This window comes from Meiothermus sp. (assembly GCF_026004075.1).
Taxonomy (GTDB): Bacteria; Deinococcota; Deinococci; order Deinococcales; family Thermaceae; genus Meiothermus.
Window position 1 is genome coordinate 1102461 of the sequence record NZ_BPIK01000001.1, and the last position, 55619, is coordinate 1158079.

54 protein-coding genes, 2 pseudogenes and 1 CRISPR repeat array (2 of these 57 cut by a window edge) are annotated in these 55619 nt (G+C 61.8%); of the genes and pseudogenes, 33 read left to right on the forward strand and 23 right to left on the reverse strand.

Annotated features, from left to right (window positions below; all coding sequences use genetic code 11):
* From Q0X18_RS05320 to Q0X18_RS05345, 6 genes are all read right to left on the reverse strand, one after another.
* Positions 1–945, reverse strand: partial view of a CRISPR-associated endonuclease Cas3'' gene (locus Q0X18_RS05320; RefSeq protein WP_297559457.1) — the 5' portion only. 2292 nt of this gene lie to the left of the window's left edge; the window shows 945 of its 3237 coding nt (coding positions 1–945); the start codon lies at positions 943–945; its stop codon lies beyond the left edge, outside the window.
* Positions 946–1110: 165 nt separating this feature from the next.
* Entirely contained in the window at positions 1111–2703 is a 1593-nt protein-coding gene (locus Q0X18_RS05325) for a tetratricopeptide repeat protein (RefSeq protein ID WP_297559459.1), read from the reverse strand.
* 45 nt (positions 2704–2748) lie between these two features.
* Positions 2749–2898: a hypothetical protein gene (locus tag Q0X18_RS05330; protein ID WP_297559461.1), complete on the reverse strand. Its 150-nt coding sequence runs from the start codon at positions 2896–2898 to the stop codon at positions 2749–2751.
* A 248-nt stretch (positions 2899–3146) separates the two neighbouring features.
* A CRISPR array of direct repeats spans positions 3147–4250; the repeat unit is 37 nt; unit sequence GTTGCACTCGGGCGAAAGCTCGAGTGAGGATTGAAAC.
* The gene (gene lysS, locus Q0X18_RS05335) at positions 4251–5759 is read right to left on the reverse strand and encodes a lysine--tRNA ligase (RefSeq protein WP_297559464.1); all 1509 of its coding nucleotides are present in this window, start codon (positions 5757–5759) and stop codon (positions 4251–4253) included. It abuts the feature before it with no gap.
* A 223-nt stretch (positions 5760–5982) separates the two neighbouring features.
* Positions 5983–6456 carry a GreA/GreB family elongation factor gene (locus Q0X18_RS05340; RefSeq protein ID WP_297559466.1) on the reverse strand — a complete coding sequence of 158 codons (474 nt, stop codon included), beginning with the start codon at positions 6454–6456 and terminating at the stop codon, positions 5983–5985.
* Between the two features lie 136 nt (positions 6457–6592).
* Entirely contained in the window at positions 6593–6958 is a 366-nt protein-coding gene (locus Q0X18_RS05345) for a hypothetical protein (RefSeq protein WP_297559468.1), read from the reverse strand.
* 126 nt (positions 6959–7084) lie between these two features.
* On the opposite strand from Q0X18_RS05345, the gene Q0X18_RS05350 reads away from it, so the two are divergent.
* The 9 genes from Q0X18_RS05350 to Q0X18_RS05390 all read left to right on the forward strand — a co-directional run bounded on the left by Q0X18_RS05350 (position 7085) and on the right by Q0X18_RS05390 (position 19054).
* Complete coding sequence (locus Q0X18_RS05350; protein ID WP_297559470.1) at positions 7085–7546, forward strand: MarR family winged helix-turn-helix transcriptional regulator; 462 nt, start codon at positions 7085–7087, stop codon at positions 7544–7546.
* Positions 7543–8859 (forward strand): TolC family protein, encoded by a 1317-nt coding sequence (locus Q0X18_RS05355; RefSeq protein WP_297559472.1) that lies wholly within the window; start codon positions 7543–7545, stop codon positions 8857–8859. Before Q0X18_RS05350 ends, Q0X18_RS05355 begins: the two co-directional genes overlap by 4 nt.
* Positions 8856–9842 (forward strand): TolC family protein, encoded by a 987-nt coding sequence (locus Q0X18_RS05360; RefSeq protein ID WP_297559474.1) that lies wholly within the window; start codon positions 8856–8858, stop codon positions 9840–9842. The genes Q0X18_RS05355 and Q0X18_RS05360 overlap by 4 nt, the downstream gene beginning before the upstream one ends.
* A complete protein-coding gene (locus Q0X18_RS05365) occupies positions 9842–11056 on the forward strand; it encodes an efflux RND transporter periplasmic adaptor subunit (protein WP_297559476.1) in 1215 nt (404 codons plus the stop codon). The genes Q0X18_RS05360 and Q0X18_RS05365 overlap by 1 nt, the downstream gene beginning before the upstream one ends.
* 61 nt (positions 11057–11117) lie before the next feature.
* Entirely contained in the window at positions 11118–14468 is a 3351-nt protein-coding gene (locus Q0X18_RS05370; RefSeq protein WP_297559483.1) for an efflux RND transporter permease subunit, read from the forward strand.
* 118 nt (positions 14469–14586) lie between these two features.
* Positions 14587–15330: an alpha/beta hydrolase gene (locus Q0X18_RS05375; protein WP_297559485.1), complete on the forward strand. Its 744-nt coding sequence runs from the start codon at positions 14587–14589 to the stop codon at positions 15328–15330.
* 46 nt (positions 15331–15376) lie between these two features.
* Entirely contained in the window at positions 15377–16819 is a 1443-nt protein-coding gene (gene gatA, locus Q0X18_RS05380; RefSeq protein ID WP_297559487.1) for an Asp-tRNA(Asn)/Glu-tRNA(Gln) amidotransferase subunit GatA, read from the forward strand.
* A 221-nt stretch (positions 16820–17040) separates the two neighbouring features.
* Positions 17041–17814, forward strand: a complete 774-nt coding sequence (locus Q0X18_RS05385; RefSeq protein ID WP_297559489.1) for a PolC-type DNA polymerase III — start codon at positions 17041–17043, stop codon at positions 17812–17814.
* Positions 17815–17821: 7 nt separating this feature from the next.
* Positions 17822–19054, forward strand: a complete 1233-nt coding sequence (locus Q0X18_RS05390) for a hypothetical protein (RefSeq protein WP_297559491.1) — start codon at positions 17822–17824, stop codon at positions 19052–19054.
* Positions 19055–19095: 41 nt separating this feature from the next.
* On the opposite strand, the gene Q0X18_RS05395 is transcribed toward Q0X18_RS05390, so the two are convergent.
* The 5 genes from Q0X18_RS05395 to topA form a co-directional block, all read right to left on the reverse strand.
* Entirely contained in the window at positions 19096–19536 is a 441-nt protein-coding gene (locus Q0X18_RS05395; protein WP_297559493.1) for a hypothetical protein, read from the reverse strand.
* Positions 19536–19790, reverse strand: coding sequence for a hypothetical protein (locus Q0X18_RS05400; protein ID WP_297559496.1), 255 nt, complete (start codon positions 19788–19790; stop codon positions 19536–19538). Before Q0X18_RS05400 ends, Q0X18_RS05395 begins: the two co-directional genes overlap by 1 nt.
* Before the next feature lie 165 nt (positions 19791–19955).
* On the reverse strand, positions 19956–21230 hold the full coding sequence (gene icd / locus Q0X18_RS05405; protein WP_297559498.1) for an NADP-dependent isocitrate dehydrogenase: 1275 nt from the start codon (positions 21228–21230) through the stop codon (positions 19956–19958).
* Positions 21231–21385: 155 nt separating this feature from the next.
* Complete coding sequence (locus Q0X18_RS05410) at positions 21386–21646, reverse strand: hypothetical protein (protein WP_297559501.1); 261 nt, start codon at positions 21644–21646, stop codon at positions 21386–21388.
* Between the two features lie 5 nt (positions 21647–21651).
* Positions 21652–24150 (reverse strand): type I DNA topoisomerase, encoded by a 2499-nt coding sequence (gene topA / locus Q0X18_RS05415; protein ID WP_297559503.1) that lies wholly within the window; start codon positions 24148–24150, stop codon positions 21652–21654.
* A gap of 234 nt (positions 24151–24384) precedes the next feature.
* Here topA and Q0X18_RS05420 point away from each other — a divergent pair, with 234 nt between their 5' ends.
* Positions 24385–24693, forward strand: coding sequence for a hypothetical protein (locus Q0X18_RS05420; RefSeq protein ID WP_297559508.1), 309 nt, complete (start codon positions 24385–24387; stop codon positions 24691–24693).
* Positions 24694–24717: 24 nt separating this feature from the next.
* Here the strand turns inward: Q0X18_RS05420 and Q0X18_RS05425 are convergent, their stop codons facing one another.
* On the reverse strand, positions 24718–26085 hold the full coding sequence (locus tag Q0X18_RS05425; protein WP_297559510.1) for an acetyl-CoA hydrolase/transferase family protein: 1368 nt from the start codon (positions 26083–26085) through the stop codon (positions 24718–24720).
* 259 nt (positions 26086–26344) lie between these two features.
* On the opposite strand from Q0X18_RS05425, the gene Q0X18_RS05430 reads away from it, so the two are divergent.
* Positions 26345–26536, forward strand: a complete 192-nt coding sequence (locus tag Q0X18_RS05430) for a hypothetical protein (protein WP_297559512.1) — start codon at positions 26345–26347, stop codon at positions 26534–26536.
* On the opposite strand, the gene Q0X18_RS05435 is transcribed toward Q0X18_RS05430, so the two are convergent.
* Positions 26533–27189: a DUF502 domain-containing protein gene (locus Q0X18_RS05435; RefSeq protein WP_297559514.1), complete on the reverse strand. Its 657-nt coding sequence runs from the start codon at positions 27187–27189 to the stop codon at positions 26533–26535. The two genes, Q0X18_RS05430 and Q0X18_RS05435, sit on opposite strands and share 4 nt — an antisense overlap.
* Positions 27190–27377: 188 nt before the next feature.
* On the opposite strand from Q0X18_RS05435, the gene Q0X18_RS05440 reads away from it, so the two are divergent.
* The 17 genes and pseudogenes from Q0X18_RS05440 (at position 27378) to Q0X18_RS05515 (ending at position 40627) form a co-directional block, all read left to right on the forward strand.
* Positions 27378–27857, forward strand: a complete 480-nt coding sequence (locus tag Q0X18_RS05440; RefSeq protein ID WP_297559516.1) for a DUF456 domain-containing protein — start codon at positions 27378–27380, stop codon at positions 27855–27857.
* Positions 27858–27911: 54 nt separating this feature from the next.
* Complete coding sequence (locus Q0X18_RS05445; protein ID WP_297559518.1) at positions 27912–28781, forward strand: DUF1028 domain-containing protein; 870 nt, start codon at positions 27912–27914, stop codon at positions 28779–28781.
* Positions 28778–29182: an NUDIX hydrolase gene (locus tag Q0X18_RS05450; protein ID WP_297559520.1), complete on the forward strand. Its 405-nt coding sequence runs from the start codon at positions 28778–28780 to the stop codon at positions 29180–29182. The genes Q0X18_RS05445 and Q0X18_RS05450 overlap by 4 nt, the downstream gene beginning before the upstream one ends.
* 2 nt (positions 29183–29184) lie before the next feature.
* Complete coding sequence (locus tag Q0X18_RS05455) at positions 29185–29883, forward strand: gamma carbonic anhydrase family protein (protein WP_297559522.1); 699 nt, start codon at positions 29185–29187, stop codon at positions 29881–29883.
* A gap of 63 nt (positions 29884–29946) precedes the next feature.
* Entirely contained in the window at positions 29947–30288 is a 342-nt protein-coding gene (locus Q0X18_RS05460; protein WP_297559524.1) for a DUF2946 domain-containing protein, read from the forward strand.
* Positions 30289–30371: 83 nt separating this feature from the next.
* Entirely contained in the window at positions 30372–30809 is a 438-nt protein-coding gene (locus tag Q0X18_RS05465; protein ID WP_297559526.1) for a copper resistance CopC family protein, read from the forward strand.
* Positions 30810–30903: 94 nt separating this feature from the next.
* Entirely contained in the window at positions 30904–32055 is a 1152-nt protein-coding gene (locus Q0X18_RS05470; protein ID WP_297559528.1) for a copper resistance D family protein, read from the forward strand.
* A 57-nt stretch (positions 32056–32112) separates the two neighbouring features.
* A complete protein-coding gene (locus tag Q0X18_RS05475; RefSeq protein ID WP_297559530.1) occupies positions 32113–32856 on the forward strand; it encodes an MbnP family protein in 744 nt (247 codons plus the stop codon).
* A gap of 16 nt (positions 32857–32872) precedes the next feature.
* Entirely contained in the window at positions 32873–33943 is a 1071-nt protein-coding gene (locus Q0X18_RS05480; protein ID WP_297559532.1) for a cytochrome-c peroxidase, read from the forward strand.
* The gene (locus Q0X18_RS05485; protein ID WP_297559534.1) at positions 33940–34374 is read left to right on the forward strand and encodes a hypothetical protein; all 435 of its coding nucleotides are present in this window, start codon (positions 33940–33942) and stop codon (positions 34372–34374) included. Before Q0X18_RS05480 ends, Q0X18_RS05485 begins: the two co-directional genes overlap by 4 nt.
* Positions 34375–34487: 113 nt before the next feature.
* Positions 34488–35969 (forward strand): pitrilysin family protein, encoded by a 1482-nt coding sequence (locus Q0X18_RS05490; protein WP_297559536.1) that lies wholly within the window; start codon positions 34488–34490, stop codon positions 35967–35969.
* Complete coding sequence (locus Q0X18_RS05495; RefSeq protein ID WP_297559538.1) at positions 35966–37366, forward strand: pitrilysin family protein; 1401 nt, start codon at positions 35966–35968, stop codon at positions 37364–37366. Before Q0X18_RS05490 ends, Q0X18_RS05495 begins: the two co-directional genes overlap by 4 nt.
* Before the next feature lie 44 nt (positions 37367–37410).
* Positions 37411–38181, forward strand: coding sequence for a metal ABC transporter ATP-binding protein (locus tag Q0X18_RS05500; RefSeq protein ID WP_297559540.1), 771 nt, complete (start codon positions 37411–37413; stop codon positions 38179–38181).
* A gap of 1 nt (position 38182) precedes the next feature.
* On the forward strand, positions 38183–38974 hold the full coding sequence (locus Q0X18_RS05505; protein ID WP_297559542.1) for a metal ABC transporter permease: 792 nt from the start codon (positions 38183–38185) through the stop codon (positions 38972–38974).
* A 51-nt stretch (positions 38975–39025) separates the two neighbouring features.
* Positions 39026–39469 (forward strand): annotated as a pseudogene (locus tag Q0X18_RS05510) (Rrf2 family transcriptional regulator); the annotation flags it as partial.
* Positions 39453–39506, forward strand: a pseudogene (locus Q0X18_RS16165) (hypothetical protein); the annotation flags it as partial. The pseudogenes Q0X18_RS05510 and Q0X18_RS16165, both read left to right, overlap by 17 nt.
* Complete coding sequence (locus Q0X18_RS05515; protein WP_297559546.1) at positions 39503–40627, forward strand: cysteine desulfurase family protein; 1125 nt, start codon at positions 39503–39505, stop codon at positions 40625–40627. The pseudogene Q0X18_RS16165 and the gene Q0X18_RS05515, both read left to right, overlap by 4 nt.
* 52 nt (positions 40628–40679) lie before the next feature.
* On the opposite strand, the gene Q0X18_RS05520 is transcribed toward Q0X18_RS05515, so the two are convergent.
* Positions 40680–42365 (reverse strand): long-chain fatty acid--CoA ligase, encoded by a 1686-nt coding sequence (locus tag Q0X18_RS05520; RefSeq protein WP_297559548.1) that lies wholly within the window; start codon positions 42363–42365, stop codon positions 40680–40682.
* Positions 42366–42606: 241 nt separating this feature from the next.
* Between Q0X18_RS05520 and Q0X18_RS05525 the strand changes: the two genes are divergently transcribed.
* Entirely contained in the window at positions 42607–43776 is a 1170-nt protein-coding gene (locus Q0X18_RS05525) for a M20 family metallopeptidase (protein ID WP_297559550.1), read from the forward strand.
* Between the two features lie 70 nt (positions 43777–43846).
* Here the strand turns inward: Q0X18_RS05525 and Q0X18_RS05530 are convergent, their stop codons facing one another.
* Positions 43847–44281 (reverse strand): hypothetical protein, encoded by a 435-nt coding sequence (locus Q0X18_RS05530; protein WP_297559552.1) that lies wholly within the window; start codon positions 44279–44281, stop codon positions 43847–43849.
* Positions 44282–44399: 118 nt separating this feature from the next.
* On the opposite strand from Q0X18_RS05530, the gene Q0X18_RS05535 reads away from it, so the two are divergent.
* The gene (locus Q0X18_RS05535) at positions 44400–45293 is read left to right on the forward strand and encodes an AEC family transporter (RefSeq protein WP_297559554.1); all 894 of its coding nucleotides are present in this window, start codon (positions 44400–44402) and stop codon (positions 45291–45293) included.
* A gap of 142 nt (positions 45294–45435) precedes the next feature.
* On the opposite strand, the gene Q0X18_RS05540 is transcribed toward Q0X18_RS05535, so the two are convergent.
* From Q0X18_RS05540 to coaE, 6 genes are read right to left on the reverse strand one after another with little or no spacing between them, the layout of a single operon-like run.
* On the reverse strand, positions 45436–45819 hold the full coding sequence (locus Q0X18_RS05540) for a hypothetical protein (protein WP_297559556.1): 384 nt from the start codon (positions 45817–45819) through the stop codon (positions 45436–45438).
* On the reverse strand, positions 45816–46514 hold the full coding sequence (locus tag Q0X18_RS05545; RefSeq protein WP_297559559.1) for a 16S rRNA (uracil(1498)-N(3))-methyltransferase: 699 nt from the start codon (positions 46512–46514) through the stop codon (positions 45816–45818). The genes Q0X18_RS05540 and Q0X18_RS05545 overlap by 4 nt, the downstream gene beginning before the upstream one ends.
* 5 nt (positions 46515–46519) lie before the next feature.
* Positions 46520–47347: a 50S ribosomal protein L11 methyltransferase gene (locus tag Q0X18_RS05550; RefSeq protein WP_297559561.1), complete on the reverse strand. Its 828-nt coding sequence runs from the start codon at positions 47345–47347 to the stop codon at positions 46520–46522.
* Positions 47348–47390: 43 nt separating this feature from the next.
* On the reverse strand, positions 47391–48308 hold the full coding sequence (locus tag Q0X18_RS05555) for an aldose 1-epimerase (RefSeq protein ID WP_297559563.1): 918 nt from the start codon (positions 48306–48308) through the stop codon (positions 47391–47393).
* Positions 48309–48332: 24 nt separating this feature from the next.
* Positions 48333–49127 (reverse strand): helical backbone metal receptor, encoded by a 795-nt coding sequence (locus Q0X18_RS05560; protein ID WP_297559565.1) that lies wholly within the window; start codon positions 49125–49127, stop codon positions 48333–48335.
* Positions 49124–49702 (reverse strand): dephospho-CoA kinase, encoded by a 579-nt coding sequence (gene coaE / locus Q0X18_RS05565; protein WP_297559567.1) that lies wholly within the window; start codon positions 49700–49702, stop codon positions 49124–49126. The genes Q0X18_RS05560 and coaE overlap by 4 nt, the downstream gene beginning before the upstream one ends.
* Before the next feature lie 80 nt (positions 49703–49782).
* Between coaE and Q0X18_RS05570 the strand changes: the two genes are divergently transcribed.
* Entirely contained in the window at positions 49783–50262 is a 480-nt protein-coding gene (locus Q0X18_RS05570; RefSeq protein WP_297559569.1) for a CAP domain-containing protein, read from the forward strand.
* 29 nt (positions 50263–50291) lie between these two features.
* On the opposite strand, the gene rnr is transcribed toward Q0X18_RS05570, so the two are convergent.
* Complete coding sequence (rnr, locus tag Q0X18_RS05575; protein WP_297559571.1) at positions 50292–52739, reverse strand: ribonuclease R; 2448 nt, start codon at positions 52737–52739, stop codon at positions 50292–50294.
* Between the two features lie 261 nt (positions 52740–53000).
* On the reverse strand, positions 53001–54239 hold the full coding sequence (locus Q0X18_RS05580) for a class I SAM-dependent RNA methyltransferase (RefSeq protein WP_297559573.1): 1239 nt from the start codon (positions 54237–54239) through the stop codon (positions 53001–53003).
* 100 nt (positions 54240–54339) lie between these two features.
* Between Q0X18_RS05580 and Q0X18_RS05585 the strand changes: the two genes are divergently transcribed.
* A complete protein-coding gene (locus Q0X18_RS05585) occupies positions 54340–55287 on the forward strand; it encodes a TAXI family TRAP transporter solute-binding subunit (protein ID WP_297559575.1) in 948 nt (315 codons plus the stop codon).
* Between the two features lie 313 nt (positions 55288–55600).
* Positions 55601–55619: the 5' end (the start) of a TRAP transporter permease gene (locus Q0X18_RS05590; RefSeq protein ID WP_297559577.1), read on the forward strand. Its footprint extends 2039 nt past the window's final position; 19 of the gene's 2058 nt are visible here — the first part of the coding sequence; it begins with the start codon at positions 55601–55603; its stop codon lies off the right edge, out of view.

Genomic DNA, 55619 nt, shown 5'->3' on the forward strand with positions numbered 1-55619 from the left:
CCGCAGGCTTTCTGGCTCCAGCACCTCCACCCTGGGCCCCCAGCTCTGAATCCAGGGTAGCAGCTCGAGGGGGAATCCTTCGGTATCGGTGCCAACGGTAATTTGAACGAGAGTGCTACCACCCTCGAGCTGCTCAAGGATCTGCAGGTTGGGGTAACCCCCCTCCCGGATGCGCTCGCTGGCCTCCGGGTTGAAGCGCAGCCGCACCTGCATGGGCGGTTCGCTGCGCACGATGCCCCAGGCGTTGGAGAGGTACTGGCTGGGGTCGAAGTCGTCGGGAATGGTGTAGGTTTCGTCCAGCAGGCGCGGACGCTGGATGCGCTCGAGCTTGTAGGTCTTGAGGTTCTCGAGGTAGTGCAGGCCCCGGCCATACAGCCGGTCTTTACCGATCACGTAAACCGCCATATTGGCCCGGGACACCTCGATGAAGTAGGTCTCGAGTTCAACCCGGATAACCCGCGCCTGGGGAAGACGGTACTCGAAGGCCACCACCTGCTGGTTGAGCCAGCCCTGGGTGAGGGTCTCGAGGTTGGCCCCGCTCAGGCTGGGGGGGCGCTGGTTCAGGGCCTCGGTGCTGCGCAGGGCGATGCTGCGCAGGGGCTCCGGCAGGTGTTTGGATAGTTTTCGCAAGGCTTCCTGGTAGGCTTTGTTGCTACCCGGCGCATGGTGCGCCAGCATACGCAAAGCCGCATGGGCGACCACGGTTTCGGTAAGGCTCAGCCGCTCCCGCACCTCGACCCAGTAGAGGCCCCGCAGCCGGTCGTGCCGGAACTCGAGCCCCAGCCGCTCGGCCAGGGCCTCGGCCTCGAGCAGGTAATCGAAGATGGCCCGTTCCCCAAGGCCCAGCTCTTTGCGCAGCTCGTGGGGCCGCCAGGCTTTCTGCTCGAGCAGCTCCAGCAGCCGGAGCAGCCTGTGGGCTTTGTTTTGATGGTACGTTGCTTCCATATCAGCGCCAGCAGCAAGGCTTGACTAGTAGCGTAAACCTTGCCGTCCAGCTCTCGTCCAGATGGATTTTTGTGCGCTCATTACTTGATAAAATATGAGTGTATTCATATCAAATAGCAAATAAAACCATCGAGCCCCTGTTGGCTGCCATCGCACCTGCTGATGTTAGATAACGTTCCACTGCTGCCGGTATTCTTCGATCCAGTTGCTGTAATAACCCGGCATGAACTCGAGCATCTGCCCCTGGTGGTCGAGGGGAGGCTCGGTTGGGAAGACCCACTCGCTTTCGGGGTCGAGGGTGTACATCCTCCCAGTGCTGCGCACGCTGTCCTTCCAGCCCAGGGCCATCCGCAGGGAATTGACCACTTCCCACAAGGCTTTACGGGGGTTCTTGCCGGGGGTGGCAATCTGATCCAACAAAACCTCGAGGCTGGCCGAACCCCCCTTTATCAACAAAAACACCAGCAACTCTCCGGCCTTGCTAACGGCTGGAAGTAGCACAGGCCGGCTATTGACCCGAACCTGCAAACGCCCATAGGGGTTCACCTCTACCCGGTAGCTCGCGCGCAAACTGGGTTCCGTACCCTGGATAGCCGATGCCAGCAGGGGAAAACAGCTCAGCTCTTCTCTGAACCAGAGGTTGTTGGTTTCCACAGAGGCCAGCCGGGCTTTGGCCTGGGCCAGGTCGCCCTTACGCCGCAGCCACTCGGCCTCGAGGATGCCCAGTACAATTTTATCCCGATCCCGCAGGGGAATGGTGCGAAGGTAGGGCAGGTTCTGCTCGAGGTACTCGAGGTGGCCCAGCATTAGGTAGGCCGCAGCGATGTCCAGCTCGAGCCAGCGCACCTCGGGGTTGATCCGGTGAGCCTGCAACAGCTTAGCCAGCCCCTCCTCAACCTGGCCCATAAGACGCAAGGTGTGACCCCAGCCCCACAGGGCCAGTTGGGTGTCGTCGGTATCGCCCTTGGCCTTGTAGGCCTCCTGGTAGGCTTGCAAGGCCCGCTGCAATTCGGCGAACATGCGCCGCACAATCCCCAGCCCCAGCAAAGCCCGGCTGCGGAAGCCGCGGGCCGCTTTTTTCTGGCTTATACGGAGCGCCTCTAAAAAATGTCGCTCGGCCTTGCCTGGCTCATTTTTGAGCAAAAGGTAGCCGATGTTGCTGTGCGTCCAGGCCAGATAATAAGGGTCGTTTTCAAGATAGATAAGGGCTTCGGCCCAGATTGCATGGGCTTGGGTATGCTGACCGCTGGCGTAAAAGTGCCAGCCATAATCCAGCAGCATGCGTCCCAGGGCGTTGCCCTGCAGATGTGCGCGGGCCTGCTCAAAGCATTTTTGCCATCCGGCCTGCTTAAGCCGGCCCATGGCCATACCCAGGCAGCGGTAGTAAAGGCCCTTATCGGGCACAGAAGCCTCGCAGAGGCTTTGAAGCACCTCCAAGGCCTGTTGGTTCTGGTTGAACTGAAGAAGGGCCCAGGCCTGATAAAGGTGCAGGCCATCGGTAGAGGTATTGGACTCGAACCAGGCCAGAACATCCTTTGGCTTTCGGGCTCGAGCCAGGGTTTGCAGGTAGATGCGCTGAAAGGTCAGCTCTTGCTGTAAGGGTTCCGGCACCCCCTCCAGCAGGTGCAAAAACCTTTCGGTTTGATAATAGGTTTGGTGCTGCTCGCTGGCATTTTGCAGCAGTTGTAGGGCCAGGTCGGCCCGGCCCTGCTCGACCAGAGCCTCTAAGTTTACCCTCAACAGCTCCAGATCCCTCACGCATTTTTCATCATACTAAGCTGTAGCTGGGCTGCCCAGCCCACCCTAGCCGCCAGCACAACACTTGGGCTGATCGCCATTGGCCTGCCAGTACACCGAAGCAGGCACCAAAACGGTTAACCCTCCCAACAACAGAACCAACGCAACCAACCAGCCGATTTGCTTTTTCCCGAGAGCAGAACGTGTCTTGTTCATGCCCCCAGCCTCGGGGCGGGGTATGCGCGGTTTGTGCAGCCTGAGGTAATCTGATGCCTAGAGAACTGCGCGAACCCCAAGCAAGTGCCAAAACCCAGGGGGGTTCGCGCAAGCCGAGAAATCGGCTAGGGGACATTGAAAACCCGCTTTCCCTCCACCTTCCCCCACCCCGCGTCGGAACCCTTTTTGGGGGGGTTCGCGCAAACGGCCTATTGAACCCCGTCCAGTACGCACGCTAGAATGAGGCCGTTGCACTCGGGCGAAAGCTCGAGTGAGGATTGAAACAATGGCCGGTGGCGCCATATTCCTCTAGCATGGTTGCACTCGGGCGAAAGCTCGAGTGAGGATTGAAACGCGCCTAGGCCTACACATTGCTAGGTCAGGGTTGCACTCGGGCGAAAGCTCGAGTGAGGATTGAAACCTAGCAAGTGCCTATCGGTTCACTTGCATATGCTCGTTGCACTCGGGCGAAAGCTCGAGTGAGGATTGAAACCTGACCTGGTGCGCTTCAGTCGCTTCGCCGTTCGTTGCACTCGGGCGAAAGCTCGAGTGAGGATTGAAACACTCGGTCACCCTGCGCTCGGCTCCACCCGTTGTTGCACTCGGGCGAAAGCTCGAGTGAGGATTGAAACGTAGGCCGGACCAGCCCGTTCAGGCTTGCCCCTCGGTTGCACTCGGGCGAAAGCTCGAGTGAGGATTGAAACTTCCGGCCCAGCCCTTCCGGGATCAGCCCCTGGATAGTTGCACTCGGGCGAAAGCTCGAGTGAGGATTGAAACCCTACCTGCCGTGCACCTTGGTCACACGTGGGCGTTGCACTCGGGCGAAAGCTCGAGTGAGGATTGAAACCAGATCCGCTTGCGCATCCCGACTCAGCACATCTGGTTGCACTCGGGCGAAAGCTCGAGTGAGGATTGAAACACCTCACTGATCAGCTCCAGTATGCTGTGGGCGGTTGCACTCGGGCGAAAGCTCGAGTGAGGATTGAAACGCCTCGGCCTCAGCCCCCACGGTCGAGGCATAGCCAGTTGCACTCGGGCGAAAGCTCGAGTGAGGATTGAAACCCAGATACCTACTTGCCTAGTTGGCGCCTCTCGAAGGTTGCACTCGGGCGAAAGCTCGAGTGAGGATTGAAACATTCACAATCTGGCAGGGTAGGTGTAGCCAGACACCGTTGCACTCGGGCGAAAGCTCGAGTGAGGATTGAAACTCCAGACAGCCCGGTCCACTTCACCAGCCGGAGCCGGTTGCACTCGGGCGAAAGCTCGAGTGAGGATTGAAACCAGATGCTTCATCTCCTTTTACCCGCAAAGCAGGGTTGCACTCGGGCGAAAGCTCGAGTGAGGATCGAAACTTAGTCCTGGTCTGTGGACTCGCTGGGGTCGGGGGTTTCTTTGCGCGGCTTGAGCAGGGGGAACAGGATCACATCGCGGATGCTCTCCTGATTGGTAAGCACCATCGCTAGTCGGTCTATGCCCAGGCCCATCCCGGCGGCGGGGGGCATGCCGTACTCGAGGGCCAGCAAAAAGTCTTCGTCAATTTCCGGCTCTTCGTCGTCGCCAGCTTCACGGCGCTTGGCCTGTTCCTGGAAACGGGCGCGCTGGTCGAGGGCGTCGTTGAGTTCGGAGTAAATAGGGGAGATCTCGAAGCCCGCCACAAACAGGTCGGCGCGCTCGGTGAGGTTGGCCTTGCTGGGGTCGCGGTGGCGCTTGACCAGGGGGCTGATGGCGAGGGGCACATCCACCACAAAGGTGGGCTGAATCAGGGTGTGCTCCACGTAGTGCCCAAACAGTTTGTCCAGCAGCTTATAGCTGGGTACGCTGCGCAGCTCGGGGTGCTTTTGATCGGCCCAGGTACGGAGGCGCTCGAGGTCGGTGGGGTCGAAGTCGAGGCCGGCTCGTTCCTTCAGCGTACCTATAAAATCGATGCGGCGGAAGGGCTTGGCAAAATCGATCTGGTGCTCACCGTAGCGCACCTGGGTGGTTCCAAAAAGGTGCTGCACCAGGCCCGAGAGCAGGTCTTCGACCAGGGCCATCATGTCGTTGTAGTCGGCATAGGCCCAGTAGGCTTCCAGCATGGTGAACTCGGGGTTGTGCTTGACCGAGATGCCCTCGTTGCGGTAGTTGCGGCCGATCTCGAAGACTTTCTCGAATCCCCCTACCAGCAGGCGCTTGAGGTGCAGCTCGAGGGCAATGCGCAGGTTGAACTCGTGATCGAGCGCGTTGTGGAAGGTTTTGAAGGGCTTGGCCTCGGTGCCGCCGGCGATGGCCTGCAGGGTAGGGCCTTCAACCTCCAAAAAGCCCCGCTGGTCGAAGAAATCGCGGATGTAGCGCACCATACGGCTGCGAATGCGAAACACCTCCCGCACCTCGGGGTTCTGGATCAGGTCGAGGTAGCGCTGGCGGTAGCGGGTTTCCACGTCGCGGATGCCGTGCCACTTGTCGGGCAGGGGGTGCAACGACTTGACCAGGGGGGTAAATTTCTTTACCTTGATGGTAATTTCGCCGGTTTTGGTGGTAAAAACCGTTCCCTCGACCCCTAAAATATCGCCGATGTCGAGCTTTTTAATCAGGTCGTAGTGCTCGGTAATGTCGCGGGCCAGGTAGAGCTGAATGCGCCCGCTCTGGTCTTGCAGGTGAGCAAAGCTGGCCTTGCCCATGTGGCGGAAGGTCATCAGGCGGCCGGCTACGCGCACCTCTTCCTCGGGCCACTCCTGCTGGGGGGCGGCCCCGGCGTGGGCGGCCAGAATCTGGGCGGCGTCGTGGGTCTTGGGGAAGCGGTAGGGAAAGCGCTCGAAGCCGGCTTCTGCGAGGGCCTCGAGGTTGGCTAGACGTTGTTGAGTTTGTTCGCTGTATTCAGGCATAGGCACATCCAGATTTTTCCAGTTTCGCAAAGCGCGTCATCAAACCTATCCATGGTACTGCTTTGTTAAGCTCGGTGGGTTTACCACGATTGAGTTATTTTGCCACCACTCGATGGCACACTAACCGAGGCTGATATTAGAGTCTAAGCCGCGCTATGCCAATTCGCAAAGCACGCCATAAAAAACGCCAACAGCTCGCACTGTTGGCGCAGCAGCCCTGCCTTTAGTGTCGTATGGACTCTATCTTGAACTCTTTTTTGCCCTTGGGGGTTTCGAGCAGTACCTTGGCCCCCACTTTCTGCCCCAGCAGGGCCTTACCCATGGGGCTTTCATCGGAGATTTTCATGGGGCGCTCGAGTACGCTGGCCTCGGCGGGGGCCACCACCTGTACCTCCATGTGGTCACCCTCCTTGGACTTCAGGCTGACCACGGCCCCCAGCGTTACCACACTCGCCTTGGTGCCCTCTTCCTCTATGATCTCTGCACGGGAGAGGGTGTCGGTTAGCGAGTCGATACGGGCCTCGATACGAGCCTTTTCTCGTTTGGCATCTTCCAGACCAGAATCGTCGTAGTCGTCGGAAGATTCCATGAGTTCCTGCAAAATGCGTGTGGCATCCTGAAGCCGAGCTCGCTCTTGCTCGAGCTCGGCTACCAATCGCTCATATCCCGATTTTGTCAACTTGACTTCACGTGCCATTCGGCCTCCTGACAGGTATCTTCTTGTGGCGCTATAGGTTTTGCCTGGACGCGCCATTGTGCTGAACGTGTGATGGCCTTTTATGGAAGAGGCCCGGCGTATCCCCAGCCGAGCCCAATTGTTCGCCTTCCACCCGCTAAGGTAGTATACCCCGCAGCAGGATTTCTCTCAAACGCTCCGGCGGGGCAAACCCGGAGCAGCTTTCGGTGTCCCGGCAAAGGGCCACATAGCGAAAGCGGCGGCCATCCTGCCCAACCCCAAAGCGAAAAAACTGTGCGGAAGTGCGAGAAATATGTCGCTGGCAGGCCTCACAGATGATGGGCGTGGCGCTGCTGGAGGGCTCGAGGGGCTCGAGTACCAGACGAAGCGGGCTTTCTTCGATGTACACCCGCCCTTCGTGATCCCGGTAATAAAGCATTTCCCCCGGAGGCAACAGCTCCGGGGAGGTTCCAGGAAACAGCTCCAAAATGAGCTCCCGCTCTTCAAAGACTTTTTCCCCCATGTTGATCACAGCTTACCATGTTCGAACTCATATTTTGAATCTGGCAGAGTCCCTGCTTGCCTTTTTGTGAAAACTGTAGCGAAGACTGCTTTCCTAACCCATTAGTAGGTCTAACATTTCATGCGTATGAATTTTTTACTAGACGAAACGCTGGACGAGCTGTGGCGGCTGTCCACCCATCTGGTGTGGCAGTTGCGGCTCGACCAGCAAAGGGCCTTTGAGGGACTGGGGGTCTCGCCGATGCAAGCTTTCGCTCTGATGTGCATCGCAGAAGGCATTGACCAGCCCTCGAGCCTGGCCTTTGTGATGGATGCCTCGCCGCCGGGGGTGTCGCAGCTTTTAGCGGGCCTCGAGGAGCGCGGTTTGGTGCGGCGCGAGCTTGACGCCAGTGATAAGCGCAAGGTGCGCATTCTGCTGACCGAATCGGGGAAAGATTTTCTGGGGCAGATGCGTAAGCACTGGCGGGAGGTCTCGCGCGAACGGTTTGGGCGTCTGAGCCCCGAAGAGTTATCCATGCTTGCCCAGAGCTACCGCAAGCTGGTTGATTTCAGTCCCAAAGCATCTTGGGAACAGGTGGTGGAACCATGAGTACGCGCCTACATAAAACATGGCTGCCGGTCTGGGGGGTATGGGCCGTTTTGAACCTTGGACTGGCGCAGGGATTCTTTGCGCCGCTGGAAAACCACCCATCGATCTTGCAGGCGCGGTTGGGCCTCGAGGCGGCCCAGGCCCAGCTTCGGGCCACCTTGAGCCCGGTGAGCTTACAGGCCCAGGGGGGTTTCTCGTTCTTTGAAGTAACCCCACCCCCCGGCGCACCCACCTGTCCCAACCCCCTCAACCCGCAGTGCGCAAACCTGCCTACCGATGGGCGGCAGATTACCCTGGGCCTGACTTTCACCCCGTTCCCCTTTGGCGATGTATCCGACGCAGCCAACCAGGCCGCCCTGGGGGTCGAGCAGGCGGCCTTGGGGCTGCGCCAGGCCCGTACCCAGCTCGAGGCCCAGGCGGTGGAGGCGGCGTTGCGGGTGCGGCTGGCCGAGCAGGGCCTCGAGGTCGCCCGGCTGGGGGTTCGGCTGGCCCAGGCCAGCCTCGAGGCCACCCGGCTGCGCGAAAGCCGCGGGGCCGCCAGCCAGAGTGAGGTGCGCCAGGCCGAGGCCAGCCTGCGGCAGGCGGCCCTTCAGCTGTCCGACGCCGAGCGCAACCTGGCCCTGGCCCGGCGAAGCCTTTCGGATCTGATTGGACAGGAGAGCACCACCCCACCCCGACTGGCCGTGCCCACCGGCGGCGTTCCGCCCCAGGTACGGCAGGCCGAGCTACAGCTTGCCAACGCCCAGATTGCCTACGACCGGGCCCTGCGGGGGGTTTTGCCGGTGGTGCAGGGTAGTTACACCCGCAACACCTCCGACAACGACGCGCTGACCCTCTCGATTAACTCCCGCACCTTGCAGCCCAGCCTGAGCTACACCAACCAGTCCCAGGGCCGCACCGCGCCCCAGAATCGCATCGTGGGAACGCTCACCATCGGGCTTTCGGCCAACATTGCTTTTGGTGTGCTGGATGCCCTCGAGGCCGCCCAGAAGCAGGTAGACGCGGCCCGGCAGGCCCTGGAGGCCGCCCGCCGCAGCAGCAAACTGCAGGAAGACTTGCTGCGTTCGGCCCTGCAAACCGCCGAGCAAAACCTGGCCAATGCCCTGCAGGCCCGTGCCGATGCCGAGCGCAGCCTGGCCGAGGCCCGCGAGCGCGAGCGGTTGGGGCTGTCGAGCCCGCTGGCCTCGTTGCAGGCCGAACTGGCCCTGGCCCAGGCCCGGCTGGGCGTCGAGCAGGCCGAACAGAACCGCATCCAGCGCATTTTAGACCTGTACCGCTTTTTTGCCCTACCCCTGAGTGAGGTGAACCAATGAAGAAGGTTGTTGCCCTGCTGACCCTGCTATTTTCCTTTGCCCTGGCTCAAGCCCAGACCCTGACCCTCGAGGCCGCGCTATCCAAAGCCACCGTGCAGGCCCCGGTGGTGGCGGCCAAGGCCGAGCTCGACGATGCCACTGCCAACCTGCAAAGGGTGCTGTCCGACCCCTTGCTAACCCGCCCCAGCCGCGTACAGGCCGAGCAGCGTGCGGCGCTGGCCCAGGCCAGCTACGAGCGCGCCCTGGCCCAGGCCCAGAGCAGCATTGTGGGGGCCTATGCCCAGGTGCTCGAGGCCCAGGTGCAGGTGCGTCTGGCCCAGAAGGCCCTCGAGGTCGCGGCCCGCGGCCTGGAAGTTGCCCAGATTCGCCAGCGCAACGGCTCGGGTACAGCCCTGGATGTGCGCAACGCCCAAAACCGCGTAGACGACGCCCGCAGCAACGCCAGCCGGGCCGAGAACGGCCTGGCCCTGGCCCAGGCCTCGCTGAGGAGCCTGGTGGGGGCGTTTGGAACCCTGGCCCCCCTGCCCAACCCGCCTGCTTTGCCCGAGGCCAGCGTGGTACAGGGGCTTTTGGGCAAGAACCCCGATGTGCTGCAGGCCCGTCAGCGGGCCGAGCTGGCCCAGCTTCAGGTTGAACTGCTCGACCCCAGCTATGCGGCCCGGGCCGAGATTGACGCGGCCAGGTCGCGGGCCGAGCAGGCCGTGGCCGGCGCGCGAGAAATTGAGCGCGGCCTGGCTTTACAGTACGACTCGCTTTTACAAAACCTGCAGGCCGCGGCCCGCACCCTCTCGGTGCAGCAGGCAGCCCTGGCGAATGCCCGCGAAGCCCTGGCCAACGACAAAAAGCGCCTGGATGCGGGGCTGATTAGCCAGGTGGCTTACCTTCAGACCGAGCTTTCTTTCATCCAGGCCGAGCTGGCAGCCCAGCAAGCCCTGGGCAACTACTTCCGGGCCTACTACAGCCTGCTGGCGGGAGGTCGCTGATGAACGCTTATCGAACCTGGGTCTGGCTGGGCGTGACCGTGCTGCTGTTGGCTGGATGTGGTCCGCGCCGTGCGGCGCCCAGCGAAAGCCCGGCTCAGGCCGAAACCGCCCCACGCACCACCAAGGTGCGGGTGGTGCAGCCGGAGCAGGGAATACTCACGGCGGTGCGCACCGCCGGGGCCACTGTTTCGCCGGCCCGCGAAAGCCAGGTGGGGGCCACGGCCTCGGGCAAGGTGCTCGAGGTGCGGGTGGCCGAGGGGAGCCGGGTGGCCCAGGGGCAGGTGGTGCTGCGCCTCGACCCGGCCAACGCCCAGATTGCCCTGCGCAACGCCGAGCTGGCCGTGCAGCAGGCCCAGGTGAACCTCGAGCGGGCCCAGCGCTCGACCTCGGGCTCCCTGGCCCCTCTGCAGGCCAGCCTGGAATCGGCTCAGGCCAACCTTCAGGTGGCCGAGCGGCGCTACCGAGAGGGTAAACAGCTGTTCCAGGCTGGGGCCATTGCCCAGGTGGAGCTGACCGGCCTCGAGGCCGCCTACAACCAGGCCAAGGCCGCCTTCGACAACGCCCGCGAGAACCTGGCCCGTGCCCAGCGGGCCTCCAGCGAAGACCTGGCCCTGCTGCGCTTGCAGGTGCAGCAAGCTCAGAACCAGCTCAACCAGGCCCGGCGGGCGGTGGCCGATACCGAGGTAAAAGCCCCCTTTGCGGGTGTGGTGGCCGAGATATTTGTGAACCCAGGCGAGTTTGTGAGCGCCGGGCAGCGCGCGTTCAGGCTGGCCGATACCTCGAGGCTCGAGGCCAGCTTCCGCCTGCCCCCCGAGGAGGCCGCCTCCCTGCCGCTTGGTAGCAAGCTCGAGCTGCTCTATGGCGGTCGCAGCTACCCCGCTACCGTTCGCAAAAGTAGCAAGGTGCCCGGCACCGACCGGCTCGTCGAGCTGACCGCGCAGGTGGAGGGCGACCTGCCCCCCGGTGCCAGCGCACAGGTGCGGTATACCCTCAGCCTGGCCCAGGGCAGCCTGCTACCCGCCGGGGCCCTGCGCACCGAGGGCCGCAGCACCTATGTATTCGTGGTGCAGGGGGGCAAGGCCGTGCGCACCCCGGTACGGGTGCTGGGCGATACAGGGACGCGCGTAGCGGTGGAAGGGGTGAGCGGTGGGCCGGTGGTGTTCCCGGTGCCCTCGAGCCTCAGCGACGGCGATGCAGTGGAGGTGGTGCAGTGATGGCCTCCCCAACGCTGCTAGGTCAGAATAGCCCTAGCCAGAGCGCGCTTGCGAGGTGGGTATGAGTCAGCCAGAACTAAAACCCCAACCCCCCGATGACAAACCCGTCAACCCGGTTATCGCGTTTTTCGTCAAGCGCTTCGTCTTTTCCACAGCGGTCTTTCTGGCGATGGTGCTCTTTGGCCTCATCTCGGGTAGCCGGGTGGGAGTAGACCTCCTGCCCCGCTTCGAGATTCCGGTGGTGGCCGTAACCACCGCCTACCCAGGGGCCGGGCCCGAGGAGGTCGAGCAGCAAATTAGCCGTCCCATCGAGGACGCGGTCTCTACCCTTTCGGGCCTCGACCTGATCGCCTCGCTCTCGGGCGAGGGCTTCTCCCAGGTGATCGTTTCCTTCGAGTTTGGCCAGGACATCAACCGGGTAGCCACCGATGTTTCACAGCGGGTGGCGGCCGTGCGGGGGCAGTTGCCGCGCGAGGCCCAGGCCCCGGTGGTGCAGCGCTTCGACCCCGGCGCGGCGCCCATTCTCTTCATTGCGCTCTCGGCGGATGGGCGCGATTTGCGTGAGGTGGCCAAGTACGCCAACGACGTGCTCAAACCCCGCCTGCAGCTCGTCACCGGCGTAGCCGATGTGCAGGTACAGGGGGCCCCCGAGCGGCAGGTGCAGGTCTTGCTCGACCCCTACAGGGTGGCTTCCTACAACCTATCTCCAGCCCAGGTGGTGGGGGCCATTCAGGCCTCGGCCCTGGCCGTGCCTGCCGGAACCCAGAGCGACCAGGGGCAGCGCCTGCTCTTCACCCTGCGCAACACCCCCACCACCCCCGAGGAGGTGGGCAACATTCTGGTAGACCCGGCCCGCGGCCTGCGGGTGCGGGATCTGGGTGTGGTGCGCGATGCCCAGGCCGAACCCACCCGCCTGACCCGCCTGAACGGCCAGCCGGTGATACCGCTGGCGGTGCGCAAAACCCCCGACTCCAACGCGGTGGCAGTTGCCCAGGGCATCAAGCGAACCCTGCAGGAGGCCCGGCTGCCGCAAGGTTACCAGGCCCGCATCGTGGGCGATACCACCACCTTCATCGAAAACACCGTCAACGACACCTTCCGCGAGGTGTTGCTGGTGGCCGCCATCGTCTCTTTTATCACCCTGATCTTCCTGGGCAAGCTCAATTCGGTTTTTAGCGTGGTGCTGGCGATTCCCATCACCATGTCGGGGGCCTTGATTGTGTTTGGCCTGCTGGGCTTCACCTTCAACGTGATTAGCCTGCTGGCCATCATTGTGGCGGTAGGCATCGTGGTAGACGACTCCATCGTGCTTTCGGAGAACATCGAACGCTACCGCCAGATGGGCTACGACAACCTGCAGGCCGTGCTCAAGGGCTCCACCGAGGTGCTCTCGGCGGTCTCGGCGGCCACCCTCTCGCTTCTGGCAGTCTTCCTGCCCATCAGCTTTCTGCCGGGAATCATCGGTGAGTTCTTCCGGCAGTTCGGCATCGTGCTGGCCGCGGCCATCGCGGTGAGCTGGCTCGAGGCCCTCTTCTTCCTCACGGTGCGGCTGGCCTACTTCCCCGACCCCGAACCCCCCACCTGGCGGCAGCTCGGCCAGCGGCTCTTGGGCCTGGGCCAGGATCTGCGCTGGGGTTTAAGGCTGCATGTGTACCAGCAGCCCGACCTGAGCCCCGCCCGCCGGCTGCTCAACATCCTGATTACGCCCCTGACCCTGCTGCTGGCCCCGTTGCGCTGGCTGTTCTCGATGGTGTTTGGCCTGGCTGGTGCTATCACGGGTAGCCTGCACGGGGTTTCCGAGGGCGTTTTCCTGACCCTGCGCGAGCTTTACGCACGCAGCCTGGCCGCGGCCCTGAAGCAAAGCGGCCTGGTGCTGCTGGTGGGGCTGGGCTTCTTCCTGAGCATCGGCTACGTGGCCCCCAAGATCCCCTTCAACTTCACCGCTAAAAACGACAACGGGCAGATGAACGTAGACCTGGTGCTCCCCAAGGGCACCGCCCTGTCCGAGACCGACGCCCTGGTGCGCCGTCTGGAGGCCTGGCTGCTGGCCCGCCCCGAGGTGAAAGCCGCGCTCAACACCGTGGGTAGCTCACAAAACGTTTTGGGTGCAGGCAACCCCGAACGGGCCCGTATCGTGGTTGAGCTGGTGGGCAAAGAGGAGCGCCAGGACGTCTACGACCTGCTGCCCATCTACCGCGAGGCCCTTCAAAAGCTACTGGCCGACCGGCCCGAGGCCGACCTGCGCGTAACCGTGCCGGAAGGGGGGCCTGGTGGGGCCGCCGACCTGCAGTTCACCCTGACTGCACCGACCCCCGCGCTGCTGGCCGAAAAGAACCGGCAGGCCCTCGAGGTCATGCGCAGCCTGCCTTACCTGATCGACGTGCGGAGCAGCCTCGAGGAGACCGCGACCGAGCGGGTGTTGATTCCCGACCCCAACAAACTCGTCGGCACCGGCCTCACCCCCAACGACCTGGCCCAGACCCTGCGTATCTACAACGCCGGTACCGAGGCAGGCAATGTGCGCTCGGGTGGTGACGATATTCCCATCGTGGTTCGAGCTGACCCCCGCTTCGTGCCCGACCAGTCCAGTCTGCTTTCGCTGCCGGTTGCCGCGCCCGCTTTGCGGAGTACCCTGCCCATCGGCAGCCTGGGACAGTTTGAAAACCGCCAGACCCCGGCGCAGCTTTCCCGCACCAACCAGGCTTTTTCTACCGGCATTAACGCCAACCGGGCTCCCAATGCCGAAATTGGCACCTTCCAGCTATCCAGCCTGGTGCGCCAGGAACTGGAGAAAGCCGGGGTTTTTACTGACGGCGTGCAACTGGAAACTCAGGGCTCCACAGCGTTTGTGGGCGACCTGGCCCGCAGCGCCCCCATCGCCTTTGGTCTGGCTCTGCTGCTCAACTTTTTGGTGATCTCGAGCCAGTTCAACACCTTCCGCTACCCCCTGTACCTGCTGCTCCCGGTGCCGCTGGCCCTGGTGGGGGCGTTCTGGTTCCTGTACTTCTTCCAGAGCGGCCTGGATGTGATTTCCGTGCTTGGGGTGGTTATTCTTATTGGTCTGGTGACCAAGAACGCCATCCTGCTTTTGGACTTTGCTGTGCGGCAGGCCCGCGAAAAGCCACTCTACGACGCGCTGGTAGAAGCCGGGCGCCTACGCCTGCGCCCCATCCTGATGACCACCCTCACGGTGCTGATGATCTCCATTCCCCTGATTGCGGCAGCAGGGGAAGGCTCGGAGTTCCGCCGCCCGCTGGGAATTATCATCCTGGGTGGGGTCTCGGTCTCGATGCTGCTGACGCTATACGTCGTACCGGCTGCATTTTACCTGTTTGAGCGACGGCGCTACGACAAAGTCCGCAAGGAAAAGGAACAGGAGCCTGTGAGCGCAGCCCCGGCCCTCGCCGACTAGGGGGTTGTTGTCCAGGTGCGTGAGAGGGCCTGTATTCTGCAATCTAGACGCCAGGCGGGTATGCTCTACCGAGCAGCCCGCTTGGTGGGTGCACTTAGAATAAAAAAGTTGGCTGTTTATGGGTAAACAACGTGTTTTTTGGCTGGTTTTTCTGGGTGGGTTGCTGCTATTCGCCAGTGCCACGGTCTGGTACACCCAGCGGGCCCTGACCCCTTATCCGCCGGCCCAGGCCGCGCTCGAGGCCCTGGTCTCGGACGCCGGGATACGGGTGCTGGAGACCCCTTACGGTTGGGTTTTTATCCCCCAGGGGGCCATCAAAGGGGGCCTGGCCTTTTATCCGGGCGGGCTGGTGGAACCCCAGGCCTATGCGCCAGTTTTGCGCATGATTGCAGCTGGGGGTTATCGGGTGGCCCTGCTGCGTGTGCGCTTCAACCTGGCCGTTACCGAGCAGGGCAAAGCCCGACAAGCCATCGCCGAGGCTTCCACGCTCCCGTGGGCGGTGGGAGGGCATAGCCTGGGTGGCGTGGTGGCTTCCAACTTTGCCCAGAGCAACCCGGAGGTCAGGGCGCTGGTTATGTGGGCCGCGTATCCCCAGAACGACCTTTCAGGGAAAGATCTGCCCACCCTGGCCTTATTTGGCGAACTCGATGGAGTAATTCGAGCAGAACAGCTCGAGGCCAGTCTAAGCAAGTTTCCCAAAAATACCCAAACAGAGACCGTTCCCGGCCTCAACCATGCTGGATTTGGGGCCTATGGCCCCCAGCGGGGAGATCGACCGGCCACCATTCCTGCTGAAGAGGGCTGGCGACGGGTAGCCCAGAGAACCCTGGACTTCCTGGAGAAAAATCTGGTCAACCCCTAAGGCCGGGTATCCCACATCAACCGAATGCGCCTTATCATGGGGCGGTATGCTGGCGCACGAAATTGTGGAGGATATTCAGTCTGGTCGGGTTTCGCCCCGTGAGGTGGTGGCAACAGGTTTGCAGCGCATCGCGCGGCTCGAGCCCCATCTCCATGCTTTGATCCGCTTGAATCCCCAAGCCGAGCAAGAAGCTGCCCGAGCTGAGGAGCGACTCGCCCGCGGTGAGCACCTACCCCTGGCTGGGGTTCCAGTTGTCCTGAAGGACAACATCTGTACCCAGGGTCTGGAGACGACCTGTGGCTCAAAAATGCTGGCCTCTTTTGTGCCACCCTACAGTGCGACCGTGGTGGAAAAACTGCGTCAGGCTGGGGCTGTTGTGGTAGGGAAGGCTAACATGGACGAGTTTGCCATGGGCTCATCCACCGAGTATTCGGCGTTTGGCCCTACTCGAAACCCCTGGGATTTGGAGCGGGTACCCGGCGGTACCTCCGGCGGTTCGGCGGCTGCTGTGGCGGCAGACATGGCACCCCTGGCACTGGGAACCGACACCGGGGGAAGCGTGCGTCAGCCAGCTGCGCTGTGTGGGGTGTATGGTTTCAAACCCACCTACGGCCGGATCTCACGCTACGGCGTGGTGGCAACAGCCAGCAGCCTGGATCAGGTGGGTACCATGGCCCGCTCGATACGGGATCTGGCGCTGCTAAGCGAGGCAGTAAGCGGTTACGACCCTATGGACAGCACCAGCTTGGAGGCAAAGCCGCAGTTTATGACCGCTTTGCAAGACTCTGCCAAAGGCCTCACCATTGGTATCGTCAAAGAGGCCCTGGCCGTGGGTAATTCGGCAGGTGTCCTGGAAGCCATTGAGCGCTTTCGGAATGTAATGGAAGCCCAGGGGGTGCGTTTTGTGGAGGTTAGCCTGCCCACCCTCGAGTATGCCCTGGCTGCTTATTACATCGTTAACACCGCGGAAATAAGCTCCAATCTTGCGCGCTACGATGGCACTTTATATGGCCTGCGGGTGCCTGCTGAAGACAGCATTGCTACCATGATGCAAAGTCGTGAACACGGCTTTGGCCCCGAGGTGCAGCGGCGCATACTGATGGGCACTTTTGTACTATCCTCCGGATACTACGATGCGTACTACGGCAAGGCGCTCCGGGCACGGGCTAAAATCAAGGCCGACTTCGACGCGGCGTTTTCCAGGGCCGATCTCTTGCTGACTCCAACCAGCCCATTTCCAGCCTTCCGCTTCGGGGAAAAAACCGCCGACCCACTTTCGATGTACCTGGCCGACATCGACACCGTAGCCGTAAACCTAGCTGGTCTTCCCGCGATGAGCATTCCAGCAGGATTCGAGGGTCACCTGCCGGTTGGAGTACAGCTTATTGGCAAAGCGCTGCACGACGAGCAGATTTTTACGGCAGCAAACGTATTCGAACAGGCTACCGAGCGAGTCTTTGTACGCGTGGCTAAGTTGAACGGGGTGTAACCAACCACCCCTCCAGAGCTGGGAGAGGAGACTGCTTTTAATGTTATTGCGTAACGCTTAACAGCCCTGTCATATCTGCGTAAGCTGCGGTATACTCCCTCCGAGACCGTGGTTTCAGTTGTGAACTTGTAGACAACATTTGTTCGCCGTTTTGGTCTCGGCTATAACCTCGAGGTTTCGTGCTTATGATGCACGCACCACCAAAGTCTACTTCCCAGCACATGAGCCCTACCCACTACCGTCTTTCTACCCGACTGGCCCGTCACCTACGCAGCACAGGCTGCCGCTTGCCCGAGCACGCCCTAGCTGAGCAAGTGCTGGCGACGCAGGGTCTGCCCAAAGGTTCCTGGGCCAGCGATCTGCTGAAAAGCCTGCTGGATGGACGCTTTGAACGGATCGAAACCGAAGTTGGTCTGTGGGAGTGGAAGTACGACTTTCCGGCGCGAGACGAGGCAGTGGTGGTACTGGATTTAGAGACCACTGGACTATCCCCGGATAACAACGAAATTATCGAGCTAGCCATGATTCGTTTAGAGAACGGTAGCCGCACGACCTTCGAGCGTCTGGTGAATCCGGGCACGCCAATCCCAGCCTTTATTAGCCGCCTGACCGGGATTCGCAACCAAGACGTGCGAGAAGCCGCCGATATCTACACGGTACTAAGCGAAGCCCTGCCGCTCCTGGATAACGCTACTCTGATCATTCAAAATGCAGGCTTTGACCTGGGTTTCCTTCAGCCTCGGCTCAAACGACTGGGATACCGGCTAGATAATCCAGTTGTGGACACGATACACTGGGCCCGTAAGGCCCTGCCGGGACTCTCCAAGCGTGGACTGGATGCCCTGGCCTGGGCCTTCGATCTAGGGCCCATTGCCGGGCGACATCGTGCAATGGGAGACGTGGAAACCACGCTTCAGGTTGCACGCGAAATGTACTTCATGCTTACCGCAGGCCGTCCTACTCCGACCAGCCAGTTGGCCTTCAGGGCCCGTTAGGAAACTTATGATCGCGCGCTACGTCCTCACCAGTACCTGCCTCAACACCGGAACCATGAGCCTAACTCAGCCGCTGCGGGTTTTTTTGCAAGGCAAAGACCGCGTCACCCTGAAGGACGAGGAGGGTGAGACCTATGATGTTGGCGTTAACTGGGCCAAAAACCGTATCGAGGGCCTCGAGCCCTACTACACCAAGCGGCGACTGGGTGTAAACGACAAAATCCTTTTGCATCTGGAGGGTAACCAGATTGTACTAGAGGCGCTTACGCCTGCAGCCAAACCAGCTCGGCCCCGTCACGCAGAGGCCAAGTCGCCGTCGGCTGCTCGGTCGTCCGCTGCCGGTGCGCCAACGGGCGAGCGATCCGCCGGTGAACAGCGGCCCTGGCCGTCTGTCCCTACTGGGGATCGTCCGGCCGGTGAACAGCGATCCTGGGTCTCTGGGGAGGAGTCCCTGCCAGAGAAGCCCGAAAAGCGGGTGAAGGTCACACCCTACCCGAAAGAAGTCATTTTCCCGCATAAGCCCGTTGCTAGCGAGACGCCTGCCTTTTCGGCTGACCTCGAGGCCCTGGGGTTTTCGCGCGAATCGAGCAGCGCACCCTGGGTATTTCGAGCTGCGCTTGGCCGCCGAACCTTCCATCTGGCGCTGGCCAAGTTTGGTGAGATGGAAGCCAAAGAACTGCTGGCCTATCGCCAGCAAGGCCGGGTACAGTATGCCGCTATCGTGGCGGGAGAGTCCTCCAAGCCCGAGGCTCTGGCAGAGATTGCTGCCGTGCGACCCTCGGGTCTAGCACAGACTGGCCTGGGCTTCGTCTCGCCCGAAGCCTTGCAGCGGCTGGTCAAGCTGCACAGCGTTTTCCCGGTAGGGCCCTTGGATATCGAGCGCCTCTTGCGAGAGGGCCGGATCGATCTGGAAGCCATTCAGAACCTCGAGCAGGAAATTTCGGGTGCGTTGCGCGAGCGCAGCCACTTCTCGGCGGTGCTTACCCTGCTGGCCGACCAGCCGCCCCAAAAAGTTTTTTTGCTGGCTGACCTGATGCCCATGGCGCGGGAGATGAACCTCGAGGCTGACCAACTGCAAAAAGTGCTCGAGAGCCTTAGCAAACCGCCTTTCCTGCTTTTGAAGCGTCTTTCGCCGGGTGAATTCTTGATGCGTCAGTCGGTTGAGCAGACGCTGGCCGACTGGATTGAATATGCCCAGGTAATGACCCGCCGCCTGCAGGGAGTTCTGCGCGAGCCATAGGAACAACGATACAGTGCCCCTAAATACGCCCAGGAACCTCGCTAGGTGAATAGTGACTTAAGGCGGGCCTCGAGGCTATCTGCTGCTTTTTGGCTCATGGTGAGCCTGAGCTTGAGAATCAGTTTACGGCTCCACTCTTCCAGCGCCTTTATATCCTCTTTGTGCTCGACCTCCAATACAAACTGGGAGGCCTGCTCTCCAAGTTCTTCCTGAAGGATGGTTAGCAGTCGGGCTTTGGTTATGGTGAGCGGATTGGGCGAATCTATGAGTGGGCGGGCTGGTTCCTGGTTTGTGCTTACCTTTTCAATCAGGCCTTGCTCGAGCAGGTGGGTCAGTAATTGCTGCTGAATCTCTGGGGCGAGCTGGGTTCGCTGGGCCAGAACTAGATCGCTGACCGCTTCCTGACAAAGGGTACAGACCAGCCGCTCCTCCCGATTAAGGAAGATATCCAGGACTTTGCTGGTCTGGCGGTAGAAGTGCATCAGCCCTCGAGCGCCTTCAATATGGCCTGCACCAACCGCAGCACCAGCAACACAAAGACCGCTCCAAAAAGCAGTATCAAAGCCATGATGACCAGCAGGGTATCGGTCGGGCGGCTCCAGGTCAGGATACCCACCAGCAGGTACCCCAGCGTAAAGAAGACGACCAGGGCGTTGAGCTGGGTCAGCCGCTCCCCGATAATACCCCCCGGTGCCTGGCCCTTGACCTGAAAGCCGGTGTAGGTGTTGTATACCATTAAGAGTAAGCCCAGCACTAAAAGAACCTGTACCGTCGAACCCCCCACAATGCCGCTGACGAAAGGTGTTTATACGAACATTATAAAGCATCGGGGCCTGCTTTTTGGTGTGGACGTAACGAAAAACCCACCGGATGACCCGGTGGGCGGCCTGGGTGGTGCAGTTTACATATTTTCGATCAGGGCCTGGCCGAACTCACTGCACTTGAGCAGCGTTGCGTTGCGGCCTTCGGCCACCATCAGACGATGGAAGTCGTAGGTAACCCGGCCCTGTGCGATGGTTTTGGTCATGGCATGGATAATCAAATCGGCGGCCTCTGTCCAGCCCAAATAGCGCAGCATCATCTCGCCGGAAAGAATCACCGAACTGGGGTTGACTTGGTCTTTGCCCGCATACTTGGGGGCAGTGCCGTGGGTAGCCTCGAAGACAGCATGTCCGGTGTAGTAGTTTACGTTAGACCCTGGCGCAATCCCGATACCGCCAACCTGAGCAGCCAGGGCGTCGGAGATGTAATCACCGTTCAGGTTGAGGGTAGCAATCACGCTATACTCGGAAGGCCGCAATAGAATCTGCTGTAGGAAATTGTCGGCGATCATGTCCTTCACCACGATTTGCTTGCCGGTTTTGGGGTTGGTGAAGGTTTGCCAAGGGCCACCGTCCAGATCTACAGCACCGTACTTGTTCTTGACTAGAGCATACCCCCAGTCACGGAAAGCCCCCTCGGTAAACTTCATAATGTTGCCCTTGTGCACCAGCGTTACCGAGGGTAGGTCGTTGTCAATAGCGTAGTTGAGGGCGGCTTCCACCAGGCGATGCGTACCCTCTTCCGATACCGGTTTGATACCGATGCCGGAAGTTTCGGGGAAGCGAATTTTGCTGTAAGGCTTGGGAAATTCGGCTTTGAACCACTCGAGGAATCTCTTAACTTCGGGGCTGTCCTTGGGAAACTCGATGCCAGCGTAAATGTCTTCGGTGTTTTCCCGGAAAATTACCATGTTGACTAACTCCGGGTGGCGCACCGGGCTGGGCACCCCCTCGAACCACTGCACCGGGCGCACACATGCGTAGAGGTCGAGTTCCTGACGCAGGGCTACGTTGATGGAGCGAATACCACCCCCAACCGGTGTGGTGAGCGGCCCTTTAATGGCGACCAGATACTCGCGGATGAACTCGAGGGTCTCTTCCGGGAGCCAGATGGCCTCACCATAAACCTCATTGGCTTTCTCGCCTGCATAAATTTCCGCCCAGGCGATTTTGCGCCTGCCGCCGTAGGCTTTGGCTACCGCGGCGTCTAGTACGGGTTGCGCGGCTCGCCAGATATCGGGGCCGGTGCCGTCGCCCTCGATGAAGCCCACAATGGGATGGTCGGGTACGCGGAGCTTGCCATCGTGGATGGAAATCTTTTCGCCAGCAGGAACCGAGATTTTTTTGTATGCCATAGCTCTAAAAGCATATCAGAATGGGAGTTCTTACAGTGACCCGGATGGTACGGAATTTTGAGCGCTTCTCGGAAGGAAGGCTGCCATGCCGGATTGAAAAAGATGGCCTCATACGAAAAATGCCATTTTGAATCGCGAAGCGCCCGGGCCCGAGCTCACAGCTTCCAAACCGCAACCACACTGGGGTCAATGGGCGTTATCTGATGGGAGCCCTGGAGGTGTGCCCCCTCGCCTTTGCGCAGGTGGAGGTAGCTGCGATCGGGAAGATCAATGACCACCTCGCCCTCGAGCACCACATACAGGTGTGGTTCATCCACCTGGCGCGGTTCGGCGAGCAAAAGGGTAGTAAAATCCTCCAGACCCGGAAAGCGCGCCTGTCCTTGATGCTTGGCAAGCCGCACGAGGTGGAGTTTCATGCTCGCTAAGCTCCTACGGTTTCGGCTTCTTTGCGGGCTTTGCCGTACTCCATGCGCAGCTTGAACATGGCCTGGCGGAAGAGCTTCAAAACGGCTTCTTCAGGCTGATTGAGCGCTTTGGCTACGGCAGCCACCTGCTTTTGCTGGCCCTGGGTGCGGCGGGCTACTTCGGCCTGCTCAGAGGTGAGACCCACCTTGCTGATTAAGGGCTCGAGGTCAGCCCAGGTTGCCCCAGACTTGGTGTTACTTTTGGCCTTGCCTTTGGCTTTACGGGTGGTTTTGGCGCTGCTTTTGGAGCCACGCTGGCCCAGGGTCTTTAGATCGGGCCCGCCGTAGCGCTCGCAGCCCGGGTTGGAGCAAGCCCGCTTGCCCGAGCGGCCTTTGGCTACCTCGTTCCAGCCACACAAAGGACACTTGTCGGGCAGCAAGGGGTCGAACGACAAAAAGTCACAGGCTGGACTGTTACAGCGGAAGTAGGGCTTGCCCCGCTTGCTGGTTTTTTGCACGACCTCGCCCGCATGGCATTTGGGGCATTCGATCCCGGTGGAAGGGGCTTCGTCGCGGGTGTATTTGCACTCGGGGTAGCGGCTACAGCTAATAAAGCTGCCATAGCGGCCATGCCGGCGTACCAACTGCCCTACCTGGCAGGCGGGACAGGCTTCTCCTAGAGGCTCAGGTTCTTTTTTGAGCTCGAGCCGCTCGGTGTGCTTGCATTCGGGATAGCCAGTGCAGCCCAAAAACTGACCAAACCTCGAGACCTTGAGCTCCATGGGCCGCCCGCACTTGGGGCAGAGCTTCTGGGGAACCTTGGCAAAGTCTTTGAGGAAGGGCTCGTAAAACTCCCGCACCACCTTGGGCCAGGCAGCTTTGCCCTCTTCGATTTCGTCGAGGCGAGACTCGAGCTGGGCAGTAAAGTCGTAGGCCACCACGTCGGGGAAGCTCTTGACCAGATAGCCTGTTACCTCGCGGCCCAGTGGGGTGGGTTTCAGCGATTTACCGGCACGCTCGAGGTAACCCCGGCGCTCGAGGGTATCAATGGTGGGGGCGTAAGTGGAGGGCCGTCCAATGCCCATCTCCTCGAGGGTTTTAACCAGACTGGCGTCGGTATAGCGCGGAGGCGGTTCGGTGAAATGTTGCTCGGGGGTTACTTCCAGCAACCTGGCCAGTGCATTTTCCTGCAGAGGGGGGAGCTGATTCTCGGCATCGTCACCTTCTTCACGCCCGTACACCCGCAAGTAGCCATCGAACTTGAGCACCGACCCCACGGCCCGGAAGACTAGGTCTTGGCCGCCGATATTCACCGTAGTTTGGTCAAAGATGGCAGGGGTCATCTGGGAGGCTACAAAACGCTGCCAGATAAGCTTGTAAAGTTTGTACTCTTCCTCGCTAAGGTGCTTGCGCAGCGCGTCCGGGGTGCGCTGGGTGGAAGTGGGACGGATGGCTTCGTGTGCTTCCTGCGCATTGGCGGCTTTTTTGCTGGCAAAAAAGTTGGGTTTCTCGGGTAGATAAGCCGGGCCAAAATGGTTCGGAATGAACTCGCGTACTTCGGCCAGGGCCTCTTGTGAGACTCGAGTGGAGTCGGTGCGCATGTAAGTGATGAGGCCCACGGTGCCCTCGGGCAGATCTACCCCTTCATAGAGCTTCTGGGCTACACGCATGGTACGGCTGGCCGTCCAGCCCAGCTGGCTGCTGGCAGCCTGCTGTAGGGTGGAAGTAATGAAGGGTGGGGGGGCATTGCGGCGCCGCTCGCGTCGCTCGATGCTGCTGATACGGTAATTTTGTAGGGCCTTCGCCTGCTGTACGATATCCTGGGCTTGCTGCTCAGTGGTAATCAGGAATTTCTCGCCAGACTGAACCCGCTCCTGGCCCACGCTGTAAAGCATGGCCTTGAACTGCTGGTTCTCCGACTCAAAGAGACCCTCTATACTCCAGTATTCCTGTGGAACAAAGGCCTCGATCTCCTGTTCCCGTTCGACCAAAAGCCGTAGCGCAACCGACTGTACCCGGCCCGCCGATAGGGCCCGGCGCCTGAATTCCATACTGAGCACTGGTGAGAGCTGATAACCCACCAGTCGGTCGAGCACCCTGCGGGCTTGTTGGGCATCTACCAGGCTCAAATCGATGGGGCGTGGGTTCTGCACAGCAGCCCGAACCACCTTGGGGGTAATTTCGTGAAACTCCACCCGCAAGGGGGTTTGGGGGTCGAGGCCCAGCAGTCGAGCTACATGCCAGCCGATGGCTTCGCCCTCGCGGTCGGGGTCAGTTGCGATGAGCACCCGTTTGCCTCGAGCGGCCCGCTTGAGCTCGTTTACTACCGGCTGCTTATCTTTTTTAACCTCGTACTGGGGCGTAAAATCTGCCCGAATATCCACACCTAGCTCGCGCTCGGGTAAATCGGCCACATGGCCCTTGCTGGCCCGCACCTCATACCCAGCCCCCAGCATTTTTTGAATGCTTTTTGCTTTGGCGGGTGATTCCACTACAATTAAGGTTGAATCCGGCATACGGCTAAGTATATGGAGGAGGTACGGTCTGTTTGTCAAGTGCGCTCCCGACACAAAGCCTCGAGCCTAGTATGAAAATGATCAGTACCAGTCGGGTTTTTGGGCCTATTTTAGCTCTTAGGGGTGATGGTCTCCAAAGAGCCAAATTGTGAGAAAAGACTCACGAAAGTGCGGCTACGCCTGATAACGCTCGCGTTTACGCGTGTTGCACGGAATTTCCAGCTATCCTGAGGTATGTCCATCGAAGTGCGGATTCAAAAACTACTGGTGCAGATAGAAACGGAAAGCTTTCGTCTGTGTCGGGTTGAGTCCCACCCGGCTTTTAAGTCATGGTTGAGCAAAGAACCTCGGCTAGGCGAAGGTCTGGTCAGCGTGCGCAAGTTCTGGAAAATCTTTTGTGATGACGCAAGCCATAACGACCCCCTTATACCCCAATACATCGAACAGCTCGAAAAGGCCACCTCTGACCTCGCTCAAAGTCTCGACCTGATGTACACGGCACTGGGCTTCGAAGAGCCCAACTGTGCGCAGAACCCTAACTAAGCGCCTTCTGGTAATCGCGCCGAACTAGTGCGGGGCTGAAAATCCGGGGTAGCTTTTGGGTAGCAACCCCCGTTCGTAAGCAGCCCGGCTTAGCTCCTCGCGGAAGTTGGGATGCGCGATGCTAATAAGGGCCTGAGCGCGCTCACGCAGGCTTTTGCCGAAGAGTTCGGCTACGCCATACTCGGTTACCACATAGTGTACATCGGCCCGGGTAGTTACAACGCCAGCGCCGGTTTTGAGCAACGAGACGATGCGACTAAAAGCACCGTTCTTGCCGCTGCTGGGCAAAGCAATAATCGGCTTACCCCCATTGCTGGCCGCGGCTCCGCGAATGAAGTCGAGCTGACCGCCAAAACCGGAGTAAATACGGGGGCCGATGGAGTCGGCGCAGACCTGCCCGGTGAGGTCGACCTCGAGCGCCGAGTTGATGGCAATCATATTGTCGTTTCGGGCCACGTTAAAAGGATTGTTGACCCAGTCGGCGGGCCGCATCTCGAAGAGGGGGTTGTTATGCACGAAGCGATACAACCGCTCGGAGCCCAGCACAAAAGTACCCACCACCTTACCGGGCAACAGGGTTTTCCGTTGTCCAGTTACAATACCCTTTTCCAGGGCTTCCATCACCCCATCTGATACCATCTCGGTGTGAATGCCCAGGTCCTGGCGACCAGATAGGTTGGCCAGAACGGCATCGGGGATGGCCCCAATGCCCATTTGCAAAGTACAGCCATCGTCGATGAGGTCGGCTACGTACTTACCAATTTTAGCTTCGACTTCCCCATAGGTGTCTCGGGGTAGCACTGGAAGCGGAAAGTCCACTTCTACGAAGGCCGCAAACTTCGAGACGTGCACAAAGGTATCGCCCAACGTGCGTGGCATCTGTGGATTGACCAGCGCAATAACCCGCCGAGCGGTTTCTACTGCAGCCTTGGCCGCAATTACCTCTACACCCAGGCTTACAAAGCCAAACTCATCCGGAGGTGAAACCTGCACCAGCGCATAATCCAGGGGCAGTACGCCCCGCTTGAACAACCAGGGCACCTGGTGTAGCGAGATGGGTACGTAATCTGCCCGGCCCGAGTTGACGGCCTCCCGGTCGGCAGGGCCTACAAACAGTGAACGCCGACGAAAGTGTCCTTCCATCTCGGGGGCCAGAAAAGGGTCTGAGCCAAGCTGCAGCACATGCACCAACTCGACGTTTTCCAGCTCGTCCTTACGCTGGGCCAGCGCCTCCAGCAGGGGTGTGGGGGTAGCGGCGTTGCCCGAGACAAAGACCCTCGAGTGGCTTTTAATCATGCCGGCAGCCTCCTCCAAGCTGGCTAGCTTGCTTTGATAGACCTTCTCGACCGCACTCCTGCCAAGGGCCTTCCCAGTTCGTGAAATCGCTTCCATAACCCTCATAGTAGCGCGGTTTGCTCAGGACAGATGCCCGTGGGCGTATAGACCGTAACGCCCATATAACGCTCGAGCCGCTACCCTCTTACCAGGTTCGTTTAGTGGTGAAGAGCTTGAGCGAAGGAAGAAGGAAGATGTTATTTTCGCCTAGCGTAGCCAGGGGGTGCTTTGGGTTTAAAAAAGAAAGCCTTTCGAAGATCTTAGTTTGACGATTAGCTTTATTTGAACCAGGTATTAAGCCATGAAAGGGGGCGTCGTGAACCCAAAAGCGGTGACACTGATTGTTCGCATTTGGCAAGGCCCTGACGGCGCCGCCAAAGTTTCGGTCAAACCCACCGAGGGTGGGCCAACCCAATACTTCCCCAGCCTGGAAGCGCTCATGCGCTACCTCGAGCAGGCCCAAGAAAAAATTGAAGCAGCCCCCGAATCGTCCGACGGATTGCGCTAGTGTGGATCGGAAGACAAAGGGCCTGTTTCAATTAATTGCTTTACTCGGTTGTTGGGCAGAATAAAGCCTGCTGAAACGACGTACTTGAGAGCGTCTTCGATGCTCAGGTCCAAAGGAATCACATCTGCGGTAGGAACTATGATAGCCATTCCAGAAGCCGGAACAGGGCTGGTGGGTACTAGTACCACGGTGTAGCCTTCTGGCAGGGGTGAAAGCCGCTTGCCCACTTCTGGACTGGCTATAAAACACAATGTATACAGGCCCTTGCGGGGGTACTCGATAAGTGCAGCGCGCTGAAACTGCACTTCGGGCTGGCCCAGCAAAGTGTGGGCGATTTGCTGGACCGCATTGTATACCTCGCGCACCAGAGGGATGGTTTTGATACTGCGGTCGATCGCTCCTAGAATGAGCCGTCCCACATAGTTGCCGGCCAGCGCACCTACTAGGGTTACAAGGCCAAGTGTGGCGAGGATGCCCAGAATGGGCAGAAAAGGCAAAAGCCAACGGGAAGGTTCGGCGTCGATGGTTCTCAGGATGCCCCCAATGAAATTGTTCGACCAGCTGTATACCCACCACAAGAAGTACATCGTTACCGTGATGGGTAGCGTGGATAACAAGCCGGTAAGAAAGTAGCGGCGAAGTCGAGCGGCCATATACCTCAAGAGTGTAATGGCCAGAGCTGGTTTGAAAAGGGTTGGCTAACCTATGCACTATCTAAGAAACTATCCTGATAGCTGATACCGAAAACAACCAGCACACCGCAGAGAATAGGCTTTGGCAGACACTCAGTTCCTTCACCGGATGAAACCAAGAAGTGCTATGAGTTAGGATGTGAGGGGCTGTGAATACTTTTGCAGATTGGCTGTTTGTGGTGGTGTGGGTAGTGGCATTGCTGGCGACCTTTATTCCGGTGGTGCCAGCTGGGTTTGTTATTGTTGGGATGGCCCTGCTGCATGAACTGCTGGTAGGGTTTAGGGAAATCACCCTGGCGATCTGGATTATTCTAGGCGTACTGACTGTGCTTTCCTCGTTGGTGGACAACATAGCGGGAGCCATAGGGGCCCGGCGTTACGGTGGTAGCCGCCAGGGCATCTGGGGTGCTTTTGTTGGGGGCCTTCTGGGCATATTTGTTCTGCCCCCGCTGGGTTTGTTTTTGATGCCGCTTGTGGGGGCCTATGTGGGGGAATTGATAGCGGGCCGCTCGATGCAAGGGGCCTTGCGGGGGGCATGGGGGGCTGTTGTGGGATTACTGGGCGGCATGGCAGGTAAGTTTTTAATCCACCTGCTCATGGGCATTGCGGTAATTCAGGCCATCTTTTAACCACCTGCTATCTCAGGGTGCTGCGTTGCTTGTTGACAACGTAGGATAGGGTTTATGAAAGCGACCCTGCCCGTTCATACCTTTTCGCTGGTGGCCTGCGACCCCGATACTGGCGACCTGGGCATTGCCGTAGCCAGCAAGTTTTTGGCAGTAGGGTTTGTGGTGCCCTGGGCCAAGGCCGGGGTGGGCGCTTTGGCTACCCAGTCGTATGCAAACCCCAGCTTTGGCCCTACGGGTCTGGCTTTGATGGAGGCCGGTGCAGGCCCCGAAGATATTCTGGCAGTGTTTGCCCGTAACGACCCCGACCTTGCCAAGCGTCAGTTTGGCTTTGTGCTGGCTTCTGGTGAGAGCCTCAGCTACACCGGGCAGGAGTGCCATGCCTGGGCTGGAAGCTGTTGGGGGCCGAATTATGCAGCTCAGGGTAACCTGCTGACGGGGCCGGAGGTGCTCGAGGCTTTGGAACAAACCTTTCTGACGCGGGTGGATCTAGCCTTCCCCGAACGTCTGCTGGAGGCTTTGTTTCAGGCTGACCGGGCCGGGGGCGACCGCCGGGGCCGGCAGTCGGCTGCGCTCCTGGTAGTGGGTGCAGGAAAGGGTTATGGCGGTATGGAACGCTGGATTGACCTGCGGGTAGACGACCATGCCGACCCGGTAGCAGAGCTGCGGCGGCTGCTGGGTATCCACCGGTTGCTTTTCGGCGCGGGCGAACCGGGCCGACCTTTACAGTCCGACGAGATTGCCTGGATTCAAGCCCTGCTCCGCCGGCAGGGGCTTTATGCAGGCGAAGCCAACGGGGTCTGGGACGAGGCCACCGAAAAGGCTTTTGAAACGCTTATCGGAATGGAGAACCTCGAGGAGCGCTACCGGGGTGGGCCGCTTCTGGACGAGGTGGCCCTGAAGTACCTGCAGGAGAAGTTCGCATGAACCAGGTGGTGCAGGGGGCAGGGGGGGTTCTGTTCAACCCCCAGGGCCAGGTTTTACTAATCCGGGATCGACAGGGCTACTGGTGTTTTCCCAAAGGCCATCTGGACTTTGGAGAAAGCCTGGAACGGGCTGCTTTGCGTGAAGTGGAGGAAGAAACGGGCATTAGGGGCGCCATCAAGCAGAAGCTCACCACCACCCGTTACCGCAACAACAAAGGCATAGACAGGGAGATCCATTGGTTTTTGATGGAGGGCCAGGGTAAGATTCGGCTCGAGAAAGGCCTGAATGGGGCCGGTTTCTTCGACCCGGCTGAGGCAAAAGCGCTGCTGGCTTTTCCCGAGGATGTACGGCTCCTGGATGAAGCCCTGGCGCATTTGAACCTGGACCCAGCAAAGGAGTAAGTATGGCCGTCTACCGACTGGATGAATGCATACCCCAGATTCACCCGACTGCTTTTATTGCCCCGAGTGCGCTGATTGTGGGGCAGGCCGAAATCGGTGAGAACGCCTCGGTCTGGTTTGGTGCGGTGGTGCGTTCGGATACCGAAAAGGTGGTGATAGGTGCAGGCAGCAACGTGCAGGACGGCGCAATTCTGCACGCCGACCCCGGCGACCCCTGCATTCTGGGCCAGAACGTGACGGTGGGCCACCGGGCGGTGGTGCACGGGGCTGTGGTGGAGGATGGGGCCCTGATTGGGATTGGTGCAGTGGTGCTCAACCAAGCCTGGATAGGGAAGGGGGCCATGGTGGGGGCGGGGGCGGTGGTGCCGCCAGGTATGGAAATTCCGGCGGGTATGCTGGCCATTGGTATCCCGGCCAAAGTGCGTGGCCCGGTGGAGCCTACCCAGAACGCTGAGCGCTACGTGGAACTCTCGCGCCATTACCTCGCCCACCTCGCCCCCATTGCCCCAATAGGCCGGTACCAGATAACCCTGCGCGGACAGGATGCCCTAAATCCTTTTAGCGATTTACATTTGCAACTCAAGCGGGGTGAGCCCGAAGCCCTTTCGGCGCTCAAGGCCATTGCAGAGGGGCGTGTGGGGGACGCCCGGCCCGAGATGCTGAACGAACTGGTGCGCGAGGGGCTGATTCGGCCTATTTGAACCTGGCCTGTGTGCAAAGCGGGCTACCTCGAGCCCGGCCTTGCCGTAGAGTAGGCCCTTAAGATGGGTGCGCGTAACCGCTGGGTGAACCAATCCTGTGTAGTGGGCTTGGGGCTGGCGGCATTGCTGGTTGCGCTGCTGTTTGGGCTGCGTGGCGTGGTGATGATTCACCCCGAACCCTTGCAGGTGCAGGCGCACGGGGCAGCGCACCCGCACGTTCCCGACCATCCCGACCACCAAGCACACTGTCCGCTGTGCTTTTTGCAGATGCCGCTTCCCGACCTGGCGCCCCAACTGCAAGGGGCGTGGGCGAGCTCTTTTGTAGGGCCGCTCTGGCTTGCCGATCAGCGGGCCAGCGACGAGTTCTTCAAGGCTTTTGGGGCTCGAGGGCCCCCAGCAGGCTAGGGTGTAATCCAGACCTCAACCTTTGAGCTGTGCCGACTAGGCGCTTGCCTGCCACTGGCGCGGAGTTCCTCTAAGGAGCGAATGTGAATAGAATTTTTCTCCTTTTCTTGTTGCTGTCGGGTATGGTGCTGGCCCATGCCGAGTACAAAAGCTCCACTCCGGCGGCCAACGCTACCATCAAAACCATGCCCAAAACCGTGGTGGTCAACTTTAGCATAGCGGTGGAGACACGCCTTTCGACTTTCAAGGTGTATCCCCTCGAGGCCCCCCCGGAAGCCTGGGGCAGTCCAGCCCGCCTGCGCCGGCTGGCGGGGCCCCTGGTGCGTCAGGTTTTGCCGCTCAAAAACGATGCTGCCCGGCGGGCAGATACCGGGATCACCACCACCGCCCGCACCAGCAAGACCGTAACCCTGGCGCTCAAGCCTGGCCTGCAGCCGGGGGTCTATGTGGTGATGTGGAAAAACCTGGGGGTGGACGGCCACCCCGAGACCGACTTCTTTGTATTTGTGTACAAGCCATGAAGGCGCTGGGTGGCGTAAGCTATCTGCGGCCTGATTTGAGGGGTTATACCCATCTGCGGCGTTTAGTCTGGCAAACCTGTACCCGGTAGCAACCATGCCCCACGAACACGACAGCACCCAGTCTGTCCTGCGAGCCCTTCTGTATGTGGGGGTGTTCATGCTCTTGGGGGGTGGGGTCTTTGCTCGCTACATTGGGCTCGAGGTGGCTAGAGCCCAGCGCTGGCGGCTGTGGTACCTGGTTTCGGGCGGCTTTTTGCTGGCCCTGGGCGCCACCCTCTATGGCGTGTACCACCTCACCTGGATGCTGGGCGATACCTCGCTGCTGCTCAGCTACCTGCTCGAGACCTCCCAAGGCCACTGGTTGTTGCTGCGGATGGGTTTGTTGCTGGGTTTGTTGCTTCTGTCCCTGGGCTGGTTCCGTCTGGATCGCTGGCTCTATCCCCCGCTGGCGCTGGGGCTTCTTTTTACCCTCACCCTCACCTCGCATGCTGCCGGGGGCGGGCTTGTGCAGATGTTGGCCGGGCTTTTGCACCTGGCATCTGGGGCGGTTTGGGGTGGGAGCGTGCTGGCGCTGGCTGTGGCCTGGCCGGGCAGCCGCTACGATGCCATTCTGCGGGCCATCCAGCGCCTTTCGGCCCTGGGCCTGGGCGCGGTGGTGCTCCTGTCACTGATGGGTTTGTACCTGTCCTGGGTTCGCCTGGGCGAGGTAGCCAACCTGTGGAGCACCGCCTACGGCCAGCGCCTGCTCCTCAAGCTGGGGCTGGTGGGGCTGGTGGTGGGGCTGGCGGCGGTGAACCGGCTGTGGCTTCTGCCTCGCTTGCAGGAGAAGCGGGCTAAGGGCCTGCAGACGGTGAGCCTCGAGGCCGCCTTGCTGCTGGGGGTGATTCTGGCGAGTGGTTTTCTGGCTACCACCGAACCACCCCCCCCGGCCAGCCAGGCCGCACCCCGCCTCATCAACATCGCCGAGGTCCAGGGGAGCCGGCGCTACGTCGGCCAGTTGTTTAGCCAGGGCGGCCTGATTCACCTCTACCTGGACCTGCGCGATGCGGAAGGCAGCCTCCTGGAGGGTGGCCCCAGCCTGCGGCTTCAGGCCCAGCAGGGGACGCAAATTTTGCAGGAGGCGCGGGGGCCTTTTTACAGGTCGCAGTATCACCTGGCCTTCATCGCCGAAGCGCCCGGCGAATGGGTGGTGCGCCTCGAGCTGCCTGAAAAGACCCTCGAGTACATCCTGAGCGTGGCCCCATGAGTGCCGGTTCACACGAAAGTTGCAGGGGTTCTGCTAACCTTCAAAGAAGGAGTAGTTATGAGAAAAAGCTGGCTGGTGTTTTTGTTGAGCATTAGCGCCTATGTGCTCGCTGCACCTGTCGAACTGAAAGTGAACCTGCGGGTGGGCAATCAACCTTTGCAGTGGGGGCAGACCTACCAGACCCCCCAGGGCCAGCGCTACCAGATAGACCTGCTCAAGTTTTACATCTCCGAGGTGGCCCTGGTGCGCCCGGATGGCCGCGAGGTGCGCGTAGATGGCCTGGCCCTGGCCGAGTTCAAACGGGATGGCCCCACCCAGGGGGTGAGCGTCATGAAACTGGACGTGCCGGCAGGGCAGTACCGGGGCCTGCGCTTCAATGTGGGCGTGCCGCGCGAGCTCAACCACCTCGACGCGGGCACCCAGCAGCTACCCCTGGGGGTGAACTCCGGCATGTACTGGGCCTGGAACCCCGGCTACATCTTCTACAGGCTCGAGGGCACCGCCGCACTCCCCGAAGGCAACCAAAAATGGGTGATCCACATGGGCACCGACGCCTTTCGTATCCCGGTGCGCCTGCACGACCTCCAGACCCGGCGGGTGCAGATCAACATCCCGCCCGGTGGGGGGGGTATCGCGCTCAACCTGGATGTGGCCCGGGCTTTTGAGCCGGGGCCGGGCGGGGTTTTTGTGGACTGGCGCAAGCAGTCCCTGCGCCAACTGCACGGCCTGAGCCCCGAGACCAGCCTGCTGATGTCGGTGGTGTACTTCAACATGCAGTCGGCCTTCTCGCTGGCCCAGTAGCCTCGAGGTGATGTGTATGCGACGGCGGCCAATGGTCTGGGTGGGGCTCCTGCTGGGGGTGGGCTTTGTGGGCTGGTACTTCTGGCCCCGCTCCGCCCCCCCGCCCCCCGTGGCCGAGCCGCCACCCTCCCCGTCCAGCCCCCGTATTCTTTTTGCCGAGCGGAGCGTGCCCATCCCCGAGGACAACCCGCAGACCCCGGCTAAGGTGGCCCTCGGGCGTAAGCTGTTCTACGACACCCGGCTTTCCAAGGACAACACCATCGCCTGTGCGAGCTGTCACAGGCCCGAGTTTGCCTTTAGCGATGGGGGCAAGCCGGTGAGCACCGGCATCTTTGGCCGCAAAGGCAGCCGCAACGCCCCCACCCTGACCAACGTGGGCTTCCGCCGCCACCTGTTCTGGGAAGGGCGTTCCCCCCGGCTCGAGCTCCAGGCGGTAGGCCCCCTCACCGCCCACGACGAGATGGGCCTCGAGCCTGAGGAACTCGCCCAGCGGCTCCAGGCCATCCCCGAGTACGTCCAGGCCTTTCAGGAGGTCTTTGGCGAGCCCCCCAGCCTGAGGGCCGTCACCTATGCCATTGCAGCTTTCGAGCGCACCCTGGTTTCCTACAATAGCCCCTTCGACCGCTACCAGGCTGGCGACGACCAGGCCCTGAGCCCGGCGGCCCTGCGCGGGATGGAACTCTTCTTTAGCGAAAAGGGGGACTGCTTCCACTGCCACGTGGGCCCCGACTTCACCGACGACGAGCCCCGCAACACCGCCCTTTACACGGTCTACAAGGATATCGGGCTGGCCCGCGCCACCGGCAAGGACGAGGACGTGGGCAAGTTCAAAACCCCCACCCTGCGCAACGTTGCGCTTACCGCCCCCTATATGCACGACGGCTCCATCCGAACCCTGCGGGAGGTTGTCCAGCACTACAACCGCGGTGGTGAACCCAACCTCAATGCCGACGCCCTTATCCGGCCCCTGGGCCTCACCGACCAGGAAGTGGACGACCTGGTGGCCTTCCTGGAGGCGCTTACCGACACGAGCTTTACCACCAACCCGGCCCTGCTGCCCCCTGGTGGGCAAGGGGGTGCGCCATGAGGTACGCCCGGATTGGATGGCTTGTTCTGCTGCTGGGCCTGGGATGGGCCTGGGGGCATCCTTTTGAGGGGAGTGGGGGTTATGTGCAGGGCCAGGTGGACTTTGAACCCAACGATGCCCCGCCCATCGCCGGCAAGGCCACGGTGGCCTGGATTGAGTACATCCAGGTGGGCGGCCTGCCCATCAACCCGCAGGACTGCTTCTGCACGCTGCTCTTTTACCAGGGCCGGGTGAGCGCCACCGCCCAGCCCGATGCCCAGGTGCGCTTGCAGCCCAACCCGCGCACGGGGCGCGTGGAAGGGGTGGTGACCTTCCCTAAACCCGGCCCCTACTTTCTGGTGCTCATGGGGCGGCCCCTGCCCGGTAAGCGGGTTCCGCCTTTCATCATGTATAGCATTATCCAGGTCTTGCCGCGCCCGGCGGGGCGGTAGGGTGGGCCTCGGCTACTCCGCAACGGGCCGATCCAACTGTAGACCTTCCTTCAGTCTGGACGCGGAATTTGCGGCGTAATGGTAACGACGCTAGTAACGCACGGGAGGACACGGTGAGAAGACTGGTCTGGTTGCTCTTGCTGGTGCTGCTGCTGCCAGGGGCTTTGGCCCAGCAGCTCCGTGAGCAGATCCGCAAATACACCCTCGAGAACGGCCTGCGCGTGCTGATGGTGCCCGACAAGACCGCCCCGGTGATCCACTTCAACCTGATGTTCGACGTGGGCGGGGTGGACGAGGCCCCCGGCCTGGGGGGGATCGCCCACATGGTCGAGCACATGGCCTTCAAGGGTACGCCCAGCATTGGGAGCCTGGACTGGCCCAGGGAAAAAGCGGCCCTCGAGGCTATTGACAAAGCCCGTGCCGAGCTGGATCGGGCCATTGCCAACCGGGCTTCGCAGGGGGAGATAGAGCGCCTGACCGCCGCGTTCAACCAGGCCCGCGAGGAAGCCAAAAAACTGGCCCTGCCCAACGCCATTGACCAGCTCTTCACCAACAACGGCGAGCAGGGCCTGAACGCCTCCACCGGCTACGACCGCACCGACTACCGGGTCTCGCTGCCCTCTAATCGCCTCGAGCTCTACCTGCGGGTCTATGCCGATGTGCTGCTCAACGCGGTCTTCCGCAGCTTCTACGAGGAGGTCGACGTGGTGCTGGAGGAGCGCCGCCAGCGCAGCGAGAACGACCCCAACGGGGCCTTGAGCGAGGCCTTCCTGCGAGCGGCCTTCCAGGTGCACCCCTATGGCCGCCCCCTGATTGGCAGCCGCGAGGAGATTCAGGGCTACCGGGTGGACAAGGCCATGGAGTTCTGGAAGACCCACTACCACCCCAACCGGGCGGTGCTGGTGCTGGTGGGGGATGTGGAGCCGGAGCGCGACATCCAGTTGGTGCGCCGCTACATGGGGGCTGTGCCCAGAGGCCCTGAGCGGCCCAACCTGAACATCCCCGCCGAGCCGCCCCAGACCGCCGAACGCCGCACCAGCATCGAGTACAACGCCCAGCCCAGCCTGCTCATCGGCTTCCACAAGCCCACCTATCCCAACCGCGAGGCCTACGTGATGGACGTGATCGACTCCATCCTCACCGAAGGCCGCACCAGCCGGCTCTTCCGCCGCCTGGTCATCCAGGAGCAGGCGGCCCTGAACGTGAGCTCGAGCTCGGCCTCGCCAGGTTTCCGCTACCCCAACCTGTTTACCATCTCGGCCCAGCCCCGCGCCCCCCGCACCACCCAGGATCTGGAGCGCCTGATTTACGAGGAGCTCGAGCGGCTTAAGAACGAGCCGGTGAGCCCCCAGGAGCTGCAAAAAGTGCGCAACCAGACCCGCGCGGCCTACCTGCGGGTGCTGCAAGGTGGGCCGGGGCTGGCCCAGGCCCTGGCCTTCTACGAGCTGTTCTTTGGCGGCTACCAGCGCATCTTCGAGGAGGAGGCCATCTACAACACCATCACCGCCGAGGAAATCCAGCAGGCCGCCCGCAAATACTTCACCCCACAAAACCGCACCGTGGCCACCCTCATTAGCCGGGGAGGTAGCCGATGAAAGCGATATGGAGTTTGTTGCTGGCGCTTCTGACGCTGGGCCTGGCCCAGGGCGTACCGGCCGACTGGCCCGACCCCTTCAAGATGCAGTTCCAGCGCTTGCAGCCGACCGCCATCCAGCCCACCCGCGTCCAGCTTTCCAACGGTCTGACGGTCTTACTGATTGAAGACCGCAGCCTGCCCTTCGTAAACGGGCGCATCTACCTGCGAGCCGGCTCGATTTACGAACCCGACGACAAAGTGGGCCTGAGCGGGATTTTCTCCGCGGTGATGCGCACCGGCGGGGCCGGTGAGCGCACCCCCGACCAGGTGGACGAAACCCTGGAGACCCTGGCCGCTTCGGTGAGCGTGAGCACCGACAACCTTTTTACCTCGGTGGCCTTCAACACCCTGACCGAGAACCTCGATCAGGTCTTGCAGATCTGGGCCGATGTGCTGCTGCGTCCGCGCTTCGCCCAGGATCGGGTTGACCTCGAGAAGGGCCGGGCTTTGGAGGCCATCCGCCGCCGCAACGACCAGCCCACCCAGATTGCCGTGCGCGAGTTTTTGCGCCGCATCAACGAGGGCCACCCCGCGGGACGCATCAGCAGCGCGGCCTCGATCCAGTCCATCACCCGTGACGACCTGCTGGCCTTCCACCAGCGCTACTTCAAGCCCAACGGGGCGGTGCTGGCCATTACCGGCGACTTCAACACCCAGGAGATGGTAGCCAGGCTCGAGCGCACCCTGCAGGGCTGGGCGCGGGGCGAGGTCAACCTGCCCACCTTTGCGCCGCCCAGCCCCAAGCCCAGCATTTACTTTTTGCAGAAGGAGACCAATCAGAGCGTCATCTACATGGGCAACCCCACGGTGACGGCCTTTGCCCCTGGCTATAGCGAGCTGGATCTGGCCAGCCGGGTGCTGGGGGATGGCTTTAACAGCCGGCTCTTCCTGGAAGTCCGCACCAAGCGCGGCCTGGCCTACGCCACCGGTGGGGCCCAGACCCAGGGCTTCGGCTGGCCGGGCTTCTTCTATGGGGCCTCTATTTCCCGCGTCGAGAAGACCGCCGAGGTCATCGAGCTGATGCTGGCCCAGTTCCGCGACCTACGCGAGCGCCCGGTGAGCCAGGAGGAGCTCGAGCTCTTCCGCAACAACATCCTCAACGCCGAGGTCTTCCGCTTTACCTCCAAGCAGGCGGTGGCCGAGCGCATCGCCCGCACGCAACTGCTGGGCCTGCCCGACGACTACTACGAGCAGTACGTGCGCCAGATTCAGGCCGCCACCCCGGCCGATTTGCAGCGGGTGATGCAGCAGTACGTGCGCCCGGAGCAGTTTGTGATTGTGGTGGTGGGCGACCGGCGCCAGTTCGACAAACCGCTCTCGAGCCTGGGCAACGTAATTGAGGTGCCGCTGGAATAGCCGCCCCTATCCAAAGACCTATTGATAGCGTATTATCAGTAGATATGGCCGCGCCGGCGGTGGAGATTGAGCAGTATTCGGTGCGCTTTGGCGAGTTCCAGGCGCTGCAAGAGGTGAGCCTCGAGGTGCCCGAAGGGGCCTTCGTGGCCATTGTGGGCCCCAACGGGGCCGGCAAGAGCACCCTGCTCAAGGCCCTGCTGGGCTTGGAGCGGGGCTCCATGCGCGACGGCCCCACCCGGGTCACGGGCCGCATCCGGGTCTTTGGTCATCCCCCCCGCGAGGTGCCGCCCGGCTGGGTGGGCTATGTGCCGCAGGTCAAGGGCTTCGACCGCAGCTTTCCGGCCCTGGCGATCGAGGTGGTGGTCTCGGGGCTGCGGCGGCACTGGCCCTTTCGGATTGGCCGCGAGGAGCGCCGGCAGGCCAGCGAGGTGCTGGAGAAAGTGGGGGCCCTGCACCTGGCCAACCGCCGGCTGGGCGGGCTCTCGGGGGGCGAGCTACAGCGGGTCTACCTGGCCCGGAGCCTGATCCGCCAGCCCCGGCTGCTGCTGCTGGATGAGCCCGCCACCGGTGTGGATGTGGTGGGGGAGGCCGACCTGTACCGGCACCTCGAGGCCTACCAGACCGAGCGCGGCGCTACCATCCTGATGATCACCCACGACTGGGAAGCCGCCCAGCACCACGCCTCGGCGGTGCTGGTGCTCAACCGGCGGGTGGTGGGCTACGGCCCGCCCGAAAAAGTACTCTGCCACGAGTGCCTGAGCCAGGCCTTTGGGCACGTAGGCCACTCCCATCAGATGGTCTTGGGGGGGCGCTAGGATGCTCGAGGCATTTCAACTGCCCTTTATGCAACGGGCCCTGCTGGCCGGCCTGCTGGTGGGCGGGTTGGCTGGTTACCTGGGGGTCTTGGTGGTGCAGCGCCGGCTCTCCTTTCTGGGGGATGGGCTGGCCCACGCAGCCTTTGCAGGTGTGGCCCTGGGCCTGCTGCTACACCGCGAACCTCTTTGGGTAGCGATTCCATTTGCGGTGGCCATTGCCCTGCTTATCACCTGGGTTCGGGAGCAAAGCAGCCTGGGCGACGACACCGCAATCGGAATATTTTTTGCGGTCTCGGTGGCGCTGGGGGTGCTTTTTATGTCCCTGCGCCAGGGCTTTGCGCCGGATGCGGTAGCTTACTTGTTTGGCTCCATCCTGACCGTGACACCCACCGACCTACAGGTCATGGGGCTGCTGGCCCTGTTGATGCTGTTCCTGGCCCCGCTGTGGCGCTACTGGGCTCATGCCACCTTCGACCGCGAACTGGCCCTGGCCGATCGGCTGCCGGTACTCTGGCACGACTACCTGCTTTCGGCTCTAATTGCCCTGGTGGTGGTGGTCTCGGTGAAAGTGGTGGGGATTGTCTTGATCGCTGCGCTGGTCGTGATTCCGGCGGCGACGGCCCGATTGCTTAGCCAGACTTTTGCTGCTATGACCGTGCTTTCTATCCTAATCGGCACGCTCACCGTACTTCCGGGATTGGTGGCGGCCTACCTGTTCGACGTACCTGCAGGCAGTGCCATTGTCTTGGTGCAGGCTCTGCTGTTTGGCCTGGCCTTGCTAAAACGCCGCTGAAAGTGAAATCCCCCCTTTTTCACACGGGTTTTAGGTATTTATACTACCCCTATGTGGGTTTCGACGAAGGCGCAGTATGGGCTGCGGGCCCTGGTGGAGATTGGCTTGCGTCAAGCGCAGGCTGTGCCGCTAAAGGATGTGGCTGAGGCACAGGGTATTAGCCAGCACTACCTCGAGCAGATTGCCGCCCAGCTTCGCCGGGCGGGGTTTATCCGCAGTGTTCGAGGGGCGCGCGGTGGCTATAAGCTGGGCCGCCCGAGTGAGAAAATTAATGCCCTGGAGGTGGTGGAGGCATTGGAGGGGAGCCTGGCCCCGGTGGTCTGTCTGGATGATCCTGAGTCGTGCTGGCAGACCGGCCACTGCTCTACCGAGAACCTCTGGAAGCGAGTGGACGAGGCCATGCGAGAGGTTCTGCGAAACACCACCCTAAAAGACCTTATCGAAGAACGACGGCTCATCGAATCCCGCAAGCTGGTACAGCTCGAGCCCGCCGTGCCCGCAGAACTGGGAGGGGGTTAGCCCCAGACCATGATCTACCTCGATTACGCAGCCACCACCCCCCTGGATCCCGAGGTCAGGGCGGCGATGGAGGGGGTGCTGGAGGAGTACGGCAACCCCAGCTCGATCCACCAGCTCGGCCGACGGGCCCGCAGCCTGCTCGAGGAAGGGCGTGAGCGGCTGGCCCGGGCCCTGGGTGCCAGACCCCGGGAGATGGTGCTCACCGCCAGCGGCAGCGAGGCCGATGCCCTGGCGCTGTATGGCGTGGCTCTGGCCCGAGGGCGGGGACACCTGGTCAGTACTGCGGTGGAGCATTCGGCGGTCTTGCAGGCCCTGAAGAACCTCGAGCGCCTGGGCTTTGAGGTTACCCTGCTTCAACCCGACCGGCAGGGCCTCATCTACCCCGAGCAGGTGGCCGAGGCCCTGCGCCCCGAGACCATCCTGGTTTCGGTAATGGCCGTCAATAACGAACTGGGAACCCTCTACCCGGTTCGGGAGATCGCCGAGGTCTGCCGTGCGCGGGGCGTGCTTTTGCACACCGACGCCGTGCAAGCCTTGGGCACCGTACCCTGCCAGGTGGAGGCCCTGGGGGCCGATCTTATCTCCCTGGCCGCGCACAAGTTTTACGGCCCCAAAGGAGTGGGGGCCTTATATGTGCGCAAAGGGGTTGAGCTATTTCCGATCATCCCGGGCAAGCAGGAGCAGGGGTATCGGGGCGGCACCGAGAACCTGCCAGCGGTGTACGGCCAGGGGCTGGCCGCAGAAAAGGCAGCGGCGCGGCTGGCCGAAGAATCGCGGCGGCTTCTGGCTTTGCGTGAGCGGCTCGAGGCCAGGCTTCTGGCTGTGCCCGGTGTGGTGCTCAATGGACACCCCACCCTGCGCAGCCCTAAGCACGTCAACGTAACGGTGCGGGGGGCCGATGGAGAGGGCTTGTTGCTCAACCTGGATCTGCTGGGGGTGGCGGTGTCTTCAGGCTCGGCCTGTAGCAGCGGGAGCCTCGAGCCCTCCCATGTGCTGCTGGCAATTGGACGTGACAAGGAAGAGGCCAAAGCCTCGGTGCGCTTTAGCCTGGGGCGCTATACCACCGAGGCCGAGATAGACCAGGCGGCCCAGGCCTTTGCCGAGGCTGTGGGGCGCTCGAGGGTTTACACATAGCAACCCCCTTGCCACCGACCCTGGCGGCAAGGGGCCTATCCCGGGACAAGCGCTAGCTGCCCACCTTCTGGCGCTCCTTGAGGGCGGCCTCGCGCAGCTCGCGACGCAGCACCTTACCCACTGCGCTCTTGGGCAGTTCGCTGCGGAACTCGTAGATGCGCGGAACCTTGTAGGCCGCCAGGTTCTCGCGGCAGTATTTGTCCAGCTCTTCCTGGGTAAGGTTGACGCCGGGCTTGGGCACGACAAAAGCTGCCACGGTCTCGCCGCGGTACTCATCGGGCAGCCCCACCACGGCGGCTTCGGCCACACCGGGGTGGGCAAACAGCACCTCTTCCACCTCGCGCGGGTAGATGTTATAGCCCCCTGCGATAATCATGTCCTTCTTGCGATCCACGATGTAAAAGTAGCCATCCTCGTCCATGCGGGCCATGTCGCCGGTCAGGAGCCAGTCGATCTTGATGGTTTTGCTGGTCTCATCGGGGCGCTGCCAGTAGCCCAGCATGATATTGGGCCCTCGAACGGCCAGCTCACCCACCTCGCCCGGGGGTAGTTCGTGTAGGTTCTCGTCTAAAATCTTGGCATCAATGCCCGGCATGGGAATGCCGATGCTGCCCATTTTCCGCTGCCCGGACAGGGGGTTGCAGTGGGTGCAGGGGGCCGCTTCGGTGAGGCCATAGCCTTCCACCAGCTTGCCGCCGGTGAGGGCCTCGAACTTTTTAGCCACCTCCACCGGCAGCGCCGCTGAGCCAGAGATGCAAACCTTGACCGTGCCCACCTTGCGCTTCTCGATGCCGGGAAAGTTGATGAAGCCGATGTAGAGCGTGGGGACGCCGGGGAAGTGAGTCACCCCGTGCTTTTCGATGGCCTCGATGCAGGGCTTGACCTCGGGGCGCGGCAGCAGCACGATTTTGTACCCAGCAGCCAGGCCGTAGTTCATGGCCACGGTCATGCCGTAAACGTGGAAAAAAGGGATGGCGCCCAGCATAACCCCCTTGCCCTCAAGCGCCTTTACCTCGTCGCCGCCCCAGGCCAGGCTCTGGTAGGTGTTGGCGACCAGGTTGCGGTGGGTGAGCATGGCCCCCTTGGAGAGGCCCGTCGTACCCCCGGTGTACTGCAGGAGGGCCACATCGTCGGGTTTGGCGGGGTAAGGCTCGGTAAGTGGGGTGGCGCTGCGCAGGGCTTTGCTAAAGTCCAGCCGCTTGGGGTGTTGCGGCAGGTTCACCCAGCGTTTTTCCCGCCGGGCCTTAAGCGGGAAAAGCAGGTTTTTGGGGAAGGGCAGGTAGTCCTGGATGCCGGTGGTAAAGACGCGTTTGACCGGTACTTCGGCCTCTATTTCGGCGTACCGGGGCCAGAGCAGATCCAGAATTACCAGGGTTTCGGCCCCGGCATCGGCGAGCTGGTGGCGTAGTTCGCGCGGTGTGTAGAGCGGGTTGATATTCACGCACACGCCGCCGGCAACCAGGGTGCCGTAAAAGGCGATCACAAACTGGGGGCTGTTGGGCAGCATGATGGCGACCCGGTCGCCCGGGCCCACCCCCTGGGCCTTGAGCGCCCCGGCGAACTTCAACACCGATTCCCACAGTTGCCGGTAGCCGATGACCTTGCCCATGAACTCGAGGGCCACATGGTCGGGGTATTTCTGGACGCTGTCGGACAGTAGACGCCAGAGGGGCACCTCGGGCACCTGCACATCCGCGGGGACGCCTTTGTCGTAGTGTTTTAGCCAAGGTTTGCTCATGGTCTTGCTCCTGAAAGGTACAGCTTGGTTTTTACCAAGTCTAGCAAATGCTATACCGAGTTCAAGCTGTGCCTGTAAAGTTCGTTGGGGACAGGATTTTAGCAGTTCAGGGCGTTTTGGCTGGGGGCCTTTCCCGGCCAAAGCCCCACCCCCTTCCCGGGCACTGGCCCCGTGTCCCTATGGCTAATGTCAATCCATGCACAGTTGACGGGCCTTGGCCGGAATGTTTGACTAGAGCGGTATGAACCTACAAGAAGCCATTGCAGCGATCACCCCCAGTCTGATTGAGATGCGCCGGGACTTTCACCGCCATCCAGAGCTTGGTTTTCAGGAGGTGCGCACCAGCGCCAGGCTGGCCGAGTTTCTGGAGGGGCTGGGCCTCGAGGTAACCCGGGGCGTGGCCCAGACCGGGGTGGTGGCCCGGCTGCGGGGGGCGAATCCCGGAAAAACCGTGCTGGTGCGGGCGGACATCGACGCTCTGCCGATACAGGAAAACTCCGGGGTGCCCTACAGCTCCCAGACCCCCGGTGTCATGCACGCCTGCGGCCACGACGGCCACGCGGCCATTGCAGCCCATGTGGCAGCGGTGCTGGCCCGCTTCAAGGATCAGATAGCTGGTGAGGTGCGCTTTGCCTTCCAGCCCGCCGAAGAGATTGTATCGGGCGCGAAGCCCATGGTGGAGGCCGGGGTGCTGGACGGGGTGGACTCGGTGGTGGGGCTTCACCTGTACAGCCTGATGCCAGCGGGTAAGGTGGGGGTGCGGCCGGGCCCCTCCATGGCCGCCGCCGATGCTTTTACCATCCAGCTACAGGGCAAAGGGGCCCATGCAGCCATGCCCCACGAGGGCGTGGATACGGTTTTGATGGCGGCCCAGCTCACGGTGGCGCTGCAAAGCCTGGTCAGCCGCGAGACCGACCCCATCCAGACCGCTGTGATTACCATTGCTACGGTTACGGCAGGGGAGGGCGCCCACAACATCATCCCCGAGACGGCCACGCTCAAAGGCACCCTGCGCACCTTTGATGCAGGCCTGCGGGAAAAGCTCATGCGGCGCATTGGCGAGCTTTCGGAAGGAATTGCCGCGGCCATGGGTGGGCGGGCCGCTGTAACCTGGCTACCCGGGTCGCCGGCGGTGGTCAACGACCCCCAGATGGTCGAACGCTTCCGGCGGGTGGCCCAGCAGGTGGTAGGGGAGGCCTCGGTGCTGGAAGTACCCCCTGTGATGGGGGGCGACGATATGTCGGAGTTCCTCAACCGCCGCCCCGGGGTGTACTTCTGGCTGGGGGCCGGCGACCCCGACCCCAGCAAGAACCGACCCCACCACCACCCGGGCTTCTGGATTGACGATGAGCGGTCGCTGCCCCTGGGTGTTGAGCTGATCACCCGTACTGTGCTGGATTTCCTGTCCTAGCAGCTGATAGTAACAGCGCTGGGTGTCTTGAGGACACCCAGCGGCTTGATTTGCTTGCAGGTGGGATGCGCTACGTGAGCCTCAGCAAGGCCCATAGGTTCAGAAGGCCTCGAGCCGTCCAGGCCAGGGTGCGGATCCAGTTGGTACCCACCAGCAGGGCGTGGGCCTGGGCCTCGAAACCCCCGGCCAGCCGTGCGTGCAGCGGCACCGATACCAGCAGGGTGGTGAGCCAGATCACCCCCAGCAGCGCCAGGCCCAGCCACCCCATCCAGCCTGGTAAGCCGGGCGGCCACTGGGTGAGCAGAAGGAGGGCCGTGCACAGCTCGAGCAGCATCAAGGGCCCGACCACCCAGGTAATGAGGCTCGAGTGGGCCGCATGATAGGCCGGAAACTCCGCCGGGCCCACCCGTGCAAACAGGGGGTAATGCACCACCTGCACCATCCAGATCAGGCCCACCAGAAACCAGGTGGCCGCCACCTGCACCACCAGCAGTTCTTTGTACATGCCCTCACTCACCTATTGGTAGTCTTGCTGAGGGTTGCCGAGAAAAAGTGTCTCCAGGGTATGTTTGGCGGAGGGCGCCATAGCCCGGGTTCCTGGATTCGGGTAAGCTACCCCAGGTATGGAAGCCCTGCTCAATACCGTTGTCCCCGTCGCGTTCATCGTGCTCATGGGCTACCTGGTGGGCAAGCGCATCGACTTCGACCTGCAAACCCTGTCCAAACTCTCGATTTATGTGCTGGTGCCGGTGCTTATCTTCGACGCCATGCTCAGGGCAAAGCTTACCGGGGCCAGCGTGGTGGGCATTACCGCGGCCTTTTTTATAGCTTCGGCAGGGCTCTATGGGGTTGCGCTGGGGCTGAGCCGGTGGTTGCGCCTGGATAAGGGCGCAACCAAAACCCTGATTGCCTCGGCGACCTTCCCCAACTCGGGCAACATGGGCCTCTCGCTCACCTTCTTTGCCCTGGGGCAGCCCGGCCTGGATCGGGCCATTGTTTTTTTTATCGCCAGTAGCGTGCTGATGTTTGGGCTGGGGCCGGCTTTTTTGCGCGGGGGTGGTTTTCTACAAAGCCTGGCCTTCACCCTGAAACTGCCGCTGTTCTGGGCCCTGGCCGGGGGGTTGCTGGTGCGGGGACTGGGCATTCCCTTGCCGCTGGGGCTGGATGAGGGAGTACACCTGCTGGGCCAGGCCTGTATTCCCGTGATGCTGCTGACGCTGGGCATCCAGATTGCCCGCTCGAGGCCCGAGTGGGGCCGTTTTGAGCTGCAGGCCAGCGGCTTGCGGCTTCTGGTGGCTCCCTTGCTGGCCGGGGTGGCGGGCTGGGCGCTGGGCCTCGAGCGGCTGGATATTCAGGTTTTGGTGCTCCAGAGCGCGATGCCGATTGCGGTCAATGCTTTTTTGATGGCAGGGGAGTTTGGCGGCGACGGCCCTCGAGCGGCCCGGGCGGTGGTGGCCTCGTCGGTGCTGTCGTTCGTTACAATTCCTCTGGTGCTTTTGCTGATTGGGGTGGGATAATACTGTTTCCGCTTGAATCCTTCACTGTTGGGTTTAGTCAAAGGTGAAGGATTCAAGCCGACCGAAGGGAGTAGAAAAGCATTTCGGCAGTATCGTTTAGGCTTTCAAAAGCGAACGATACTGCCGGAATGCGTATAAAGTTCTAAGGTGTAGGGGGCGGGGGCAGCAGGGGCGAGCCCAGCTCGAGCTGCAACAAAGGGCTATTCTGCACCAGCACCACCAGCCGGTAATAGCCGTCGTCGAGGCGCTCGAACCGGGCCTGGTAGGTGCCGGGCTTTTCTACCCAGATGGAGCGCTCCTGAAAGAGCTGATCGCCCTTATACCAGCGCAGCTCGAGGTAAGCGGGCTCGGCCATGCGCCGGACGGTGAGTCTGGCTACCGCGCCCCGCTCGATGGTTTCCAGGCTTCCGCTTACGCTAAAGCGCTCCGGCAGGGTGGCCCGGCCGGGGTCGAGCGGCAGAAAGGTATAGCGGCAGGCTGGCAGCAGCAGCAACCAGCCCACCAGCAACACACGCAGGACGCTCATAAGCCAAAAGCCGCCGTCACCAGGCTCAATAGCACAACCGGCGCAGTTTCTGCCCGCAGGATACGCGGCCCCAGTGTGACCGGGGTGAAACCCCGTTGCAGCAGGAAATCCACCTCGGACTCGCTCAGGCCCCCCTCCGGGCCGGTGAGTAGGGCCGTGGGTTTTTCGGGATTGTAATAGTCCTGCACCAGGGCCGAGACCCGGGGCTGGGCCACGAAACCCTGCTCGACCGGGGGAATCTGGCCGAGCGGCAGCAAGGGCTTCACCTCGGGAACGATGCTGCGCTCGCACTGCTTGGCGGCCTCGAGCACCACCCGGCAGAGGCGCAGGCGCTTGTTCTCGCTTAGCTCCCGCACCACGCAGTGCTGGGTGAGGATGGGCACAATTGCACTCACCCCCAGCTCGGTGGCGGCCCGTGCCACCTCGGCCAGGTGGTCGCCTTTGAGCAAGGCCACATACAGGGTGATGGGCTGGGGGGGCTCTTTGCTGGCCGGCCAGGTCTCTTCGACCTCCAGGCGCACCCAGCCGGGTTCGGTTTGCAGCACCCGGGCGCGGCCTTCCAGCCCCTTGCCATCGAAGACCGTGAGCCGGTCACCCTCCCGAGCCCGCAGCACATCCCGCAGGTGGTGGGCCTCGCGCCCGGTAAGCTCGAGCTGGGGCTGGATAGTTTCAACAAAAGCGCGGTGGGGACGCATACAACTCAGCGGGCGGCGTAGGTCAGGCAGACCCACTCGCCTTCCTGCCGCCGGGCCAGCAGCCCAAAGCCAGCGGCCTCGAGGGCGCTCTTCACAATTCCCTCCCGCTCGGCCAGGATGCCGGTGAGAATCAGGGTTCCGCAGATGCCGAAAAGCCCCCGGTATTTTTGGGCGAAGTAGGTGTGTAGCTCGGCGTAGAGGTTGGCTACCACTAGGTCGAACGGGCCCTGCACGAGGGGCGTTGGAACCGGCTGGGCGAGGGGGGCTTGCGGTGCGGTTTCGGCCAGGGGATCGTAGGCCTCGTCCAGGCTGCCCACCTGGAACTGCACCTTAACCTGGTTGCGCCGGGCGTTCTCGATGGCCTGGGGGATCACCGCCGGGTCGATGTCGATGCCCAGTGCCTCGGCCCCCAGCAGCGCGGCCCCGATAGCCAGAATGCCCGAACCGGTGCCCAGATCCAGCACCCGCATCCCGGGTTCAACCCGCTCGGCCAGGGTTTCCAGGGCCATGCGGGTGGTCTCGTGGTGGCCGGTGCCAAAGGCCATACCCGGTTCGATGACGATACGCTTTTCCGGGCCCTCCCAGGTATGCCAGGGGGCCAGCACCACAAAGGGCCCGGCCCGCACCGGCTTCAGGTCGCGCTTGTAGGCCTCGAGCCAGTCGGTATCGGGGAGCTCCTGCCACTCCCCCGGAAACGGCAGCTCGATGCGCTCGGGGAAGTAGGCCCAGACCTCGCCGGGTTTTTCCTCCAGACCCCGCGCGCCCAGCTCAAACAGCGCCGCTGAGTAGATATCGAGGGTTTCGAAGTTGCCACGCAGGCGAAAAACGTGCATAACCGTAGTTTATCGCTTTTTCTGTGAATCGCTGCTCGGCCTGCTACCCGCCGGGCAGTAAGCTCAGGCGCAGGCGGCCCGAAATCTCTTCGCCCGGCTCCAGCACCCGCACCCCCGTATTGTCCCAGCCCTGGCTCATCAGATTGAAACCATCGGTGGCGTGGGTGACGGGCTCCAGGGCCACGCTGCCATCGGGTGCGGTGAAGACCACCAGGTGCGAGAAGATGGGGTCGGCCTCGAGCACCATCTGCCAGCCCGAACCCGGCCAGTCCAGCTGCAGCCGCCCTTTCCAGCCAGCAAAAACATGGTCTAGCTGGGTAGCGCCCAGCGGCCTTGGACGCGAGAAATCAAACTCCGGTTGGATGGCCTGGGCGGGCTGGCTGGGGAGGCAGCTTGCATCGGTCAGGTAGACGCCCTGGGCCTCGAATGACAGCCGGGCTTCGTCCGAGAGGCCCAGGTGACGCATGAAGTATGGGTGGTGCCCGAAACCCGCCGGCATGGGCTCAGTCCCCACATTCGCCAACGCCGTCGAGATTTCCAGGCCATCCCCCTGCAGCCGGTAGGCTACTTCCACCCTGAAAGGGAACGGGAAGTTCAGGTCTTGGAGGCCGGAAGCGTCGAAAGCGCAGTGCAGTGTATGCCCGTCGAGGCGCTGTGCGCTCCAGGGCCGACCGTGTACCTCGCCGTGGATGGTCTGCCGGCCATCGGGCCAGTTGGGGCGAAGCTGGTAGGTTTTGCTGCCAAAGCGAAAGCGCCCGTCCCGGATGCGGTTGGAGTAAGGGGCCAGGACGTAGCTCGAGGTCTCGGGGGAGTGCTTCTGCGCCAGGGCCGCGGGCGGGGTAGGGCGCAGGATGGGCAGCCAGAAGCCCGCCTGGTAGAGCTCGAGGCCCACCACGCTGGCCCCCAGCTCGGGGGCAACCGTGAGGCGCAGGCGCTGGTTTTGCAGGATCTCCAGGTTCATCGGCCTTAGTCTGAGGGTTGAAGGCTAGAAAGCCAAGCCCCGTATCTGCCCGGCCAGGGCTTCCAGGTATGCGAAGAACAGCGGGCCGTAGTGGGCCAGCTCGTCGCCTCCCGTGACCACCAGCGGGTACTTCCAGCCCCGCTCGGCCAGGAGGCGCTGGGCTTTTTCCAGGGGCCTCGAGCGGTGGGGCTTGGGCTCGTAGATGACCAGCTCCGGCCCCCGGCGCAGCACCTCGGCCAGATCGGGCTGGAAGTAGCTCTGGGGATGCTCGGCAAAGATGTTCTGCAAACCCAGGTGCCGCAGCGCCTCGTCCACGTAGCTGCCCCGGCCCACTGTGATGGGGCCGCCCAGGTCGAACTCGAGGTAGACCCGCCGGGGCGGCAGCGCCCGGTACAGGGCCTGGTAGCGCTCGCTTAGCCGGGCGCAAAGCCCGGTGGCCGCCTCGTTCACGCCCAGCAAGGCCCCCAGAACCGCGATGTTCTCCAGGATGCCATAGGGGCTCTGGGGCAGGGGCACGGGAAAGACGGGCAGCCCCCGCCGGTGCAGCTCAAAGAGCAGCTCGCGCTGTACGCCGGTGCTGATGAGCACCAGGTCGGGCTGAAGGCTTTCCAGTAGCTCCCAGCGCACCCGGGTGTAGCTCGAGACCACCGGCAGGGAAATCGTAGCAGCGGGCCGGTAGCAGAAAGCACTCCGCCCCACCACCCGCTCACCCAGGCCCAGGGCAAAGAGGGTCTCGGTCACGTTGGGGGCCAGCGATACGATGCGCCGGGCATTATCGGGCAGCTCGAGCGGCCCCAGCCAGTCGTGGGTGAGCTTCACCCGGCCACCTCCCGGTACCAGGCCTCCACCCGCTTGTGCAGGGTGTCCAGGTCGGCGTCGTTCCAGATCACCCAGGTGGCCCGGCGCACCTTTTCTTCCTGGGGGAGCTGGCTTTGGTCGCGGGCCTCGAACTCGGCCTCGCTGAGGCCGCTGCGGGCCATCACACGTGCCTTGCGCAAAGCGGTGGGGGCGGCCACCACCAGCACCCCGGCAAAATCCGCTTCGCGCCCGGCCTCGAAAAGCAGGGGGATATCCTGCACCACCAGGCGATGCCCGGCCTGCCGGGCCTTTTCGGTTTCTTCCTGCATCCGCCGGCGCACATAGGGGTGAAGGAGGGCCTCGAGCCGCCGGCGGGCCGCTGGGTCGCTGAACACCAACCGCCCCAACACAGCCCGGTTGACCTCTCCACCCGCGCAGGCCTCGGGAAAGGCCTGGCAAATCTCCGACTTTAGCACCAACGCTCCTTCGCGGGCATATTCGTCGGCGTCCAGAACTGTCACGCCCAGGGCCCGCAACAGCTGGGCCACCGTGCTCTTGCCGCTCCCAATGCTTCCGGTTAGGCCAATCAGGCGCATCAGGGCATAGCATACCGTTTGTAACGCCCCAGGGTGATTTCTTCACCGGCCTATTGCTAAAACCCTGGCAGACTGAGGCCATGCGCCTGCTATTGAGCGCCGCCCTGATGGTTTTAGCAGCCTGCACCCCCAGCCCAGGGGTTTCCTACACCCCGGACGATTATCAACTGGCGCTGGAGGCCGTTAATCAGGCCCGCGCCCAGGCCCGCACCTGCAACGCCACCCCTTACGCTGCGGCCCCTGCACTTAGCTGGAATGGTTTGCTGGGAGAAGTGGCCCGCCAGCGGGCCGAGTACCTCCAGCAGAGCGGTGTGTTGAGCCATTACGAGGGCTCGAGCACCACCCCCGCGGTTGCCACCCGCAGTCTTCAGAACGGCTACCACTTCCTGGAAATTGGCGAGAACCTGGCCCAGGGCTACGAACAGGCGACCGAGGCGGTAGCAGCCTGGCTGGCGAGCACCCAGGGCCACTGCGAGACCCTGATGGCCCCCCACCTGCGCGAGATGGGCATGGTCAGGCGGGGGGATTACTGGGTGCTGGTGGTAGCCCAGCCCCGCTAGGCGAACCTGCCCTGCTTCCGGTGAGGTATCTAGCGGCGGCGGCGCTTTTTCTTACCGGACTTCTCTGCCTGGCTGGATGGGGCCTGCTCCTGGTCGCCCCCCCACGAGCCAAAGTAGATTTTCTGCGCCCTGACCTTGACCGGCTTCTGGAAGCCCCCGCGCTCGTCGGGGGGGCCCACCACCCGCCTCGAGCGGGCCCGAGCGTGGGGAGCCGGGCTTTTGGGTTCGGTAGCCACCACCTTGCGCGCCGGTTTGCTGGGCGTTGCGGCCTGGGGTTCGGCGGCTTTCCCACGCTTACCCCTGCGGCGTTTTTTTCTTTTTTGCTGCTCGGGTTCGGGTTGGGTTTCTGTCTGGTAAAACTTTTCGGTCGGCACCAGGTCAATCTGCCGGGCCGAAGGGTTGGCTCCTTCTATCTTTACTTCCATCTCGTCTCCTATGCGAATGCGGCGCTTGGTGCGCAGGCCTTCCAAGGCCAGCAGCTCTTCGATGTACTCGTAGTGGTCGTCCTCGAGGGCCCCCAGCCGGATCATGCCCTCCACCCCGTTGTCCAGGCTCACGAACACCCCAAACCCGGTTACGCCCGAGACCGTGCCCCGGAAGGTTTCGCCCTGGTGCTTTTGTGCCCACAGGCACTGGTAGTACTTGGTCAGCTCGCGCTCGGCGTTCTCGGCTGCCCGCTCCCGCTCCGAGGCGTGCTCGGCAATTTTGGGGAAGCGCTGGGCCCAGTCGTCCTTGCGGGCCTGGGTCACCCGGCGCCTCAGGAGCGTGCGCAGAACCCGGTGCACCACCAGGTCGGGGTAGCGCCGGATGGGGCTGGTGAAGTGCAGGTAGTGTTCGGCGGCCAGGCCGAAGTGCCCCAGGTTTTCGGCGGCGTAGCGGGCCAGGCGCAAGGAGCGCAACAGCAGGGTCGAGACCACGGCCTCCTCAGGGCGGCCCTCGGCCTGCTTCAGGATGCTTTGCAGGGCTTTGGGGCTTAGTTCACCGCCCGGCAGGCTATAACCCAGCCGACCCAGGGCGGCCACCAGCTTGTTGTAGGCCTCCTCGCTGGGGTCTTCGTGGACGCGGAAAAGGGTGGGAATCTGTCGCTCGGCCAGGTGTTTGGCAACCACCCGGTTGGCCAGCAGCATCAGCTCCTCAATCAGGCTGCGGGCCCTGGGTTCTTTCTGGGGTAGCAGGTGCAGGTTGCCGTCTTCGTCCACCTCCACCTTGACCTCGGTAAAGCGGAAATCCAGCGCGCCCTGTTCCAGGCGGCGGGCTTTGAGGGTCTGGGTGAGGGTGAGGAGTTGCTTCAGGTCGTTCTGGAGCTCGAGGCTCCAGTCGGGGGGAACCGGGGCCGGGGCCTTTTCAGGGGCCTCGAGCGCCTCGGCGAAAGCCTCCACCTCGGTGTAGGTCAGCCGGGCCACGCTGCGGATCACCCCTTCGGCGAAGCGGTAGTCCTTGACCCGGCCCTTGGGGGTCAGCTCCACCAGCACCGAGAGCACCAGCCGATCCTCGTAGGGCTTGAGCGAACAGATGCCGTTGGAAAGCTGCTCGGGCAGCATGGGCAGCACCCGCCCCGGCAGATAGACGCTGGTGGCGCGGGCATAGGCTTCGTGGTCGAGGGGCGAGAACTCCCGCACGTAGTGCGAGACGTCGGCGATGTGAATGCCCACGCGGTAGTTGCCGTTGGGGAGCTGCTCGAGGTGGATGGCGTCGTCGAAGTCCTTGGCGTCGGCCCCGTCGATGGTAAAAACCCGCAAGGCCCGGAAGTCCTCGCGGCGGGCAACTTCTTTGGGGTCCAGATGGGCCACTTTCTCGGCTTCGGCCAGGGCTTCGGGCGGGAAGACGCTCCTCAGCTCGTACTTGGCGATGATGGCCTCGGTCTCGACCTCGGGGCTGTCCCCCTGGCCTAAGTAGCCCGCAAACTCCCCATAGGGTTCCTGGGGCTTGCGCCCGCTGGGGTAGGTGACCCGCACCACCAGCCGTGCCCCGCTTTCCAGGCCCTCCAGGCCCTCCGGCTTGAGCTTGAGCGCGGGCAGCCTTGGGTCGTCGGGTTTGAGCCAGGCAAACCCCTGCTTGAAGTACAGCCGCCCCACCACCTGATGATGGGCCCGCTCGAGTACCTCCACCACCACGCCCCAGGGCTTGCCGTCGCGGCCCGGTGGGCGTGGCTCGGCCCGTACTAAGTCGCCGTGCCAGGCCCCGCCCAGGTGGCCCTTGGGAATGTAGAGGTCGGGCAGGTCGGGGTGGGTGGGAATCACAAAAGCAAAACCCGCTGCATGGGCTTGCAGGCGGCCCTCGAGACCCTTTTTCCCCAGCCCCTCGGGGAGCTGGTAGAGCTTGCGCCGTGGCTCAACCACTTTGCCCTCGGCCACCAGCAGGTCCAGGGCTTCCTTGGCCTCGTCCTTATCGAGCCGCAGGCTCCGCACCAGCTCGCGCAGGCTAAAGCGCTTTTTGGGGTACTTTTTGAGGTGCTCGTAAATCTGCTGTTCTAGCATGATGTTTTCAGAACGAGGCGCTCAGGCTTCGGGGCCGTACGCTCAGTGCTCCTGACACTATCATAGAGCACCCGCGCTGGGTTACACCTTGTTTGAATTCCACGAGCACAGAACGCTTCCCGTTCTGCCTGGCAGAGAAAACCTTACCCTTCTAAGAAAAGCTGTAAATAGCATTGGGGTCAGTTTGCCGATGAACTATATCGAATCTGTGCGCCTGAATTGCTCGGGGTGGACACAGGGAATCTCTACCCAAGCTGGACACTAGCGTGACAGCAGGCTCAGCACCTCTACGTGGTGCGTGAAAGGGTAGAAGTCGTAGGGGCGAACAAAACCAAGCTGGTAGCCTCCCTGCACGAGCCGGCCTACGTCTCGAGCCCAAGTAGCCGGGTCGCAGGCAATGTACAAAATCTGTTGGGGCTTTCCTTGCAATAGGCCAGCCAAAACTTCGGGAGCAAGGCCCGAACGGGGTGGATCAACCATTACCAGGTCGGCAGGGAGGTGCTTGCTTAGCACCCTGGCATCGTCCTGCTTGAACAGCAGGTTCTGCACCCCCAGCCGGTCGCGATCAGACTCACCACGCCTGACCGCGCTGCGGTTGATCTCAATGGCCACAATCTCAGCAAAGCGCTGGGCTAGGTGCAGGCTGAGCACACCGCTCCCTGCATACAACTCCACGGCTTTGCGACCCGGCGTCACGATTTGCCTGGCTTCCTGCAACAAAAGCCCTGCAGCCTTGGGATTAATCTGGGCAAAACTCTGCACATTGACGGTAGAAAGCAGGCCACCGAAATCCTCGAGCAAATGGGTAGCCCCGGCCAGATGCTGAACCTGACCCCGGAAACGGCCCTTGGGGTTTTGCTCACCCCAGACCACACCAGCGATGCCTTCTTGCACCAGGGCCTGGGCGGTTTTTTTGAAATACCGGGCAGCCCCCCCAATAAACCCGACCTGTACTTTGTTTTCGTACACCGAGCCCCGCAATACCACCTCCTCGAGGCTGGCCAGTGGCCAGCTGCTCAAAAGTTCGAAAGCAGGCTGGAGCGGCTCTGCAATCAGAGGGTCGTAGCTGATACGCACGAGCTCGTTGGACTGTGGCAGGCGATAGGCTAGGCCACCCAGGGGATGCAGGGCATACTGGGCGGCGGTGCGGTAGTGCAGGCCAGCCCGCTCGCCGTAGCTAGGGGAAGGCTGTATTGGGGCCACCTCAAAACTTAGCTTCGCGATACGCTCGAGCGATTCTTGCACGAAGCTCTGTTTGATAGGTAACTGGGCTTCGTACTCCAGCGGCAGGTCGGCTGAAGGGGGTAGGGGCTCTGGGTAACGCGCAGGATGCGGTTTTAGTATCCGTGAAACCTGGCCCTCGAGGTGGTTTTTTCGGGGTGTCAGATGGGCCTCAACCACCTCGCCCGGAAGCCCGCCACGTACCAGTGCGGTGCCCTGCGGTGTTCGCGCAAGCCCCAACCCACCTACCACCAGCTTTTCGATTTCAATCCATGCCACACTTCACCATACCCTAACCCAGGGCAAGCTATCCACGGAGGTTGACGTGGTGCTCAGGCTGGGGAATAATCAACCCGGTTAGCACAAGGAGGAGACTGGGATGAAAAAGACGTTGTTGCTGCTGGCCTCGCTCGCTTTAGCGGGTTCTGCCGTTGCACAGACCTTTGTCACCATCGGTTCAGGCGGTACTACTGGGGTTTACTTCCCCGTGGCTACCGGGATCGCCAAGCTGGTGAACGACGCCAACATCGGGGTAAGGGCCAACGCTCGCTCTACTGGTGGTTCGGTATTTAACATCAATGCCATCGCATCGGGCGAGCTTCAGATGGGCCTGGCCCAGAACGACATCGCCTACTATGCCTATAACGGGACGGGGATTGCTGCCTTTGACGGCAAGCCCGTGAAGAATATCCGGGCGGTGGGTATCCTGTACCCCGAGGTGGTGCACGTGGTGGCCCGCGCCGGGGCTGGTATCAACACCGTCGCCGATCTTAAAGGCAAGCGGGTTGTAATTGGCGATGTGGGTTCTGGAACAGAGCAAAATGCCCGTCAGGTGCTCGAGGCCTACGGACTCAGCCTTAGCGACTTGCGCGAAGCCATCCGGGTCAACCCCAACAACGCCCTGGCCCTCATGCAAGATGGCCGCGCCGATGCCTTCTTCTTTACCGGAGGATTGGGGGCTTCAGTGATCAGCCAGGCAGCCCAGACCCTCCGCATTCAGCTTGTTGAGGTAGAGTACCGCCGGGTACAGGAGCTGGCCAAAAAGTACCCCTTCTATCGGGCTTTCAATATCGACGGTGGAATCTACCGAGGCGTGGACGTGACCACCCCTTCCGTGGCCGTTCTCTCGATGTGGATTGCAGCCGAAAGTCTGAGTGCCGATGTGGTCTACAACATGCTCAAGGCCACCTTCGATAACCCCGAGTTCAAGTCCATCCACCCTAACCTGCAACGCTTCTTCAACGTTAACTCGGCTGCCCGCAACCTTCCGATTCCACTGCACCCAGGCGCCGAGCGCTACTACCGCGAAAAGCGCATCATCCGCTAGGTTCTAAACTATATCAAGGCCGACCATCGCGTCGGCCTTGCTTTTTGCAGAACCAAAACTACGTCGGTCTGGAACGGTTTAAAGGAAGAATGGTACAATCCCAATCACAAGAAATGTTTTCCCAAGCTTATTTTTTGCCGCCGTACGAAAGCGAGCATGCGTCTGATGCCTTCGAGTTATCTAGCGACAAAAATAGTGAAGATCGCTGTGGAGGCGTGGAAGGCTTGTGGCTCTGGGCATGCGCTAGCGCTGCGCCTCGAGCAGACAGATAAGACCCACGTCAAGACATGACATCGCGCTGTGGAGGTAATTAATGCACAACGATAAGCCGG

What these genes read in the sequence shown, in the direction of transcription:
- Q0X18_RS05540 (WP_297559556.1), bottom strand. Translation starts at nt 45,819, where the DNA reads ATGAGCGTCCTGCGTGTGTTGCTGGTGGGCTGGTTGCTGCTGCTGCCA.
- Q0X18_RS05470 (WP_297559528.1), top strand. Translation starts at nt 30,904, where the DNA reads ATGCCCCACGAACACGACAGCACCCAGTCTGTCCTGCGAGCCCTTCTG.
- Q0X18_RS05555 (WP_297559563.1), bottom strand. Translation starts at nt 48,308, where the DNA reads ATGAACCTGGAGATCCTGCAAAACCAGCGCCTGCGCCTCACGGTTGCC.
- Q0X18_RS05455 (WP_297559522.1), top strand. Translation starts at nt 29,185, where the DNA reads ATGGCCGTCTACCGACTGGATGAATGCATACCCCAGATTCACCCGACT.
- Q0X18_RS05515 (WP_297559546.1), top strand. Translation starts at nt 39,503, where the DNA reads ATGATCTACCTCGATTACGCAGCCACCACCCCCCTGGATCCCGAGGTC.
- Q0X18_RS05345 (WP_297559468.1), bottom strand. Translation starts at nt 6,958, where the DNA reads ATGGGGGAAAAAGTCTTTGAAGAGCGGGAGCTCATTTTGGAGCTGTTT.
- Q0X18_RS05570 (WP_297559569.1), top strand. Translation starts at nt 49,783, where the DNA reads ATGCGCCTGCTATTGAGCGCCGCCCTGATGGTTTTAGCAGCCTGCACC.
- Q0X18_RS05480 (WP_297559532.1), top strand. Translation starts at nt 32,873, where the DNA reads ATGCGACGGCGGCCAATGGTCTGGGTGGGGCTCCTGCTGGGGGTGGGC.
- Q0X18_RS05505 (WP_297559542.1), top strand. Translation starts at nt 38,183, where the DNA reads ATGCTCGAGGCATTTCAACTGCCCTTTATGCAACGGGCCCTGCTGGCC.
- lysS (WP_297559464.1), bottom strand. Translation starts at nt 5,759, where the DNA reads ATGCCTGAATACAGCGAACAAACTCAACAACGTCTAGCCAACCTCGAG.
- Q0X18_RS05420 (WP_297559508.1), top strand. Translation starts at nt 24,385, where the DNA reads ATGTCCATCGAAGTGCGGATTCAAAAACTACTGGTGCAGATAGAAACG.
- Q0X18_RS05385 (WP_297559489.1), top strand. Translation starts at nt 17,041, where the DNA reads ATGAGCCCTACCCACTACCGTCTTTCTACCCGACTGGCCCGTCACCTA.
- Q0X18_RS05460 (WP_297559524.1), top strand. Translation starts at nt 29,947, where the DNA reads ATGGGTGCGCGTAACCGCTGGGTGAACCAATCCTGTGTAGTGGGCTTG.
- Q0X18_RS05545 (WP_297559559.1), bottom strand. Translation starts at nt 46,514, where the DNA reads ATGCGTCCCCACCGCGCTTTTGTTGAAACTATCCAGCCCCAGCTCGAG.
- Q0X18_RS05395 (WP_297559493.1), bottom strand. Translation starts at nt 19,536, where the DNA reads ATGCACTTCTACCGCCAGACCAGCAAAGTCCTGGATATCTTCCTTAAT.
- Q0X18_RS05550 (WP_297559561.1), bottom strand. Translation starts at nt 47,347, where the DNA reads ATGCACGTTTTTCGCCTGCGTGGCAACTTCGAAACCCTCGATATCTAC.
- Q0X18_RS05350 (WP_297559470.1), top strand. Translation starts at nt 7,085, where the DNA reads ATGAATTTTTTACTAGACGAAACGCTGGACGAGCTGTGGCGGCTGTCC.
- Q0X18_RS05500 (WP_297559540.1), top strand. Translation starts at nt 37,411, where the DNA reads ATGGCCGCGCCGGCGGTGGAGATTGAGCAGTATTCGGTGCGCTTTGGC.
- Q0X18_RS05425 (WP_297559510.1), bottom strand. Translation starts at nt 26,085, where the DNA reads ATGGAAGCGATTTCACGAACTGGGAAGGCCCTTGGCAGGAGTGCGGTC.
- Q0X18_RS05375 (WP_297559485.1), top strand. Translation starts at nt 14,587, where the DNA reads ATGGGTAAACAACGTGTTTTTTGGCTGGTTTTTCTGGGTGGGTTGCTG.
- icd (WP_297559498.1), bottom strand. Translation starts at nt 21,230, where the DNA reads ATGGCATACAAAAAAATCTCGGTTCCTGCTGGCGAAAAGATTTCCATC.
- Q0X18_RS05475 (WP_297559530.1), top strand. Translation starts at nt 32,113, where the DNA reads ATGAGAAAAAGCTGGCTGGTGTTTTTGTTGAGCATTAGCGCCTATGTG.
- Q0X18_RS05355 (WP_297559472.1), top strand. Translation starts at nt 7,543, where the DNA reads ATGAGTACGCGCCTACATAAAACATGGCTGCCGGTCTGGGGGGTATGG.
- topA (WP_297559503.1), bottom strand. Translation starts at nt 24,150, where the DNA reads ATGCCGGATTCAACCTTAATTGTAGTGGAATCACCCGCCAAAGCAAAA.
- Q0X18_RS05410 (WP_297559501.1), bottom strand. Translation starts at nt 21,646, where the DNA reads ATGAAACTCCACCTCGTGCGGCTTGCCAAGCATCAAGGACAGGCGCGC.
- Q0X18_RS05585 (WP_297559575.1), top strand. Translation starts at nt 54,340, where the DNA reads ATGAAAAAGACGTTGTTGCTGCTGGCCTCGCTCGCTTTAGCGGGTTCT.
- Q0X18_RS05435 (WP_297559514.1), bottom strand. Translation starts at nt 27,189, where the DNA reads ATGGCCGCTCGACTTCGCCGCTACTTTCTTACCGGCTTGTTATCCACG.
- Q0X18_RS05330 (WP_297559461.1), bottom strand. Translation starts at nt 2,898, where the DNA reads ATGAACAAGACACGTTCTGCTCTCGGGAAAAAGCAAATCGGCTGGTTG.
- Q0X18_RS05535 (WP_297559554.1), top strand. Translation starts at nt 44,400, where the DNA reads ATGGAAGCCCTGCTCAATACCGTTGTCCCCGTCGCGTTCATCGTGCTC.
- Q0X18_RS05445 (WP_297559518.1), top strand. Translation starts at nt 27,912, where the DNA reads ATGAAAGCGACCCTGCCCGTTCATACCTTTTCGCTGGTGGCCTGCGAC.
- Q0X18_RS05520 (WP_297559548.1), bottom strand. Translation starts at nt 42,365, where the DNA reads ATGAGCAAACCTTGGCTAAAACACTACGACAAAGGCGTCCCCGCGGAT.
- coaE (WP_297559567.1), bottom strand. Translation starts at nt 49,702, where the DNA reads ATGCGCCTGATTGGCCTAACCGGAAGCATTGGGAGCGGCAAGAGCACG.
- Q0X18_RS05360 (WP_297559474.1), top strand. Translation starts at nt 8,856, where the DNA reads ATGAAGAAGGTTGTTGCCCTGCTGACCCTGCTATTTTCCTTTGCCCTG.
- Q0X18_RS05370 (WP_297559483.1), top strand. Translation starts at nt 11,118, where the DNA reads ATGAGTCAGCCAGAACTAAAACCCCAACCCCCCGATGACAAACCCGTC.
- Q0X18_RS05450 (WP_297559520.1), top strand. Translation starts at nt 28,778, where the DNA reads ATGAACCAGGTGGTGCAGGGGGCAGGGGGGGTTCTGTTCAACCCCCAG.
- Q0X18_RS05495 (WP_297559538.1), top strand. Translation starts at nt 35,966, where the DNA reads ATGAAAGCGATATGGAGTTTGTTGCTGGCGCTTCTGACGCTGGGCCTG.
- gatA (WP_297559487.1), top strand. Translation starts at nt 15,377, where the DNA reads ATGCTGGCGCACGAAATTGTGGAGGATATTCAGTCTGGTCGGGTTTCG.
- Q0X18_RS05525 (WP_297559550.1), top strand. Translation starts at nt 42,607, where the DNA reads ATGAACCTACAAGAAGCCATTGCAGCGATCACCCCCAGTCTGATTGAG.
- rnr (WP_297559571.1), bottom strand. Translation starts at nt 52,739, where the DNA reads ATGCTAGAACAGCAGATTTACGAGCACCTCAAAAAGTACCCCAAAAAG.
- Q0X18_RS05365 (WP_297559476.1), top strand. Translation starts at nt 9,842, where the DNA reads ATGAACGCTTATCGAACCTGGGTCTGGCTGGGCGTGACCGTGCTGCTG.
- Q0X18_RS05390 (WP_297559491.1), top strand. Translation starts at nt 17,822, where the DNA reads ATGATCGCGCGCTACGTCCTCACCAGTACCTGCCTCAACACCGGAACC.
- Q0X18_RS05400 (WP_297559496.1), bottom strand. Translation starts at nt 19,790, where the DNA reads ATGGTATACAACACCTACACCGGCTTTCAGGTCAAGGGCCAGGCACCG.
- Q0X18_RS05485 (WP_297559534.1), top strand. Translation starts at nt 33,940, where the DNA reads ATGAGGTACGCCCGGATTGGATGGCTTGTTCTGCTGCTGGGCCTGGGA.
- Q0X18_RS05340 (WP_297559466.1), bottom strand. Translation starts at nt 6,456, where the DNA reads ATGGCACGTGAAGTCAAGTTGACAAAATCGGGATATGAGCGATTGGTA.
- Q0X18_RS05530 (WP_297559552.1), bottom strand. Translation starts at nt 44,281, where the DNA reads ATGTACAAAGAACTGCTGGTGGTGCAGGTGGCGGCCACCTGGTTTCTG.